The 55243-nt window shown below is 68.7% G+C and carries 54 protein-coding genes and 1 other RNA gene (2 of these 55 running past the window's edge); 13 read left to right on the top strand and 42 right to left on the bottom strand.

Annotation, left to right across the window (positions count from 1 at the left end):
• Positions 1–1672, top strand: the 3' portion of a protein-coding gene (locus M9945_RS15315) for a M24 family metallopeptidase (RefSeq protein ID WP_367945595.1). The gene continues 158 nt to the left of window position 1, outside the view; only the last 1672 of its 1830 coding nucleotides appear in the window; its start codon lies off the left edge, out of view; it ends in the stop codon at positions 1670–1672.
• Between the two features lie 50 nt (positions 1673–1722).
• Here the strand turns inward: M9945_RS15315 and M9945_RS15310 are convergent, their stop codons facing one another.
• The 24 genes from M9945_RS15310 to M9945_RS15195 form a co-directional block, all read right to left on the bottom strand.
• Positions 1723–2022, bottom strand: coding sequence for an AzlD family protein (locus M9945_RS15310; protein WP_367929473.1), 300 nt, complete (start codon positions 2020–2022; stop codon positions 1723–1725).
• Positions 2019–2747, bottom strand: coding sequence for an AzlC family ABC transporter permease (locus M9945_RS15305; protein ID WP_367945297.1), 729 nt, complete (start codon positions 2745–2747; stop codon positions 2019–2021). The genes M9945_RS15310 and M9945_RS15305 overlap by 4 nt, the downstream gene beginning before the upstream one ends.
• Before the next feature lie 101 nt (positions 2748–2848).
• Complete coding sequence (gene ligA / locus M9945_RS15300; protein ID WP_367945296.1) at positions 2849–5026, bottom strand: NAD-dependent DNA ligase LigA; 2178 nt, start codon at positions 5024–5026, stop codon at positions 2849–2851.
• 282 nt (positions 5027–5308) lie between these two features.
• On the bottom strand, positions 5309–6994 hold the full coding sequence (recN, locus tag M9945_RS15295) for a DNA repair protein RecN (protein WP_367945295.1): 1686 nt from the start codon (positions 6992–6994) through the stop codon (positions 5309–5311).
• Positions 6995–7108: 114 nt separating this feature from the next.
• Positions 7109–7975 (bottom strand): outer membrane protein assembly factor BamD, encoded by an 867-nt coding sequence (locus tag M9945_RS15290; protein ID WP_367945294.1) that lies wholly within the window; start codon positions 7973–7975, stop codon positions 7109–7111.
• A 210-nt stretch (positions 7976–8185) separates the two neighbouring features.
• Positions 8186–9136 (bottom strand): UDP-3-O-acyl-N-acetylglucosamine deacetylase, encoded by a 951-nt coding sequence (gene lpxC / locus M9945_RS15285; RefSeq protein WP_367929468.1) that lies wholly within the window; start codon positions 9134–9136, stop codon positions 8186–8188.
• 276 nt (positions 9137–9412) lie between these two features.
• The gene (gene ftsZ / locus M9945_RS15280; RefSeq protein ID WP_367945293.1) at positions 9413–11086 is read right to left on the bottom strand and encodes a cell division protein FtsZ; all 1674 of its coding nucleotides are present in this window, start codon (positions 11084–11086) and stop codon (positions 9413–9415) included.
• Positions 11087–11157: 71 nt separating this feature from the next.
• Positions 11158–12471, bottom strand: coding sequence for a cell division protein FtsA (gene ftsA, locus M9945_RS15275; RefSeq protein ID WP_367929466.1), 1314 nt, complete (start codon positions 12469–12471; stop codon positions 11158–11160).
• Positions 12468–13319, bottom strand: a complete 852-nt coding sequence (locus M9945_RS15270; RefSeq protein ID WP_367945292.1) for a cell division protein FtsQ/DivIB — start codon at positions 13317–13319, stop codon at positions 12468–12470. Before M9945_RS15270 ends, ftsA begins: the two co-directional genes overlap by 4 nt.
• Positions 13320–13390: 71 nt before the next feature.
• Positions 13391–14317 carry a D-alanine--D-alanine ligase gene (locus M9945_RS15265; RefSeq protein WP_367945291.1) on the bottom strand — a complete coding sequence of 309 codons (927 nt, stop codon included), beginning with the start codon at positions 14315–14317 and terminating at the stop codon, positions 13391–13393.
• Positions 14318–14579: 262 nt separating this feature from the next.
• On the bottom strand, positions 14580–15557 hold the full coding sequence (gene murB, locus M9945_RS15260; RefSeq protein ID WP_367945290.1) for a UDP-N-acetylmuramate dehydrogenase: 978 nt from the start codon (positions 15555–15557) through the stop codon (positions 14580–14582).
• Positions 15554–16957 carry a UDP-N-acetylmuramate--L-alanine ligase gene (gene murC, locus M9945_RS15255; protein WP_367945289.1) on the bottom strand — a complete coding sequence of 468 codons (1404 nt, stop codon included), beginning with the start codon at positions 16955–16957 and terminating at the stop codon, positions 15554–15556. The genes murB and murC overlap by 4 nt, the downstream gene beginning before the upstream one ends.
• On the bottom strand, positions 16954–18081 hold the full coding sequence (gene murG, locus M9945_RS15250) for an undecaprenyldiphospho-muramoylpentapeptide beta-N-acetylglucosaminyltransferase (protein ID WP_367945288.1): 1128 nt from the start codon (positions 18079–18081) through the stop codon (positions 16954–16956). Before murG ends, murC begins: the two co-directional genes overlap by 4 nt.
• A 1-nt stretch (position 18082) precedes the next feature.
• The gene (ftsW, locus tag M9945_RS15245; protein WP_367945287.1) at positions 18083–19234 is read right to left on the bottom strand and encodes a putative lipid II flippase FtsW; all 1152 of its coding nucleotides are present in this window, start codon (positions 19232–19234) and stop codon (positions 18083–18085) included.
• Entirely contained in the window at positions 19234–20646 is a 1413-nt protein-coding gene (gene murD / locus M9945_RS15240) for a UDP-N-acetylmuramoyl-L-alanine--D-glutamate ligase (protein ID WP_367945286.1), read from the bottom strand. Before murD ends, ftsW begins: the two co-directional genes overlap by 1 nt.
• A 3-nt stretch (positions 20647–20649) precedes the next feature.
• On the bottom strand, positions 20650–21732 hold the full coding sequence (gene mraY / locus M9945_RS15235; protein WP_367929458.1) for a phospho-N-acetylmuramoyl-pentapeptide-transferase: 1083 nt from the start codon (positions 21730–21732) through the stop codon (positions 20650–20652).
• A 24-nt stretch (positions 21733–21756) separates the two neighbouring features.
• Positions 21757–23190 (bottom strand): UDP-N-acetylmuramoylalanyl-D-glutamyl-2,6-diaminopimelate--D-alanyl-D-alanine ligase, encoded by a 1434-nt coding sequence (locus M9945_RS15230; protein ID WP_367945285.1) that lies wholly within the window; start codon positions 23188–23190, stop codon positions 21757–21759.
• Complete coding sequence (locus tag M9945_RS15225) at positions 23187–24638, bottom strand: UDP-N-acetylmuramoyl-L-alanyl-D-glutamate--2,6-diaminopimelate ligase (RefSeq protein ID WP_367945594.1); 1452 nt, start codon at positions 24636–24638, stop codon at positions 23187–23189. Before M9945_RS15225 ends, M9945_RS15230 begins: the two co-directional genes overlap by 4 nt.
• Positions 24639–24693: 55 nt before the next feature.
• Complete coding sequence (locus tag M9945_RS15220; protein WP_367945284.1) at positions 24694–26409, bottom strand: peptidoglycan D,D-transpeptidase FtsI family protein; 1716 nt, start codon at positions 26407–26409, stop codon at positions 24694–24696.
• Complete coding sequence (locus M9945_RS15215) at positions 26406–26774, bottom strand: hypothetical protein (protein WP_367929455.1); 369 nt, start codon at positions 26772–26774, stop codon at positions 26406–26408. Before M9945_RS15215 ends, M9945_RS15220 begins: the two co-directional genes overlap by 4 nt.
• 4 nt (positions 26775–26778) lie before the next feature.
• Positions 26779–27789 carry a 16S rRNA (cytosine(1402)-N(4))-methyltransferase RsmH gene (gene rsmH, locus M9945_RS15210; protein ID WP_367929454.1) on the bottom strand — a complete coding sequence of 337 codons (1011 nt, stop codon included), beginning with the start codon at positions 27787–27789 and terminating at the stop codon, positions 26779–26781.
• Positions 27786–28265, bottom strand: a complete 480-nt coding sequence (gene mraZ / locus M9945_RS15205; protein WP_367945283.1) for a division/cell wall cluster transcriptional repressor MraZ — start codon at positions 28263–28265, stop codon at positions 27786–27788. The genes rsmH and mraZ overlap by 4 nt, the downstream gene beginning before the upstream one ends.
• A gap of 412 nt (positions 28266–28677) precedes the next feature.
• Positions 28678–28881, bottom strand: coding sequence for a CsbD family protein (locus tag M9945_RS15200; RefSeq protein ID WP_367929452.1), 204 nt, complete (start codon positions 28879–28881; stop codon positions 28678–28680).
• 71 nt (positions 28882–28952) lie between these two features.
• Positions 28953–29351: a response regulator gene (locus M9945_RS15195; RefSeq protein ID WP_367929451.1), complete on the bottom strand. Its 399-nt coding sequence runs from the start codon at positions 29349–29351 to the stop codon at positions 28953–28955.
• Positions 29352–29472: 121 nt separating this feature from the next.
• Here M9945_RS15195 and M9945_RS15190 point away from each other — a divergent pair, with 121 nt between their 5' ends.
• Positions 29473–30231, top strand: a complete 759-nt coding sequence (locus M9945_RS15190; protein ID WP_367945282.1) for a Crp/Fnr family transcriptional regulator — start codon at positions 29473–29475, stop codon at positions 30229–30231.
• Between the two features lie 99 nt (positions 30232–30330).
• Here the strand turns inward: M9945_RS15190 and rnpB are convergent.
• The 7 genes from rnpB to M9945_RS15155 form a co-directional block, all read right to left on the bottom strand.
• An RNA gene (gene rnpB, locus M9945_RS15185) (RNase P RNA component class A) lies at positions 30331–30756 on the bottom strand.
• Positions 30757–30802: 46 nt separating this feature from the next.
• A complete protein-coding gene (locus M9945_RS15180; RefSeq protein ID WP_367945281.1) occupies positions 30803–31378 on the bottom strand; it encodes a lytic transglycosylase domain-containing protein in 576 nt (191 codons plus the stop codon).
• A 190-nt stretch (positions 31379–31568) separates the two neighbouring features.
• Positions 31569–32333, bottom strand: a complete 765-nt coding sequence (locus tag M9945_RS15175) for an N-acetylmuramoyl-L-alanine amidase (RefSeq protein WP_367945280.1) — start codon at positions 32331–32333, stop codon at positions 31569–31571.
• The gene (locus M9945_RS15170; RefSeq protein ID WP_367945279.1) at positions 32330–33040 is read right to left on the bottom strand and encodes a TerB family tellurite resistance protein; all 711 of its coding nucleotides are present in this window, start codon (positions 33038–33040) and stop codon (positions 32330–32332) included. Before M9945_RS15170 ends, M9945_RS15175 begins: the two co-directional genes overlap by 4 nt.
• A 170-nt stretch (positions 33041–33210) precedes the next feature.
• Entirely contained in the window at positions 33211–33396 is a 186-nt protein-coding gene (locus M9945_RS15165) for a hypothetical protein (RefSeq protein WP_367945278.1), read from the bottom strand.
• A gap of 136 nt (positions 33397–33532) precedes the next feature.
• On the bottom strand, positions 33533–34012 hold the full coding sequence (locus M9945_RS15160) for an SRPBCC domain-containing protein (protein ID WP_367945277.1): 480 nt from the start codon (positions 34010–34012) through the stop codon (positions 33533–33535).
• Between the two features lie 82 nt (positions 34013–34094).
• Positions 34095–35468 (bottom strand): serine hydrolase domain-containing protein, encoded by a 1374-nt coding sequence (locus M9945_RS15155; RefSeq protein WP_367945276.1) that lies wholly within the window; start codon positions 35466–35468, stop codon positions 34095–34097.
• 166 nt (positions 35469–35634) lie between these two features.
• Between M9945_RS15155 and M9945_RS15150 the strand changes: the two genes are divergently transcribed.
• Both M9945_RS15150 and M9945_RS15145 read left to right on the top strand, forming a co-directional pair.
• Positions 35635–36480, top strand: coding sequence for a GH25 family lysozyme (locus tag M9945_RS15150; RefSeq protein WP_367945275.1), 846 nt, complete (start codon positions 35635–35637; stop codon positions 36478–36480).
• A 74-nt stretch (positions 36481–36554) separates the two neighbouring features.
• Positions 36555–37727, top strand: coding sequence for a lytic murein transglycosylase (locus M9945_RS15145; RefSeq protein ID WP_367945274.1), 1173 nt, complete (start codon positions 36555–36557; stop codon positions 37725–37727).
• A 180-nt stretch (positions 37728–37907) separates the two neighbouring features.
• Here the strand turns inward: M9945_RS15145 and M9945_RS15140 are convergent, their stop codons facing one another.
• The 3 genes from M9945_RS15140 to M9945_RS15130 all read right to left on the bottom strand — a co-directional run bounded on the left by M9945_RS15140 (position 37908) and on the right by M9945_RS15130 (position 41539).
• The gene (locus tag M9945_RS15140) at positions 37908–39128 is read right to left on the bottom strand and encodes an alanine racemase (protein WP_367945273.1); all 1221 of its coding nucleotides are present in this window, start codon (positions 39126–39128) and stop codon (positions 37908–37910) included.
• Positions 39129–39623: 495 nt separating this feature from the next.
• Positions 39624–40526, bottom strand: a complete 903-nt coding sequence (gene metF / locus M9945_RS15135) for a methylenetetrahydrofolate reductase [NAD(P)H] (protein ID WP_367945272.1) — start codon at positions 40524–40526, stop codon at positions 39624–39626.
• On the bottom strand, positions 40526–41539 hold the full coding sequence (locus tag M9945_RS15130) for an ArsR/SmtB family transcription factor (RefSeq protein WP_367945271.1): 1014 nt from the start codon (positions 41537–41539) through the stop codon (positions 40526–40528). Before M9945_RS15130 ends, metF begins: the two co-directional genes overlap by 1 nt.
• Before the next feature lie 109 nt (positions 41540–41648).
• Here M9945_RS15130 and tsaA point away from each other — a divergent pair, with 109 nt between their 5' ends.
• A complete protein-coding gene (gene tsaA / locus M9945_RS15125; protein ID WP_367945270.1) occupies positions 41649–42173 on the top strand; it encodes a tRNA (N6-threonylcarbamoyladenosine(37)-N6)-methyltransferase TrmO in 525 nt (174 codons plus the stop codon).
• Positions 42173–42484: a DUF2293 domain-containing protein gene (locus tag M9945_RS15120; protein WP_367945269.1), complete on the top strand. Its 312-nt coding sequence runs from the start codon at positions 42173–42175 to the stop codon at positions 42482–42484. The genes tsaA and M9945_RS15120 overlap by 1 nt, the downstream gene beginning before the upstream one ends.
• A gap of 187 nt (positions 42485–42671) precedes the next feature.
• Here the strand turns inward: M9945_RS15120 and M9945_RS15115 are convergent, their stop codons facing one another.
• The 5 genes from M9945_RS15115 to M9945_RS15095 all read right to left on the bottom strand — a co-directional run bounded on the left by M9945_RS15115 (position 42672) and on the right by M9945_RS15095 (position 47160).
• Positions 42672–43283 (bottom strand): molybdenum cofactor sulfurase, encoded by a 612-nt coding sequence (locus tag M9945_RS15115; RefSeq protein WP_367945268.1) that lies wholly within the window; start codon positions 43281–43283, stop codon positions 42672–42674.
• 110 nt (positions 43284–43393) lie between these two features.
• Entirely contained in the window at positions 43394–44515 is a 1122-nt protein-coding gene (locus M9945_RS15110) for a beta-ketoacyl-ACP synthase III (protein WP_367945267.1), read from the bottom strand.
• Between the two features lie 116 nt (positions 44516–44631).
• Positions 44632–44961 carry a hypothetical protein gene (locus tag M9945_RS15105; RefSeq protein WP_367945266.1) on the bottom strand — a complete coding sequence of 110 codons (330 nt, stop codon included), beginning with the start codon at positions 44959–44961 and terminating at the stop codon, positions 44632–44634.
• A gap of 29 nt (positions 44962–44990) precedes the next feature.
• The gene (gene ettA / locus M9945_RS15100; protein WP_367945265.1) at positions 44991–46640 is read right to left on the bottom strand and encodes an energy-dependent translational throttle protein EttA; all 1650 of its coding nucleotides are present in this window, start codon (positions 46638–46640) and stop codon (positions 44991–44993) included.
• Positions 46641–46725: 85 nt separating this feature from the next.
• Positions 46726–47160 (bottom strand): hypothetical protein, encoded by a 435-nt coding sequence (locus M9945_RS15095; RefSeq protein ID WP_367945264.1) that lies wholly within the window; start codon positions 47158–47160, stop codon positions 46726–46728.
• 177 nt (positions 47161–47337) lie between these two features.
• Here M9945_RS15095 and M9945_RS15090 point away from each other — a divergent pair, with 177 nt between their 5' ends.
• From M9945_RS15090 to M9945_RS15065, 6 genes are all read left to right on the top strand, one after another.
• Positions 47338–47772 (top strand): curlin, encoded by a 435-nt coding sequence (locus M9945_RS15090; RefSeq protein ID WP_367930933.1) that lies wholly within the window; start codon positions 47338–47340, stop codon positions 47770–47772.
• Between the two features lie 83 nt (positions 47773–47855).
• Positions 47856–48245: a curli-like amyloid fiber formation chaperone CsgH gene (gene csgH / locus M9945_RS15085; protein ID WP_367945263.1), complete on the top strand. Its 390-nt coding sequence runs from the start codon at positions 47856–47858 to the stop codon at positions 48243–48245.
• A gap of 176 nt (positions 48246–48421) precedes the next feature.
• On the top strand, positions 48422–48850 hold the full coding sequence (locus M9945_RS15080) for a curlin (RefSeq protein WP_367945262.1): 429 nt from the start codon (positions 48422–48424) through the stop codon (positions 48848–48850).
• Positions 48851–48940: 90 nt separating this feature from the next.
• Entirely contained in the window at positions 48941–49894 is a 954-nt protein-coding gene (locus M9945_RS15075) for an alpha/beta fold hydrolase (RefSeq protein ID WP_367945261.1), read from the top strand.
• Positions 49895–49975: 81 nt separating this feature from the next.
• Complete coding sequence (locus tag M9945_RS15070; RefSeq protein WP_367945260.1) at positions 49976–51151, top strand: CaiB/BaiF CoA transferase family protein; 1176 nt, start codon at positions 49976–49978, stop codon at positions 51149–51151.
• Complete coding sequence (locus tag M9945_RS15065) at positions 51148–52797, top strand: thiamine pyrophosphate-binding protein (protein WP_367945259.1); 1650 nt, start codon at positions 51148–51150, stop codon at positions 52795–52797. Before M9945_RS15070 ends, M9945_RS15065 begins: the two co-directional genes overlap by 4 nt.
• A gap of 9 nt (positions 52798–52806) precedes the next feature.
• Here M9945_RS15065 and M9945_RS15060 read toward each other — a convergent pair whose 3' ends face one another.
• A complete protein-coding gene (locus M9945_RS15060) occupies positions 52807–53682 on the bottom strand; it encodes a PaaX family transcriptional regulator C-terminal domain-containing protein (protein WP_367930939.1) in 876 nt (291 codons plus the stop codon).
• A gap of 168 nt (positions 53683–53850) precedes the next feature.
• Between M9945_RS15060 and M9945_RS15055 the strand changes: the two genes are divergently transcribed.
• The gene (locus M9945_RS15055; RefSeq protein WP_367945258.1) at positions 53851–54504 is read left to right on the top strand and encodes a TerC family protein; all 654 of its coding nucleotides are present in this window, start codon (positions 53851–53853) and stop codon (positions 54502–54504) included.
• Between the two features lie 77 nt (positions 54505–54581).
• Here the strand turns inward: M9945_RS15055 and paaI are convergent, their stop codons facing one another.
• Both paaI and M9945_RS15045 read right to left on the bottom strand, forming a co-directional pair.
• Positions 54582–55013 (bottom strand): hydroxyphenylacetyl-CoA thioesterase PaaI, encoded by a 432-nt coding sequence (gene paaI / locus M9945_RS15050; RefSeq protein ID WP_367930941.1) that lies wholly within the window; start codon positions 55011–55013, stop codon positions 54582–54584.
• Between the two features lie 180 nt (positions 55014–55193).
• On the bottom strand, positions 55194–55243 hold the 3' end of the coding sequence (locus M9945_RS15045; protein WP_367945257.1) for an ABC transporter substrate-binding protein. 943 nt of this gene lie beyond the right edge of the window; only the last 50 of its 993 coding nucleotides appear in the window; the start codon falls outside the window, past its right edge; it ends in the stop codon at positions 55194–55196.

Below are 55243 nucleotides of genomic sequence, written 5' to 3'. Positions count from 1 at the left end.
CCTCGCCTGGCTGACCGGCTTCACCGGGTCGGCGGGCGCGGCGCTGGTGATGCGCGACAGCGCGGCGCTGTTCGTCGACGGGCGCTATACGCTCCAGGCCGCGACGCAGGTCGACACCGCGACCTTCGCCATCGAGAGTCTGATCGACACCCCGCCGGCGAAATGGCTCGCCGCCCATGCCGGCGCCGGCGCGGCCATCGGCTTCGACCCGTGGCTGCACACCATCGCCGAGGCCGAAGGCTTGCGCGCCGCGCTCGAAAAGGCGGGCGGACGCCTCGTCGCGGTCGAGGAAAACCCGGTCGACGCCATCTGGCCCGACCAGCCCGCCGCGCCCGCGGCGAAGATCGAGATCCATCCGTTCGGCTTCGCCGGCGAACTGGCGAAGGACAAGATCGCCCGTCTCGCAGGCGAGATCGCCGCCGCCGGCGCCGATTGCGCGGTCCTGACCGACCCCTCCTCCCTGGCCTGGGCCTTCAACATCCGCGGCGGCGACGTGCCGCATACGCCGCTTGCCCTCGGCTTCGCCATCCTGCCGGCGACGGGCCTGCCGCTCGTCTTCCTGTCGCGCGCCAAGCTGACCATCGAGACCGAGGCCTATCTCACGCAGCTCGCGGCCGTTCTCGAACCCGAGGCGCTGGAAGGCCGGCTCGCCGCGCTGGCCGCGGCCGGCTCGCGCATCGCGCTCGATCCGGCGCTCGCCGCCGAGAAGCTGCGCATGATCGTCGAGGACAATGGCGGCACGCTCGTCCGGCTCGCCGACCCCGCCCGCCTGCCGCGCGCGATCAAGAACGAGGCCGAGCTGGCCGGCAGCCGCGCCGCCCATCGCCGCGACGGCGCGGCGGTGGTCCGCTTCCTGCACTGGCTCGATACGCGGGCGCCCGGCTCGATCGACGAGATCGCCGCCGTCACCGCGCTGGAGGGCTTCCGCCGCTCCACCGGCGAGGAAGCGCAGATGAAGCTGCGCGACATCTCCTTCGACACCATTTCCGGCGCCGGCCCAAACGGGGCCATCGTCCATTACCGGGTGACGACGAAGACCAGCCGCAAACTGGATGCGGGCGAGCTCTACCTCGTCGATTCCGGCGGCCAGTACCAGGACGGCACCACCGACATCACCCGCACCGTCGCCATCGGCGAGCCCAGCGAGGAGATGCGCGAGCGCGCCACGCTGGTGCTGAAGGGGCTGATCGCGCTGTCGACGCTGCGCTTTCCCGCCGGCACGCGCGGCAGCGACATCGACGCGCTGGCCCGCCACGCGCTGTGGCAGGCCGGGCTCGACTACGCCCACGGCACCGGCCACGGCGTCGGCTCGTTCCTGTCCGTCCACGAGGGACCGCAGCGCATCGCCAAAACCGGGACGCAGCCGCTGCTCGCCGGCATGATCCTGTCCAACGAGCCCGGCTACTACAAGGCCGGCCATTACGGGATCCGGCTGGAGAACCTGATCGTCGTCACCCCTGCGCAGCAGGTTCCCGGCGGCGAGATCGCCATGCACGGCTTCGAAACGCTGACGCTCGCCCCGTTCGACCGGCGGCTGGTCCGCACCGACCTCCTCACCGCCGCCGAGCTTCGCTGGCTCGACGCCTACCATGCCCGCGTCCTTGCCGAGATCGGCCCGATGGTCGGCGGCGATGTGCTGGCGTGGCTCGAAGCCGCGACCGCTCCGCTTTGAGCCGTTCCGGGAAGATGCGGAGCGCTTTTCCGTCCGGAACTGCTTGAAAACTACAGAGGCAGGTTGCGCAGCAGGATCAGCACCGCCGCGCCGGAAAAGAAGATCGTGCTCAGCCCGCCGCCGCACAGCGCCACCAGCGCCGCGACGACGAGCGCCGCCCATTCCATCGGCCCGGCCATAGCCGTCAACGGCGCGATCAGCGCCGTCAGGACGGCGGCGGGAACGGCGTCGAGCGCCGCCTCGATCCGCGGATGGATGCGCTGGAAGCGCGACAGCACCAGATGCCCGCCGATCCGGGTCAGGTAGGTCACGGCCGCGCCGGCGAGGATGATCCACAGCGTCGTGTTCATCGCGCGCCTCCCCGCCGCGTGCCGGGCGTCAGGATCGCCGCCAGCAGGATGCCCACCGCCCCGCCGAGCGAGACGTGCCACGGCGGGCCGACCAGATAATAGCCGACTACCGAGGCGACGGCGCTGGCGCCGACGACGGGCAGCCACAGCGGCCGCTTGCGGAAATCCATCACCATGCCGAGGAAGTAGATCGGCAGCATGAAGTCGATACCGAGCACATAGGGATTGGGGATCAAATTGCCGAACGCCGCGCCGAGCGCCGATTCGGCGACCCAGAAGACATAGAGGAAGAGCGCATAGCCCATGTACCAGGAGAAGGTCAGCCGGCCGATCACCGCCCGCTTCTCGCTATAGGCATATTGCGCGTCGGTCAGGAAGAAGAAACCGACGATCCGCTGGATGCGCGTCCACGGGCGCAGCCGCCGGCCGATGGCGGCGGAATAGAGCACATGGCGGAAATTGACGGCGAAGATCGACAGCACGATCAGCCACGGCGCGATCTTCTGGCCGAACATCTCGAGCCCGACGAGCTGGCTCGCCCCGGCGAACAGCGTCGCGCTCATCAGCGTCGCCTCGCCGATGCTCAGCCCGTTCTGGACCGCGATCATCCCGAACAGCACGCCGAAAGGCGCGGAGGCGATGACGACGGGAAGGCTCTGCCACGCCCCGTCGATGAAATCGGCGAGTCGGCCCGGTCGCTGGTCGGTCTTGTCGGCGGCGCTCATCCGGCCTTCCTCGTGAAGGCCGGTGTGTAGGTCAGCATTGCTGGCATGTCACATCAATTCGATTGAGCCACGCCGCCGGCACGCGGCGCCCGAGGCCCCGCTCATCCCTGCCCCACCAGCACGAACCACCCATCCTCGTCGATCACCTCGATGCCGAGCTCGCCCGCCTGCTTGAGCTTCGAGCCAGCACCCGGCCCGGCGACGACGAGATCGGTCTTCTTCGACACCGAGCCGGAGACCTTCGCCCCCAGCCGCTCGGCCATGGCCTTGGCCTCGTCGCGCGACATGCGCTCGAGCGCGCCGGTGAACACCACGGTCTTGCCGACCACCGGCGACGACACCTCGCCCACCGGCTCCTCGTCGAGCGGCGTCACCTCTTCGAGCAGCCTGTCGAGCGCCTCGATATTGTGGGCTTCGGCAAGGAAATCGACCAGCGCCCGCGCCACCACCGCGCCGATGCCGTTGATGGCGACGAGCTCCTGCCACTGGGCGTTGCCGGGGTCGCCCTTGCCCTGCGGCGGCACGGCCGTGCCCGCGCCTGCCCGCAGCGCCGCCAGCGACAGATAGTGCCGTGCGAATCGCTTTGCCGTCGTCTCGCCGATGTGGCGGATGCCGAGCGCGAACAGGAAGCGGTGGAGCGGCACCCGCCTGCGCTCCTCGATGGCGGCATAGAGCTTGCGCACCGACGTCTCGCCGAAGCCGTCGACCTTCTCCAGCCGTTCGAGCGAGCCGTCCAGCGTCTGCGGCAGCGCCTCCTGCCGTTTCTTCAAGGTGAAGATGTCGGCCGGCGAGGCGATGCGCTGCGACGCCTTTTCGTTGCTGAAGAAGAATTCGATCTGCTTCTCGCCCAGCCCCTCGATGTCGAAGGCGTTGCGCGAGACGAAGTGGCGAATGCGCTCGACCGCCTGCGCCGGGCAGATCAGGCCGCCGGTGCAGCGCCGCACCGCCTCGCCCTCCTCGCGCACGGCGTGGCTGCCGCAGGCCGGGCAGGTGTCGGGAAAGACGTAAGGCACGGAACCGGCCGGCCGCTGGTCGAGAACGACGTCGAGCACCTGCGGGATGACGTCGCCCGCGCGCTGCACCGTCACCGTGTCGCCGACGCGGATGTCCCTGCCCTCGCGGATCGGCTGGCCGTCATTGCCGATGCCGCGGATGTAGTCCTCGTTGTGCAGCGTCGCGTTCGTCACCACGACGCCGCCCACCGTCACCGGTTCCAGCCGCGCCACCGGCGTCAGCGCGCCGGTGCGGCCGACCTGGATCTCGATGGCGCGCAGGATCGTCGTCGCCTTCTCGGCGGGAAACTTGTGCGCCGTCGCCCAGCGCGGGCTGCGCGAGCGGAAGCCGAGCCGGTCCTGAAGGTCGAGCCGGTCGACCTTGTAGACGACGCCGTCGATGTCGTAGGGCAGGCTCGCCCGCTCGGCCTCGATGGCGCGGTAGCGCTCCAGCATGTCCTCGATCCCGGCGCAGCGCGCCATGTGCGGATTGACCGGGAACCCCCAGTCGCCCAGCCGCCGCACGGCGTCGAACTGGGTGGCGGCCAGCGGCGCGGAGGCTTCGCCCCAGGCATAGGCGAAGAATTTCAGCGGCCGCGACCGCGTCACCTCGGGGTCCTTCTGCCGCAGGCTGCCGGCGGCGAAGTTGCGCGGGTTGGCGAAGGTGCGGCCGGTCTCCTCGGTCATGCGCGCGTTGAGTGCGAGGAAATCGTCGCGCCGCATATAGACCTCGCCGCGCACCTCGACCACCTCCGGCGCGTCGGCCGGCAGCCGCTGCGGGATTTCGCCAATGGTGCGGATGTTGGCGGTGACGTTCTCGCCGGTCTCGCCGTCGCCGCGCGTCGCCGCCGTCACCAGCGCGCCGCGCTCGTAGCGCAGCGACATCGACAGGCCGTCGATCTTCGGCTCGGCGGTGAAGACGAGCGGATCGTCGGCGGAAAGGTTGAGGAAGCGGCGCACCGAGGCGACGAAGTCGCGCACGTCGCCGTCGGAGAACACGTTGTCGAGCGACAGCATCGGCCGCGCGTGGCGCACCTGGGCGAACGCGCCGGACGGCGCGGTGCCGACGGACTGCGACGGCGAATCGGCGCGCACCAGCTCGGGAAACGCCGCCTCCAGCGCCGCGTTGCGCAACCGGAGCGCGTCGTAGTCCGCGTCCGAAACGCTCGGAGCGTCCTCGGCATAATAGCGCCTGTCGTGCCCGGCGATCTCGGCGGCGAGCGCGGCGAGCTCCTCCGCGGCTTCGGACAGCGTCAAGTCTTCGACGGGCTTGGCGGTCTGGGTCATGAGGGCGAATCCGGCTGCATCAGTGCGCTAAACTAGTCGCTGCCGCGCGCGGCTCAAGGGGTGGAATGCGCCGGACCCCACCACGCCTGCGCCGCCCCTCATCCGGCTGCCGCCACCTTCTCCCCGTGAACGGGGAGAAGAGGGCTTTCATTCCCGCTTTCGCCAATCGCAAGCATTGCAAAAGGGGATGTGGCGATGCGGCCGGCATTCCTTCTCCCCGTTCACGGGGAGAAGATGCCCGAAGGGCGGATGAGGGGCAGCGCCGCGCTTGCGGGTCGGCCCTCACCCCGCGGCCGCGTTCTCGCTCAGCAGCCGCTCGGCCGCGGCGCGGGCTTCCTCGGTGATGGTCGCGCCGGCGAGCATGCGGGCGATCTCTTCCTGCCGCGCCGCGCGCGCCAGAGCCGCGACGGACGTCGCCACCCGTTCCGCGCCGCCGGATTTCGAGATCAGGTAATGGGTGCCGGCCCGCGCCGCCACCTGCGGCGCGTGGGTCACGGAAAGGACCTGGATGCGTCCCGCCAGCCGGGCGAGCCGCTGGCCGATGGCGTCGGCCACCGCGCCGCCGACGCCGGTGTCGATCTCGTCGAAGACGAGCGTCGGCGCCGAGCCGCGATCAGCCAGCGCCACCTTGAGCGCCAGCAGGAAGCGGGACAATTCGCCGCCCGACGCCACCTTCATGATCGGCCCCGCCCGGGTGCCGGGATTGGTGCGCACCCAGAACTCGATCTGGTCGATGCCGCTTTCGGCCCTGTCCTCCGGCTCGCTCGACATCTCGACGAGGAACTCGGCCCGTTCGAGCTTCAGCGCCGGCAGCTCCGCCATCACCGTGCGGGCGAGCGCGGCGGCGGTGCCCCGGCGTAGCTCCGAGAGATGGCCGGCCGCCTCGTCATAGGCGGCCTTTGCCGCCTTCGCCGCCTGTTCGAGGCCGGCGAGCCGCTCCTCGCCCGCGTCGAGATCGGCAAGGTCGGCGGCCATGGCGTCGCGCAGCGCGGCAAGGTCGTCGACGGCGACGGAGTGCTTGCGCCCGGCGGCGCGCAGGGCGAACAGCCGCTCCTCCGCCTGCTCCAGCGCCTGCGGATCGAAGGCCGCCGCACGCAGCGCCGTCTCGACCGCGACCTGCGCCGTGTCGAGCGAGATCAGCGCCTCGTCCAGCGCCTTGACGATGTCGTCGAGCAGGCCGGGCGCGGCCTCGGCCTTGCGCTGGAGGCGGCGCATCAGGCTGGCCAGCGGCGGAACGGCCGAATTCTGGCCGGAAAGCACGTCCTGCGCGTCGGCGATGTCGCTCGCCGACTTCTCCGCCCGCATCATGGCGGCGCGCTGCTCGGCGAGCCCGATCTCCTCGCCGGGCTGAGGATCGAGCTTCGACAATTCGTCGACGCAGGCGCGCAGATAATCGGCCTCGCGCGCGGCGGCCTCGACCTTGGCGCGGTGGCGCGCCAGCGCCTGCTCGGCCTCGCGCCACACCCTCCAGGCATGGCCGACCGATTGCGCGACGCCGCTATGGCCGCCGAAGGCGTCGAGTAGGTCGCGGTGCGCCCCGGCGTCGACCAGCGCGCGGTCGTCGTGCTGGCCATGTATCTCGACGAGATGGCGCCCGATCTCGCGCAGCAGCGCGACGCCGGCCGGCTGGTCGTTGATGAAGACGCGGCTGCGCCCATCGGCCGACTGGCTGCGGCGCAGGATGAGGTCGCCTCCCGGATCATCGGCATCGTCGAAGCCGTTGTCGCGCGCCAGCACGCGGGCGGGATGGTTGTGCGGGACGGAGAAGACGGCGGTGACGCTGCCCTGCGCGGCCCCGTGGCGCACCAGCGAGGCGTCGCCGCGCGCGCCGAGCGTCAGCGACAGGGCGTCGAGCAGGATCGACTTGCCGGCGCCGGTTTCGCCGGTCAGCACGGAAAGCCCGGCCGGAAAATCGATGTCGAGCCGTTCGATCAGGACGATATCGCGGATCGACAGATGAGCGAGCATCGGATTGCGACTAGACCGCCGCGCGTCCGCACGGACGCGCGAAATGCGATCTTCCCCCTATTCCAGATGCCTGTTTATCCCGAAAGCCGGTTTCCACATCCTGACCCGATGTTCTCAGCTTCCGGTCAGCACCTTGCCGGCCCGCGACAGCCACGATCCCTGGTCCTCGCGCGGCGAAAGCCCGCCGGACTGCAGGAGCGCGTAGGAATCCTTGTACCACTGGCTTTCCGGATAGTTGTGGCCGAGGACGGCCGCGGCCGTCTGCGCCTCGGAGGCAAGGCCCATCGCGTAGTAGGACTCGGTCAGGCGCGCCAGCGCCTCCTCGATGTGACGGGTGTCGGAATACATCTCGACCACGTTGCGGAAGCGTTTGACGGCGGCGATGAACTCGCGCCGCTCCTGATAGTAGCGGCCGACCTGCATCTCCTTCCCGGCGAGCTGGTCGCGGGCGAAGCGGATCTTGGCGTGGGCGTCGTCGACATATTCGGATTCGGGCCAGCGGTCAACGAGCTCGCGCATGGTCTCGGCCAGGCGCCGCGCCTCCTTCTGGTCCTGCGTCACGTCGCGCACCTGCCGGTAGTAGGACAGGCCGACGATGTACTGCGCATAGGCCGCGTCATCGCTGGTGGGATAGAGCGACACGTAGCGCTGGCCGGTGTTGATCGCTTCCTCGTACTTGCCCTGGCGATAATTGGTGAAGGCGGCCATCACCATCGATTTACGGGCCTGCTCGGAATAGGGATGCTGGCGGTCGACGGCGTCGAACTTGCGGGCCGCCTCGGTCATGCGGCCGGCTTCGAGATTGGCAAGACCCTGATTGTACAGCGCGTCCGCCGGCTCGATGCTCTCGACATAGGACGTCAGGTCGACATCCTTGTCGCTGGCGCAGGCCGATACGAAAAGAGGCAGCACGATCGCGGCGGCGGCCAGCCCGACGGAGCGTCGGCGCGCCGCGCAATCGGCCTTGCGGAGTTCAGTCATGCGGATTTCCGCCCTCTGCCTGATGGTCGAAATGTCGCGGCAGTCATAGTCCAACTGCCGCCCCTCGGCAACGTCATCACCGCGCAATGGCGCTTTTTTGTGGCAGCAACCCGTCTGTCCGGCGCTATCCACACCGCAAGAACCGGGCCGAGCCGGCGAAACGGAAGCTGGTCCTTCCCGGCCGTCACCTGCGAAAAAGGTCGGGAAGCCTCAAAGCATCCAGGGCGCGTAGACCGGCGCGCTGACCGCGACCATCTCGGCCATGCGCCCGCGCTCGCGGCGGCCGGTCTCGACGATCTCGAAGGACGAGCGGTCGGAGAGCAGGCGGCGCAGCGCTGCGGCGTTGAGCTTGTGCCCGCCGCGATAGGAGCGGAAGCGGCCGATGAAGCGGGCGCCGGCAAGGGCCAGATCGCCCATGGCGTCGAGCATCTTGTGCCGGACGAACTCGTTGGGGCAGCGCAGGCCTTCCATGTTGACCACGCGGCCGTCGTCGCCGATCACCACCGTGTTCTCCAGCGACGAGCCGAGCGCGTAGCCGGCGGCCCACAGCCGCTCGACGTCCTTCATGAAGCCGAAGGTGCGGGCGCGGGCGATCTCGCGGCGGAAAAGGTCGGGGGTGATGTCGGCGGCGTAGAACTGGCGGCCGATGGCCGGGTTCTCGAAGTCGATCTCGACCTCGAAGCGCGTGCCGTCATAAGGGTGGAACTCGGCCCAGGACGCGCCGCTGTCGATGCGCACGGGCTTGACGATGCGGATATAGCGCCGCTTCACCGCCTGCTGCGCGATGCCAGCCTGGTCGAACGCGTCGACGAACATGGCCGCGCTGCCGTCGAGGATCGGCACCTCGCCGCCGTCGATCTCGATATAGACATTGTCGACGCCGAGCGCCGACAGCGCCGCAAGCAGATGCTCGACCGTGGCGACATGGACGCCGGAAGGATTGCCCAGCACCGTGCAAAGGTCGGTCGCGCCGATCTCGGCCGCGAGCGCGCGCACCTCGGTGACGTCGCCGGAGGCATCGGCGCACAGGAAGACGACGCCGGTATCGGGATCCGCAGGGGAAAAATGCAGGGAAACGGGCTTACCGCTGTGAACGCCGGTACCGGACAAGGATACGCGCGACTTGAGCGTCGTTTGATAGTCGTGCAAGTCGAACCCCATCAGCCCGTCCCGATTACGTCTGCCGGATCGGCCGCCCGGCTAGCGCTCACGTTTCTGACCGGCAGCAGGGACGCATCCCCAAGAATCCCTGCCCGGCGATTAATTGCGGGCGAAGATAGTGGTACGGGTCGAATACGCCAAATCACGCTTTTTTACTCACTGTTACGCCGTTGAAGAGCAGGAACCCACCCATAACCCGCTGAATTCATTTCTATTTCCAAAAGGCGGACGGACACCGCAATGTCCGTCCGTTACAGTCTTCGGACGCATCCGCGCCTAGTTCGCTTGCCGGCGCAGGAATGCGGGAATCTCGAGCTGGTCGTCTTCCTGGCTCATGCGCGGCTGAACGGAAAGACGGCCCTGATCGTCGAGCTGGCCGCGGCGCGGCGCATAGAGCTGCTGCCCGTCGGACGACGGCGCGCGGCGCGGCTCGGCCGAAGGCTGGAGCAGCCGCGGCTCGCGCGGCAGCGCCGGCTGCAGCCGGGTCTGGTCCTCCTCGCGACGCGAGAGGCCCTGCGTCAGGCGCTTCAGGAGCCCCATCGGGCCGCGCTCCTCGTGGTCATGGGCGTGGCCCTGCTCCATCTCGGCGCGCACCACCGGCGGGAAGTCCTCGACGCGCGGCATGCGCGGCTGGGCCGGGGCGGCCATCTCGACGCGCGGCGCCATCTGGACCGGCTGCGGCTGGACGACGGGCTCCGCCATCTGCGGCGCCGGCTGGATGGCGGCGGCAGGCTGGGCGGGCGCCTGCGCGAACAGGCGGCTGGCCGGGCGGAACTCGGCCTCGTCCTGCGCCGGCTGGATAGCGGCGGGCGCGGTCTCGGCGGCGCGGATCGCCTCGGCGATCGGATCGGCCTGGCGCGGCGCTTCCGCGTGGATCTGCGGCTGCGGCGCGGCGGGGCGCGCCGGCTCGGCCGGACGGGCCTGCTGCTGCACCGGCTTCTGCGGCTGGCGGATGGTGATCGGCGGCGTGTTGATCTCGGCCGCCGGCTTGTCGATGCCGGTGGCGACGACCGACACGCGGATCACGCCTTCCAGCTCCTCGTCGAAGGTCGCGCCGAGGATGATGTTGGCGTCCTGGTCGACCTCCTCGCGGATGCGGGTGGCGGCCTCGTCGACCTCGAACAGGGTGAGGTCGCGACCGCCGGTGATCGAGATCAGGAGACCCTTGGCGCCCTTCATCGAGGTCTCGTCGAGCAGCGGGTTGGCGATGGCGGCCTCGGCGGCGGCCATGGCACGGCCCTCGCCCGAGGCTTCACCCGTGCCCATCATCGCCTTGCCCATCTCGCGCATGACCGAGCGCACGTCGGCGAAGTCGAGGTTGATCAGGCCTTCCTTGACCATCAGGTCGGTGATGCAGGCGACGCCCGAATAGAGCACCTGGTCGGCCATGGCGAAGGCGTCGGCGAAGGTGGTCTTGTCGTTGGCGATGCGGAAGAGGTTCTGGTTCGGGATGACGATGAGGGTATCGACGCACTTCTGCAGTTCCTCGATGCCCTGATCCGCCGTCTTCATACGGCGCTGGCCCTCGAAGTGGAACGGCTTGGTGACGACGCCGACGGTGAGGATGCCCTTTTCGCGCGCCGCGCGCGCCACGACGGGCGCCGCGCCCGTGCCCGTGCCGCCGCCCATGCCGGCGGTGACGAAGCACATATGCGTGTTGGACAGATGGTCCATGATCTCGTCGATGCACTCCTCGGCGGCGGCACGGCCGACCTCGGGCAGCGCGCCGGCGCCGAGCCCTTCGGTGACGTGCGCGCCGAGCTGGATGAGGCGCTCGGACTTCGATGTGGTCAGCGCCTGCGCGTCGGTGTTGGCGACGACGAACTCGACCCCCTTGAGGCCGGCGGTGATCATGTTGTTGACGGCATTGCCGCCGCCACCGCCGACACCGAACACGGTGATCCGCGGCTTCAGCTCGGTGATGTCCGGCTTCTTGAGATTGATGGTCATCGGTGTTTGTCCTTCTCGCCTTTCCCGCCGCTTCGCCGCTGCGGCCGCCTTGGGGCTGTCCCCGTTGCTACTCAGAAACTCTCTCTGATCCACCGGCCGACACGGCCGAAAGGACCACCAGTACCCGTTGCGCGAAACCGCATGAATCCGCCCTGCGGCTGGCGACTTTCCATCGCCGCCACCTGCGGATAGATCAGAAGGCCGACCGCCGTGGAGAACGCCGGCCCCTTGGCCGCCTCCGGCAGGCCGGCGACGCCGAGCGGCCGCCCGAGCCGCACGTTGCGCGCCAGAATCCGCCGCGCCGCTTCCGGCAGGCCGCCGAGCTGGCTCGCCCCGCCGGTCAGCACCACGCGCTTGCCGACCACGTTTCCGAAGCCGGACCGCGCCAGCCGGTCGCGCACCAGCTCCAGCGTCTCCTCGACGCGGGCGCGCACGATCCGGTTCATCACCGCGCGCGGCACGTGCTGCATCACGTCGCCGTCGTCCTGCCCCATTGGCTGGATCGTCACCGTGTCGCGGTCGTCGTCGGCCATCGGCAGCGCCGAGCCATGCATGACCTTCAGGCGCTCGGCATGCTCGCGCCGCGTCGACAGCCCGCGCGCTAGGTCCATCGTCACGTGGCCGCCGCCGATCGGCAGCACCTCGGCATGGACGAACCGCCCCTCGGCGAAGATCGAGATCGTCGTCGTGCCGCCGCCCATGTCGACGCAGGCCGCGCCCATTTCCGCCTCGTCGTCGACCAGCGCCGACAGGCCGCTGGCATAGGGCGTCGCCACCATACGCTCGACCGAAAGGTGGGCGCGGTTGACGCACAGCTCGAGATTGCGCAGCGGCGCGGCGTCGGCGGTCAGCACGTGCATGTCGACGCCGAGCACGTCGCCAATCATGCCGGAGGGATCGCGCACGCCGCGCTCGGCATCGAGCGAGAAGCCGACGGGAAGCGAATGCACCACCTCGCGCTCGGCGCGCTGGGCCTGCCTGGCTCCGGCCGCCAGCACGCGGCGGATATCGCCCTCGCCGGCCTCGTGCCCGCCGAGATTGACGGTCGAGGAGAACACCTGGCTCTTCAGCCGCCCGGCCGAGACGTTGACGATCAGCGATTCGACCGTCAGCCCCGCCATGCGCTCGGCGGCGTCGACGGCGAGGCGCACCGCCTGCTCGGCGGCATCGAGATCGACGATGGCGCCGGACTTCACGCCCAGCGACTTCTGGTGGCCGATGCCGATGACGCGGACCTGATGGGTCCGGCCCGGCAGGCGCTCGCTTTCGGCGCAGGGCTTCAGCCGGCCGATGATGCAGCAAATCTTGGACGAGCCGATATCGAGGACCGTGACGATGCCCGAGCGACCAGCCGATGCTTCCTTCTGTCCGCCGAGCCAGTTCATATCGCCTGCCCCGCCGGACGGTAGTTCTTGCCGAGTCGTTCCTTCATCGCCGCCTCGCGCGCCATGGCCGCATCGGGCGCGAGCTTGACGACCAGCCGGTCGGCAAGGCGCATGTCGACCGTCTCGATATCGCGGGCGAAAAGCCCGTGACGCGCTTCCAGCGCGACGAGCTCGTCGAGCGCCGCGGTCTCGTTCTGCTCGGGCAGCCTGATCGTCACGCCGTTGTCGAGGCGCAGGTCCCAGCGCCGGTCGGAGACGCGCACGTAGCCCTTCACCCGCGCCGCCAGATCGGGATAGCCCGCGACCCGCGCGATGAAGCCGGCAGCCGCCTTGTCCGCGCCACGGCCGACAACCAGCGGCAGCGACGCGTGGCGCGAGCCGGAAAGCGGCGCGATGACGCTGCCGTCGGCCTCGATCAGCGACAGGAGCGAGCCCTGCTGCCAGATGGCGAACGGCGTGCGCTCCACCACCTTCACCTCCAGCGTCGAGGGATAGACCTTGCGCACGGTGACGCTCTCGATCCACGGCAAGCTTTCGATCCGCCCGCGCGCGTCGTGCGCGTCGAAGCCGACGAGCGAGGTCCAGCCATCGAGACCGACCCTGTCGAAGATGTCGATCTCGGAAGTCTCGACATTGCCGGAGACGCGAATCTCGTCGATGGCGAAGCCCGTGCGCGCCGTGACCGCCTGCACCACGGACGGCATGTGCCCACCCGCCACCACGCCATAGGCCGAGAACGAGCCGATCATCGCCGCCGACAAAGCGAGCATGACGAAGGGCGGCGGCTCGACGTCGCCCGAGACGAGCCGGGCGAGGAACCGCGCCGGCTTGCGCAGCGCGCGCGGCAAGACAAAGCCGCCGGACGCATGCGCCCGGCCGCCGCGCGACGCCGCGCCGGCACCGCCATTCCGTCCTGCCGTCAACGAGAACAAGAAGCGTCCTCCACCATCCAGCTCAGAAGCTCACCAAAACCCAACCCCGCCGCAGCGGCCAACTCCGGCACCAGCGACGTCGGGGTCATGCCCGGCTGCGTGTTCACCTCCAGCCAGATCAGCTCGCCATCTTCGGAATGGCGGTCGTCGTAACGGAAGTCCGACCGGGAGACGCCACGGCAGCCGATCGCCTGATGTGCCTTCAGCGCCAGTGTCAGTATCTTTTGGTAAATAATCGGTGAAACTTTCGCGGGGCATTCGTGTTTTGAGCCGCCCGGCGCATATTTCGAGTCGTAATCGTAGAAGGAATGCCCCTGCGGAACAATCTCGGTGACGCCGAGCGCCCTGTCGCCCATCACCGCGCAGGTCAGCTCGCGCCCGTGGACGAAACGCTCAACCATCACCGCATCGCCATAGCGCCACTCGGACGAGCCGATGACCTGCGGCGGATGCGCCTGTCCCTCGCCGACGATGACGACGCCGAAGCTCGACCCCTCGCACACCGGCTTGACGACGTAGGGCGGCGCCATCGGGTGCTCGGCGCCGATGTCGAACCGGTTCATCACCCGCGACGGCGCGACCGGAATGCCGGCCGCCTCGGCGACGATCTTGGCCTGACCCTTGTTCATGGCCAGCGCCGAGGCCAGCACGCCGGAATGGGTGTAGGGGATCTGGAGATATTCGAGGATGCCCTGGATGGTGCCGTCCTCGCCGAACGGGCCGTGAAGCGCGTTGAAGGCGACATCCGGCTTCAGGTCCGCCAGCACCTGCGACACGTCGCGCCCGACATCGACGCGGCTGACGCGGTAGCCTTCCGCCTCCAGCGCATCGGCGCACGCCTTTCCCGACGACAGCGAAACCGGACGCTCCGAGGAAAAGCCGCCCATGAGAACGGCAACGTGTCTTTTCGCCATGGGCCGCAATCCCCTCGTCCAGTGGCCGCATCCGGCGTCTTCCGGGTTTGAGTCCGAGTCTTCCGGCGCTTCGCACGCCGGCGTCCGCACGCTCGACTCAAATCAGAAAACGAATCTGCCCCAAGGAATCAGAGGTTCGATTCGCTGGCAAGCCCTTGGGATTCGTGAATGATTCACATTTTGAAACATTCGGCCTTCAAACGGCAGAAAGCGCCCGGCCGGCGCGGCCGAAAGCCGCCCGGCAGGCGGCGTTTCGCCTCTCTCAGAGCAGCCGCCCGAGGAACTCCTGCACCTCGCGCCCGGGCCTGAAATCGCCGATGCGGCGGATTTCCCATTCGAGACGGATGCCCGAATTCTCCAGCACCCGCGCGCGCACCGTCTCGCCGAGCAGTTCGAGGTCGTAGCCCGTGGCCGAGCCGGTGTTGATCATGAAGTTGCAATGCATCGGCGACATCTGCGCCCCGCCGATCATCAGCCCGCGGCAGCCGGCCTTGTCGATCTCCTTCCAGGCCGACGAGCCCTCGGGGTTCTTGAAGGTCGAGCCGCCGGTCTTCTCGCGGATCGGCTGCACCGTCTCGCGGTGGGTCTGGACCTCGTCCATCGCCTTGCGGATCTCCTCGCGCTCGGCCGGGTAGCCTTCCATCTCGGCGCTGACGAAGATCAGCTCCTTCGGCGCGCGCGACTTGCGGTAGGAATAGCCCATGTCGGCGTTCGTCAGCGTGTGGAAGTCGCCCTGTCGGTCGAGCGCGCGCACCGAAACGACGCGCTCGCGCGTCTCGACGCCGTTGGCGCCGGCATTCATCCGCAGCGCGCCGCCGATGGAGCCGGGAATGCCGTGGTAGAAATGGAAGCCGCCGATGCCGGCCTCGAGCGCGGCGGCGGCCACGCGCTTGTCGGGCGCGGCCGCGCCAACCCGCAGGCGATTCTCGTCCACCGCCTCGACGAAGCCGAAGCCTTTCGCCGAAAGACGGATGACGACGCCCTTGACGCCCGCCTCGCGCACCAGAAGGTTGGAGCCGATGCCGACGATGGTGACGGGAACGTCCGCCGGCAGGGCTTTCAGGAAGGCGGCGAGGTCGTCCTCGTCGGCCGGCTGGAACAGCAGCTCGGCCGGCCCGCCGGCGCGGAACCAGGTGATGGTCTCCATCGACGTATCGGGGATCAGCCGGCCGCGGATATCCGTCAGCAGCGGGGAAAGCCGATCCAGCAGCGCCGCGCCGTTCGTCGTGGGGGCGGTCATGAGGCCGCCTCCAGCTCCTTCGGCAAGGCATAGGCCCACTGGGTGATGTTGCCGGCCCCGAGCAGGACGACGAAATCGCCGGGCTTCGCCATGGACCGCACCAGCGGCGCGACCGCTTGCGCGCCCTCGACGAAGCGCGCGTCGCGGTGGCCGGCGGCGCGGATGCGCGCGACCAGCGCCTCGGCGCTGACGCCCTCCATCGGCTCCTCGCCGGCGGCGTAGACGGGCGCGATGGCGACCGTATCGGCATCGTTGAAGCAGGCGGCGAAATCGTCGAACAGGTCGTTGAGCCGCGTATAGCGATGCGGCTGGGCGACGGCGATGACGCGGCCGGTGCAGGCCTCGCGCGCCGCCTTCAGCACCGCCCTGATCTCGACCGGGTGATGGCCATAATCGTCGAACACCTCGACGCCGTTCCACGAGCCGGTATGGGTGAAGCGGCGCTTGACGCCGCCGAACGAGGAAAGCCCGCGCCGGATGGCCTCGCCCGTGAGGCCGAGCTCGTGGGCGACGGCGATGGCCGCCGTCGCGTTGGAGACGTTGTGGCGGCCTGGCATCGGCAGGCGCAAGCCCGCGATCTCCTCGACCGCGCCGGTCTTGCGGTCGCGGATCGAGACGTCGAACACCGACACCGCTCCGTCCATCCGCACGTTGGAAAAACGCACGTCGGCCTGCTTGTTCTCGCCATAGGTGACGACGCGCCGGTCCTCGATGCGGGAAACCAGCGCCTGCACTTCCGGATGGTCGATGCACATCACGCCGAAACCGTAGAACGGCACGTTCTCGACGAACTGGCGGAAGGCCTCGCGCACCTTGTCGAACGAGCCGTAGTGGTCGAGATGCTCGGGATCGATGTTGGTGACGACGGCGATGTCGGCCGGCAGCTTGAGGAAGGTGCCGTCGCTCTCGTCGGCCTCGACCACCATCCACTCGCCATCGCCCATGCGGGCGTTGGTGCCGTAGGCGTTGATGATGCCGCCATTGACGACGGTGGGATCGAGCCCGCCTGCATCGAGCAGCGTCGCCACCATCGAGGTCGTCGTCGTCTTGCCGTGGGTGCCGCCGATGGCGATGGCGTTGCGGAAGCGCATCAGCTCGGCCAGCATCTCGGCCCGGCGCACGATCGGCAGCAGCTTTTCACGCGCGGCGACAAGCTCGGGGTTGGTCTTCTTCACCGCGGTGGAGACGACCACGACCTCGGCTTGCCCGAGGTTTTCCGCCGCGTGGCCGACGAAGCAGGAAATGCCCTTGTCGCGCAGGCGCTGGACGTTGGCACCGTCGGCCTGGTCGGAGCCCTGCACCCGATAGCCGAGATTGTGCAGCACCTCGGCGATGCCGCTCATGCCGATGCCGCCGATGCCGATGAAATGCACGACGCCGATTGTCTGCGGCATCTTCATGCCTGCATCCTTTCCTTGAATTGCGCGACGGACTGGCCCGATGCAATAGCCTCTGCCAGATCGCCAAGCAACCGCGTCGCCTCGGGCTTGCCCACGGATTTCGCCGCCTCGGCCATGTCGGTGCAAAGCTGCGTCTCGCGCATATAGTCGGTGAGCTTCGAGGCGAGAACCTCGGGAGAAAGCGAGGACTGGACACAGACCTCGGCCCCGCCGGCCCGCGCCAGCGCCGCCGCGTTGGCCGCCTGGTCGTGGTCGAGCGCGTGCGGATAGGGCACGAGGATCGCCGGCCGGCCGATCGCGGCGATCTCCGAGACGGTCGACGCGCCCGAGCGCGAGATGACGAGATGGGCGCCCGCGATGCGCCGCGCCATGTCGGTGAAGAAGGGCGAGACCTCGGCCGCGATGCCGAGCCCGGCATAGGCGGCCTTCACCGCCGCCTCGTCCTCGGCGCGCGCCTGCTGGGTGACGACGAGGCGCGCGCGCATGTCCGCCGGCAGCAGCGCGACGGCGGCGGGCACGGCCTGCGAGAAGAACTGCGCGCCCTGGCTGCCGCCGAAGACGAGAAGCCGGAACGGCTCGCCGTCGCCGGATTGCTCGTAGGCGATCCCCGCCGCCTCGATCACGGCGGGGCGCACCGGGTTGCCGGTGGCCACCGTCTTGCCGGCATGAGCGCCCTCGCCCTCGGGCAGGAACCCGCCGGCGATCGCGGTGACACGCGGGGCAAGCGCCTTGTTGGCGCGGCCCATCACCGCGTTCTGCTCGTGGATGATCGTCGGCACGCCGCGCCTCGTCGCCGCCCAGACCGGAGGCAGGGTCGGATAGCCGCCGAAGCCGATCACGGCCTTCGGCCCGATCTCGCCGATCACCCGCCCGGCCTCGCGCGCGCCGCGCCAGATGGTCCAGAAGGCGCGGGCCAGCGCCAGCGGGTTCTTCGAGCCGATGGTCGCCGAGGGGATTTCATGGATGGCCGCCGCCGGGAACGAGCCGGCATAGCGCCCGGCGCGCGTGTCGGTGGCCAGATGCACGTCCCAGCCGCGGGCGATGAGCTCGTGCGCCAGCGCCTCGGCCGGGAACAGGTGCCCGCCCGTGCCGCCGGCGGCGAGCAGGATCGCGCCCTTCGCCATGCTAGCCGGCCTCGATCGGCCGGCCGAGCGGCGTGCGGCCGATGGTCATGCGTTTCAAGGGGTCGCGCCGCGTCAGCGCCAGCACCATGCCCATCGAGATCGCCATGGCGACGAGCGAGGAGCCGCCATAGGAGATGAAGGGCAGCGTCATGCCCTTGGCCGGCAGGAGCTGGAGGTTGACGCCCATGTTGATGATCGATTGCAGCCCGAACAGCACGACGAGCCCGCCGACCGCGTAGCGCGAGAAATCGTCCTTCTCCGACATTGACTTGCCGAGGCCGCGCAGGACGACGAAGGCGAAGATGCCGGCGATGAGCAGGCAGGCGAGCAGGCCGAACTCCTCGCCGGCGACGGCGAAGACGAAATCGGTGTGGCTGTCGGGCAGGATGCGCTTGACCGTGCCCTCGCCCGGCCCCTGCCCGAGCCAGCCGCCGCGCACCAGCGCCTCGCGGCCCATGTCGACCTGGAAGGTGTCGCCCTCGCCAGTCAGGAAGCGGTCGATGCGGCCGGCGACGTGCGGAAACACCGTATAGGCGGTGACGCCGACCGTCGCCGCCGCGCCGCCGAGCACGGTGATCCAGAACCACGGCATGCCGGCCATGAAGAACATCGCCCCCCATGTGGCGAGCACCAGCAGCGTCTGCCCGAGATCGGGCTGGGCGACCAGCAGCGCCAGCACGGCGACGAGCAGGATCATGGCGAAGAGGTTGCCGGGGATGTCGGGCCGGCGCGCATTCTCCGCGAACAGCCAGGCGCAGATGATGACGAAGGCGGGCTTGAGATATTCCGACGGCTGGATCGAGACGCCGGCGATGTGGATCCAGCGCCGCGAGCCCTTGATCTCGACGCCGAACCAGAGCGCCGCCACCATCAGCACCAGCGAGCCGGCGAGCATGACCAGCGCGAGGCGCCGCACCTGCCGCGCCTCGAGGAACGAGACGCCGATCATGACGACCAGCGCCGGCAGCATGAACATCATCTGCCGCGTGACGAAGTGATAGCTGTCGAGGCCGATGCGCTCGGCCACCGCCGGCGAGGCGGCGAAGGAGAGGACGATCCCCAGCCCCATCAGCGACAGGAAGGCGGCGAGGAACCAGCGGTCTATCGTCCACCACCAGTTGGCGACCGGGCCTCGGTCGATGCGGCTGACCATCAGTCAATCCCTCCTGTGCGTGCCGAAACCGGCTCGACGCCGGCGAGCGCGAGCGCCGCCGTGCGGAAGGCGTCGCCCCGGACCTCGAAATTCCTGAACTGGTCGAAGCTGGCGCAGGCTGGCGACAACAGCACCACGGCCTCGCCTGCGTCGTCGCGCGCGGCGTCCTCGGCGGCGCGCGAAAGCGCCGCATGAAGCGTGCCGGCATCCTCGTGCGGCACCGCCTCGCCGAGCGTCGCGCTGAAGGCGGACGCGGCCTCGCCGATCAGATAGGCGCGCGCGACGTGGGAAAACAGCGGCCGCAGCGCCTCGATGCCGCCCTCCTTGGGCAGGCCGCCGGCGATCCAGTAGATGCGCGGGAAGCTCGACAGCGCGGGCGCGGCCGCCTCGGCGTTGGTCGCCTTGGAATCGTTGACGAAGAGGACATGGCCGCGCCGGCCGACCTGCTCCATGCGGTGGGCGAGGCCGGGGAAGGTGGCGAGGCCCGCCTGTATCTCGGCTTCCGTCAGGCCGACCGCGAGGCAGGCGGCGGCGGCGGCCAGCGCGTTCTGCGCGTTGTGGCGGCCACGCAGCGAACCGATGCCGTCGAGCGACGCGACGCGCTTCGCCTTGCCGCCCGTCGCGCGCATCAGGTCGGCGCCCGCGGTGTAGAGGCCGTCGTCCGGCGCCATGCCGGTCGAGATGCGCACGACAGGGCGTCCCGCCTTGGCCAAGCGGTCGGCGATCGCGGCGCACAGCGCGTCGTCGACGCCGACGATGGCCGTATCGCTCGCCGCCACCAGCCGTTCCTTGATCGCGGCGTAGCGCGCCATGGTGCCGTGGCGGTCGAGATGGTCGGGGGTGAGGTTGAGCAGGATGCCGGCGGTGGGGTTCAGCGATGGCGCGAGCTCGATCTGGTAGGACGAGCATTCGAGCACGTAGATCCGCCCCGGCCCGGGTGGGTCGAGCGTGAGCGCGGCGCGGCCGATATTGCCGCCCATCTGCACGTCGCGCCCGGCATGGGCGATGATATGGGCGATCAGCGCCGTCGTCGTCGACTTGCCGTTGGTGCCGGTGATGGCGATCAGCGGCGCGGCCGGCGCAAGCGCGGCGCGCTCGCGGCAGAACAGCTCGATGTCGCCGATGATCTCGGCGCCCGCTTCCTTCGCCAGCTTCGCGCTCCAGTGCGGCTCGGGATGGGTCAGCGGCACGCCGGGCGACAGGACGAAGGACGCGAAGGCGGACCAGTCGGCTTCACGCAGGTCGGCGACCGCGATGCCCGCCGCGCGCGCCTTGTCGACGCTGGCCGCATTGTCGTCCCACGCCACGACCTCCGCGCCGCCGGCGGCAAGCGCCTCAGCGGTCGCCAGCCCGGAGCCGCCGAGCCCGAACAGAGCGACCTTGCGGCCGGAAAGGGTGGAGACCGGGATCATCCCTTATCTCAGCTTCAGCGTCGAAAGGCCGATCAGCGCCAGCACCACGGCGATGATCCAGAAGCGGATCACGACCTGGCTTTCGGTCCAGCCGAGCTTTTCGAAATGGTGGTGGATGGGCGCCATCAGGAAGACGCGCTTGCCGGTGAGCTTGAACCACGCGACCTGGATGATGACCGACATGATCTCGACCACGAACAGGCCGCCGATGATGGCGAGCACGATCTCGTGCTTGGTGGCCACCGCAATGGAGCCGATCAGCCCGCCCAGCGCCAGCGACCCGGTGTCGCCCATGAAGATGGCGGCCGGCGGCGCGTTGAACCACAGGAAGCCGAGCCCCGCGCCGATCACCGCGCCGAGCACGACGGAAAGCTCACCCGTGCCGGGGGTGAAATGGATCTGGAGATAGTCCGCGAAGACCGCGTTGCCGGCGAGATAGGCGATGATGCCGAAGGCGGCGGCGGCCACCATCACCGGCACGATGGCGAGCCCGTCGAGCCCGTCGGTCATGTTGACCGCGTTGCCCGCGCCGACGATGACGAAGGCGGCGAAGGGGATGAAGAAGATGCCGAGATTGAGGACGAAGTCCTTGACGAAGGGAAAGGCGAGCGAGGACGAGAACGGCTCGGTGCCGGCGCGCATGATGGTGTAGGCGGCGATGCCGGCGATCAGGAATTCGATCACCAGCCGGAGCTTGCCGGAAAAGCCGCGATGCGACTGCTTCGTCACCTTGAGGTAGTCGTCATAGAAGCCGATCAGGCCGAAGCCGAGCATCACCAGCATCACCACCCAGACATAGGTGGAGGAGAAGTTGCCCCACAGGAGGACCGAGCCGAGGATGCCGCACAGCATCATCAGCCCGCCCATGGTCGGGGTGCCGGCCTTCTTGAAGTGGGTCTGCGGCCCGTCGGCGCGGATCGGCTGGCCGCGGCCCTGCCGGATGCGCAGCGCGTCGATGATCGCCGGGCCGAACAGGAAGACGATCAGCGCCGAGGTGATCAGCGCCCCGCCGGTGCGGAAGGTGATGTAGCGAAAGACGTTGAGGGCCGAGACCTGATCGGCGAGTCCAGCGAGCAGAAGCAGCATTTAAGGTGTCCCCGAACCCTTCTTTCAGTCCTGTTGCGCCGGCGCCGCCGCCGGAAAAGCAGTCAAGAGCGCCTCCGTCAGCTTCGTGAAGCCGGCGCCGTTCGACGATTTGATCATGACGACGTCGCCGGGCTGCACGGCCTCGAGAAGCAGCGGCTTCAGCGCCTCGGCGCTGTCGCGGTGCTTGCACGGCATGTCGGCGGGCAGCGCCTCGGCCAGCGCCGCCATCTCCGGCCCGGCGAGCAGCACCCTGTCGGCCCCGGCCTCGGCGAGCGGCGCGGCGAGCCCGGCGTGGAGCGCCGGCGACTGCTCGCCCAGCTCCAGCATGTCGCCGAGCACGGCGATGCGCCGGCCGTTCTCCGCCACCGGCATCGCGCCGAGGACGGCGAGCGCCGCCTTCATCGACGCCGGGTTGGCGTTGTAGCTCTCGTCGATCAGCAGGAAGGTGCCGCCGGAGGGGTGGACGAGGCGATGCTGCCGGCCCCGCCCCTTCTCGGCCGAGAAGCCCGGAAGCGCGGCCGCCGCCTTCTCGACGTCGGCGCCCGTCAGATAGGCCGCGCCCAGCACGGCGAGCGCGTTCTGCACGATATGGCGGCCCGGCGCGCCGAGGCTGGCGGCGATCTCGCGCCCGGCCATGGCGACGCGGATGCGAGAGCCCTCGCCGGTCTGCTCCCAAGACGCCAGCCGGAACGTCGCCCGCGGATGCTCGCCGAAGCTCCAGACATGCTCGACGCCGGCGTCGTGCGCCGCCTGCTCGAGGAACTTCCATTGCGGATCGTCGTGGTTGAGCAGCGCGTGGCCGCCCGGCTCGACGCTCTCGAAGATCTCGGCCTTGGCGCGGGCGATCTCGCCGAGGCTGCTGAAATGGCCGAGATGCGCCGGCGCGATCAGCGTGATGACGGCGACATGCGGCCGCACGAAGCGCGCCAGATGCCGGATCTCGCCCGGATGGTTCATGCCGATCTCGAAGACCGCGTAGTCGCAATCCTCCGGCAGACGCGCCAGCGTCAGCGGCACGCCCCAGTGGTTGTTGAACGACTTGTCCGAGGCGTGGACCGAGCCGCAGGCGCCGAGCGCGACGCGCAGCGCCTCCTTGGTCGTGGTCTTGCCGACCGAGCCGGTGACGGCGACGATCCGCGCCCTGGCGCGCGCCCGCGCGGCGACGGCCACCGCCTCCAGCGCGGCGAGGACGTCGGGAACGACGATCAGCGGCGCGGTGATGCGTCCGAGCGCCGGCAGCTTGCCCTCGGCGACGACGAGCAGCCCCGCCCCGGCCTTGACGGCGGCGGTGGCGAAGTCGTGGCCGTCGAACCTGTCGCCCTTGATGGCGAAGAAGGCGTCGCCCGGCTGCAGGGAGCGGCTGTCGATGGAAATGCCGGCGATGCCCTCGGGCATCGCGCCGACCGGGCGGCCCTGCATCGCCGCGACCAGCACCTCGGTGCGCCAGAGCATGCTCATGACGCCAGCTCCCTGAGCGCGGCGCGCACCTCTTCATGGTCGGAGAAGGGCAGCGTCGTCTCGCCGGTCGTCTGGCCTTCCTCGTGCCCCTTGCCGGCGACGATCAGCGTGTCGCCGGCATGGAGCCGCGAAACGGCGGCGCGGATCGCCTGCCGGCGGTCGCCGATCTCGGCCGCGCCGGGCGCGGCGGCGAGAATGGCAGCGCGGATCGAGGCGGGTTCCTCGGAGCGCGGGTTGTCGTCGGTGACGATGACCTCGTCGGCCAGCCGCGTCGCGATCTCGCCCATGATCGGGCGCTTGCCGCGGTCGCGGTCGCCGCCGCAGCCGAAAACGACGACGACGCGGCCGGTGGTGAACGGGCGCACCGCCTTCAGGACGTTCTCCAGCGCGTCGGGCTTGTGGGCGTAGTCGACATAGACCGGCGCGCCCTCCCGCGTCGCGCCGACGAGTTCCAGCCGGCCGGACGCGCCCTTGAGCTTTTCGAGCGCAGCACACGCCTTGTCGGCGGTAAGCCCGGTCGCGATGGCAAGCCCGGCGGCGACGAGCGCGTTGGCGACCTGAAAGTCGCCAGCGAGAGGCAGGTCGATCTCATGGATCGTCCCGTTCGCCTCGACCTCGGCGCGCTGGCGGTGGCGCTCGTGCTCGACGCGCTTGAGCTGGAGGAAGGAGCCCTTGCGGCCGACGGTCAGCACGTTAAGCCCCGCGCCGCGCACGGCGGCAATGGTCGCCTCCGACCAAGGATCGTCGGCGAAGATCACGGCCGGCGCGCCCTTCGGCAGCAGCGCGGTGAACAGCCGCATCTTGGCGACGTGATAGTCCTCGACCGTCGGATGGTAATCCATGTGGTCGCGGCCGAGATTGGTGAAGCCGCCGGCGGCGAGCCTGACGCCGTCGAGGCGGCGCTGGTCGAGGCCGTGGCTCGACGCCTCCATCGCCGCGTGGGTGACGCCGGCCCCGGCCAGCTCGGCGAGAAGCCGGTGCAGCTCCACCGGGTCGGGCGTGGTCAGCGAGCCGTGCTCCTCGCGTCCCGGCGCGGTGACGCCGGTGGTGCCGATCGAGGCGGCGGCGAGCCCGGCATGGGCCCATATCTGGCGGACGAAGGAGGCGACGGAGGTCTTGCCGCTGGTGCCGGTGACGGCCACCATGGTCGCCGGCTGCGCGCCGTAGAAGGCGGCGGCGGCGAGCGCCAGCGCCCGGCGCGGGTCCTCGACCTCGATCACCGGCGCGCCGATCTCCTGACGCAGCGCGCCGCGCGCGGCGATCACCGCGACCGCGCCGCGCCCGACCGCGTCGGTGGCGAAGCTCGCCCCGTCTGTCCTGGTGCCCTGAAGGGCGGCGAACAGGAAGCCCTTCCCCGCCTTGCGCGAGTCCGAGGTCAACCCAGCCACGTCGATGCCGGAGAGGCTGTCGGAAACCGGCAGGATGCCGGAAAGGCGGCTGAGCTTCATCGTGTTCGACTGCCCGTCTGCATGTGCGGTCAAGATGTCCCCCTCCGGCCGGGAATCACTGCGACGAGACCAGAAGGGCGTCACTTTCATGGCCGAAATCGGGCTTGACGCCAAGAAGAGCCGCGGAACGGCGGATGATGTTGCCGACCACGGGCGCGGTGTTGAGGCCCGACGTCGCGCTCATGCCCGGCTTTTCCGGCTTCGGCTCGTCGAGCACGACGAGAACGATGTATTCGGGGTCGTTCACCGGGAATCCGGCGAGGAAGGCGTTGAAGCGCTTGTCGTTGGAGTAGCGGCCGTTGACGACCTTCTCGGCCGTCCCGGTCTTGCCGCCGACGAAATAGCCCGGCACCTCGGCGCGGCGGCCCGAGCCCTTCTCGACGTTCAGCCGGAAGAGATAGCGCATCATGTCGCTGGTCTTTTCCCGGATCACCGGCGTCGCCGACGCCATCGCCTGCTCGACGCCGCGCGGCAGGAAGGTCGGCTGGATCAGGAAGCCGCCGTTCAGCATCGCCGCCGCCGACATCGCCGTCTGCAGCGGCGTGGTGGCGACGCCGTGGCCGAAGGAGATGGTGATCTGGTGGATGCGCTTCCACTCGGACGGCTCGGTCGGGCGCGCCACCTCGGGCAGTTCCGTCACCATCCGGTCGAGCAGGCCGATCTTGCGGAAGAAGGCGCGGTGGTGCTCGACGCTGACCGTCTCGGCCATGCGCGCGGTGCCGATGTTCGAGGAGTAGATGAACACCTCCGGCACGGTCAGCACCCGGCCCTTGCCGTGGAAGTCGCGGATGGTGTGGCGCGCGATCTGGATCGGCCGCGTCGCGTCGAAGCGGCTGTTCAGGTTCGCCGTGCCGGCGTCGAGCGCCATGGCGAGGGTGAAGCCCTTGAAAGTCGAGCCCATCTCGTAGACGCCGGCCGACATGCGGTTCAGCCGGTCCTTCTCATGGGCGTTGAACGGGTGGTTGGGGTCGTAGTCCGGCAGCGAGGCCATGGCCAGCACCTCGCCGGTGCGGGCGCTGAGCACCACCGCGCCGCCGCCGATGGCCCGGTAGCGCTCCATCGCCCGCTCCAGCTCGTCGCGCACGATGTGCTGGACGCGCAGGTCGATGGAGAGGCGGACCGGCTCGAGGTCCTTCGAAATGGCGAGCCCCGTGGCCTGCAGGTCGGCGAGGCCCTGGTCGTCGACATATTTCTCCATGCCGGCGATGCCCTTGTTGTCGACGTTGACGAGGCCGACGATGTGAGCCGCCGTCGGCCCGCCGGGATAGAAGCGGCGCTTCTCGGTGCGGAAGCCGACGCCGGGAATGCCGAGCTGCATGATCGACTGCTGCTGGCGCGGCGAAAGCTGGCGGCGCAGCCAGATGAAGCCGGCATCGCTCTTCAGCCGGTTGTAGGTCTGCTCGACATTGAGGTCCGGCAGGACCGTGAGCAGCTTCTCCAGCGCCTCGTCGGCGTCGACGATGCGGCGCGGCTCGGCATAGAGCGAGGCGGTGTTGATGTCGGTCGCCAGCACCTCGCCGTTGCGGTCGACGATGTCGGGCCGCGAGGCGGTGACGCGCGACGGGCCGGGGCCACCCTCTTCCAGCTCCTGCATGCCGAGAAAGGCGAGCCGCCCGGCGATCGCGCCGTAGAGGCAGAAGAAGACCGCCATGGTCATGACGATGCGGCTGCGGCCGCGCCCGCCCGACGCCTTGGCCTGGCCCTCGATGACGATGCGGCCGGCCGCCTCGCCGCCGTCCCCCTGCTTGCCCTTGCGCCAGCGGCCGATCATTGCCCGATGCCTCCGGTGGTGACGCCGTCGATCGGCTCGCCGGCCATCGCGTCCTCGCCGACGATGTCCTCGATGCGCAGCGGCCGCGCCGGCAGCTCCTCGATCCTGGCGATCTGGTGCGCCTCGACCGGCACGAGATGCAGCTCGTCGCGATAGGCCTCGGCGAGCTTCTGCAGGCGCGAGGGCTGGGTCAGCAGGCTCCAGTCGGCCTTCAGCACGTCGATGGTCTCTTCCTCGAAGCGGATTGTGGCCTCGAGCTTGCGCACCTTGGAAAGCTCGGCCTCGGCGTCGTGCTTGGTGATGTAGGTGAAGCCCGCCGCGCAGACCATGACGGCAATCAGCACCATGTCGCTCGTCCTGAACATGGCCTCACCTTTCTCCTGAAATGTCGGGCAGCGCCGGCAGCTTGAAGATGGACGCATCGCCCGGCCGCGCGGGCGCGGCGGTGCGCGTCGCCGCGCGCAACTTGGCCGAGCGGGCGCGCGGGTTCTCCGCGGCTTCCCGCTCGCTCGCCGCCAGCGCCTTGCCCGCCTTGTCGAAGGTGGCCTGCTTTTCCTGCGCCGCCGGCAAATGGCGCGAGCCGGAGGCGCGGCCGGAGCGGTCGGCGAGGAACTGCTTGACCATCCTGTCCTCGAGCGAATGGAAGGTGACGACGACCAGCCGCCCGCCGGGCTTCAGGGCGCGCTCGGCCGCGAACAGCGCCCGGGCGAGCTCGCCGAGCTCGTCGTTGACGAAGATGCGCAGGCCCTGGAAGGCGCGGGTCGCGGGATGGATCCTGTCGCCGGGCTTGCGCCCGAGCACGCCCTCGATGGCCTCGGCGAGGTCGCGCGTGCGCTCGAACGGCCTGATGGCGCGGCGCTTCTCGATCATGCGGGCGACGCGGCCGGCATGGCGCTCCTCGCCGTAGAAGCCGAAGATGCGGGCGAGGTCACCCACCTTGAAGCGGTTGACCACGTCGGCGGCGCTCGGCCCCCTGCGCTCCATGCGCATGTCGAGCGGCCCGTCATGCCGGAAGGAGAAGCCGCGCTCGGCCTCGTCGAGCTGCATCGAGGAAACGCCGATGTCGAGGACGACGCCGTCCGCCGGCGTGCCGGCCGCCGCGTCGAGGGCCGAGAACCGGCCATGGACGAGCCTCAGCCGCCCGCTCGCCTCGGTTTCCAGCGCCCGGCCCGCGGCGATCGCGTCGGGGTCGCGGTCGATGGCGACGACGCTCGCCCCGGTCGCGAGGATAGCCCGCGTGTAGCCGCCGGCCCCGAAGGTGCCGTCGACAATGGTCTCGCCCGCGCTCGGTGAAAGCGCGACCAGCACCTCGTCCAGCATGACCGGAATGTGGCGGGCCGGTCCGCCAACGGCGTCATCCGCGCCGTGGCCCGCCATCATTCCGCGCCCCCGTCCGTTGCACCCCGTGAACTTGCCGCCGGCCCGGCCCGGCGCAGCGCCAGCAGCCGCTCGCGCACCTGCGCGCCATAGGCGGCAAGCCGCGACGGCTCCCACATCTGGAAGAAGGTGCCCCGCCCCACGAAGGCGACCTCCGTCGTGATCCCCGTATGGTCGCGGATGAAATCCGTCACCGTGATCCGCCCGTCCTGGTCGAGCTTCAGGAAATCGCTGTCGCCATGGACGAAATAGGACATGTCGTCCGCCGTCTGGAGGAACGGGTCCTCCATCGCGATCCGCGCCTCGTAGCGGTCGAGAAGGTCGAGCCCGCCGACATCCAGTGCCGGCCGGTCGATCGCCTTCAGCGCGTAGAGTTCCTGATAGCCCCGCTTCGCCACCACTGCCCGGAAATGCGCAGGCACCGACACCCGCCCCTTGGCGTCGATCCTGTTCACGGCGCTGGAAAGAAAACGGTCCATGACCCGATGCTGCCGTCCTTGCCGTCGCGCCCGCCTGCATGTCGTTCAACATGCCCTGAGCCGCCTTTTCCGCACGCTGCGCAATGCTTTTCCAGGTCAAGAGAGCGCCGTTCCGGCGCGCATGCGCGGCCGCCGGTTTCGTTGACGCTTCACCCTGAACTGGAACGAGGTTGCGATGATGAAGAAGGGATATCATGGGGCAATATGGGCGTCAACGGGAACAACCCGCACTGACCACCCCGTGGAGGCGGCACGGGGGCAATGCGGCAGCCAAGCCGCATTTATCCTGCGTTAAGCTTAATGAAGCGTTAGGATCGGCCCGCCCTGCCCGTACACCCGAGCCGGAAAACAAGGAAAAGCCCCGCCGCGCGATGGCGACGGGGCCTGAGGATGGGCAGCGATGCGCCGGGGCTTACCAGCCCTGGCGGCCGTACCAGTCGTCGACGTCGCGCCTCACGCGATCCTTCTCGATGCCATAGCGTTCCTGGATCTTGCCTTCGAGCTGGTCGCGCTTGCCGGCGATGACGTCGAGATCGTCATCGGTCAGCTTGCCCCACTGCTCCTTGACCTTGCCCTTGATCTGCTTCCAGTTTCCTTCGACGCGATTCCAGTCCATGTCGGTCTCCTGTCTTGTTGTCCTGGGTTGGGTCTGGGAAACGCACGGGGCGGCGAATGGTTCACCGGCGATCAGGACACGGGGGCCGAATCGGACGCGCCTTCCCGTCCACGCGTCATCGCCTTGGCGATCGCCCTGACCAGCGCCTCGTTTGAGAACGGCTTGTCGACGATCGGCACGTCCGGCAGGCTTGCGAGAAGCTGCGCGGCGTCGCTGCGGCCGGTGGCGAAGACGAACGGAACACCTTTGGCGAACAGGACCGAAGCGAACTCGACCGTCGAGCGCCCGGCAAGCATAAGGTCGAGCACGGCAACGTCGAACGCTGCCTCGGCATCGACGTCGTCGAGGTTGCGGGCGACGATCACGTCCTCCACGCCGAGGTCGCGAAAGATCTGCTCCAGGTCGAGCGCGATGAGGATTTCGTCTTCGAGGATAAGGACGCGCAAGCCCTTCAATGAAATGTCCTGCACCGTCTCTCCTGCTTGAAATGAGGATCATGCCCCGGCTGCGACTTAGAGGCCGGATCGCCAGGTGTTGTCATTTAAAAATGACGTAGCTGAACCTTTGTCGCGGCGGGGCGTTAAGGCGTTCATGTCGAACGATCCCTCGCGATCCACCCGCAAATACCCATGCGAACGGTGCCCCCTGCACCGGCAGAAATCGTTCCGCAATTTCAGCGACGAGGAGCTCGACTTCGTCTCCTCCTTCAAGCGCGGCGAGCTGGTCGTCGACAAGGGCGCGACCGTGCTGTGCGAGGGCACCAAGACCCCGCATCTCTACACGGTTCTCGAAGGGTGGGGCTTCCGCTACAAGCTCCTGCAGGACGGGCGCCGGCAGATCGTCAACTACGTCATGCCGGGCGACCTCATCGGCCTTCAGGGCACGTTGATGGACGAGATGCACCACTCCATCGAGGCGCTGTCGCCGATGACGCTGTGCGTGTTCGAGCGCACCAGGCTGATGTCGCTCTACCGCCAGCATCCCGAGCTCGCCTACGACGTGACGTGGCTCGCCTCGCGTGAGGAATGCATGCTCGACGAGAACCTGTTGAGCATCGGCCGGCGCAGCGCGCTCGAGCGGCTCGCCTATCTCGTCGCCTTCCTCGTCGGCCGCGCGAGGACGTCGGGGCTGGTGCCGGAAAAGGCCACCTTCACCATGGCGATCACCCAGCAGCATATCGCCGACACGCTCGGCCTGTCGGTCGTTCACACCAACAAGACGGTGCGCAAGCTGGCGGACAGGAAGCTGCTGCGCTGGCGCGACGGCGGCTGCGAGGTGCTCGACGAGGAAGGGTTGGCCAAGCTCGCCGGCTGGGAGAACGAGGAAGAGCGGCAGCGCCCTTTCCTGTGAAGCAGCCGGCGCAGCAGAACGATCCGCGCGCGGCTTGAATCGAAACGCGAAGGCGATGAATCGCTTTCTGCAATTCGCGCGCCAACCCGTTGAAACGAAAGCGTCAGTCGGCCTGTAAGCCGGGTTCTGTATGGCCGCGCCGCCGAGGCGACGCAACGTGGCGGCCATTCGTCTGGGACGGGCGTTGCCGCCCGCCTCAAGCAACCTACCCGGACGGCTGGCCGGAAACTGCCTGAAGGTCGCCCTTCGCGCCGTCCCTATTCGGTCTTGCTCCCGATGGGGTTTGCCGTGCCGCTCCCGTTGCCGGTCGCGCGGTGGGCTCTTACCCCACCCTTTCACCCTTGCCCCGCCAGCTCACCGACCCGTCATTCAGGGCCGGTCAGCAGGCGGGGCGGTCTGCTCTCTGTGGCACTTTCCCTGGGGTCGCCCCCGCCGGCCGTTAGCCGGCATCGTGTTTCCTGGAGCCCGGACTTTCCTCGCCGGCGGCCTTTCGGCCGGTGCCGGCGCGGCCGCCCGGCCGACTGACGAAGCGTATAAAGGGGGTCACGGGCAAAATTGCAACCGCAATACGTCAGGCACCCGTCATGTGGCGCTTGACCTTGGCGCAATAGGCGGCCGAAACCTTGTTCATGCGCTTGGCGCCGTGGCCGGCATTGTAGCGCAGGATCGTGCCGCATGTGTCGCCGCCGCCGAGCTTGTGGGCCTTGGCCAGATACTTCATGCCCCAGCGGATGTTGGTCTCGGGATCGTAGAGCCCCTTGGCGCCTCCCGAATAGCCCATCATCCGCGCCGTCGCCGGCTTGATCTGCATGAGGCCGATCTCGCCGGCCCGGCCGCGGGCATTGGGACGGAAATTGCTCTCGATGCGCACCACCGCGCGGGCGAGCGCCACCGGAACGCCGTGCTGCTGCGCGTGCTTGGTGATGATGAGGTCATAGGCCGAGGCCTTGCCGGCGATGCGCGGCTTCGCCGCGGCGATCGAGGCGGTGGTGGTCGGGTCGACGGCGGGAGCGGCCGCGGCCGCCTTCACCGGGGCGTGGGTCGCGAACATGGAATGGACGTCGCCCATTCCCTCGCTGTGGGCGGGAAACACAAAAGCGGCGAGGCCGGCGGCGAGGGCCGCCGTCGCGAAGGTCAGTTTCTTCATTGGGTCCGTTCTTGGCTGGCGCGTTTCAAACGCGGCGGGTTGGCCTTCCGTCGCCGCCCCGATGGGATCGTGTGAAGCAGGTTTCGGCGGCGACGCAGGCGCTCATGTGCCGGCCGATTGGGTGGCAAACATGGCCGCTCAAGTCACTTTGCATGACAGAATGTGACAGCAGGCCCGATCCGGATGCGGGTCAGGCCGAAAGCGCGGGCAAGGCGCTGAGCAGGCGATGCAGCGTCTCGATGGTCGAGCGGTCGGCGACGCCGTCGACCCGCGCCGGGCGGAAATGGCGCTGGAACGCCTCGACGGCGAGGCGCGTCTCCTCGTCGAAGACGCCGGTGATCTCCAGCCCGTAGCCGTAGAGCGACAGCATCGACTGGAACGCCTCGACCGGCTCGCCCCGGTCGCCGGACGCGAGGAACCGCCCGCCCTGCACCGGGGCCGGCGCGACGTAGTGGCCGACGCCGAGCGCGTGCAGCTTCCCCCACGGGAACCGCTCGCCCGGGTCGATCTTGCGCCCCGGCGAGACGTCGGAATGGGCGAGCACGCGCTCCGGCGCGATGCCGTGCCGGGCGCAGATGTCGCGGCAGAGCGCGGCCACCGCCTCGATCTGCGCGTCGGGAAAATCGGGAAAATCGCCGAGCGGGCCGGGATTGACGATCTCGACGCCGATGGAGAAGGAGTTGACGTCGCAACGCCCCTTCCACGACCCCTTGCCGGCATGCCAGGCGCGGTCGCTCTCGCGCACCATCTGCACGATGCGGCCGTCCTCGTGCACGACATAATGGGCCGAAACCTCGCTTTCGGGCGCGCAGAGCCAGCTTTCCGCCGCCTGCCCCGTCTCCATCCCGGTATAGTGCAGGATCAGGCAATCGGCCCGCATCCCCTCGCGCCGCATGCCGAAATTGGGCGAAACCCTCACCTCCGCGCCCGGATGATCGGGGGAAAAGCCGCTCATGCCGGCCGTCTCGAGCGCTCGATGGTCTCGTAGGCGGCGTTGATCGCGGCGAGCCGGCGATTGGCGATGGCGAGGAACTCTTCCGGCACGCCGCGGGCGATCAGCCGGTCGGGATGGTTCTCGGCCGCCATGCGGCGGTATTGCGCCTTGACCTCATCGAAGGACGCGCCGAGCTCCAGCCCGAGCACCCGCCACGGATCGGCCTCGCCGGCCACGGCATGGCGCGACAGGATGATCTCGAACCGCTCCTCGCTGACCGCGAAGATCTCAGAGATGCGGCGCAGGAACCCGACCTCGCGCTCGTGGACGACGCCGTCGGCGGCGGCGATGTGGAACAGGCCGTCGAGAATGTCCTCGAGCATCGCGCAGTCGGGCCGGCCGTTGCCGCACAGCCCGGCGAGCCGCTCGGCATAGGCCTCGAAGCCGGCGATGTCCTGCTTGGCGAGGTCGAACAGCCGGGCGACGTTGCGGGTCTGCTCCGGCGGGACGATGAAAATCTGCTGGAAGGCGCGGACCTCGTCCTGCGTCACCACGCCGTCCGCCTTGGCCATCTTGGCCGACAGCGCGATCATGGCGATGGAGAAGGCGACGCGGCGGCGAAGCTGCGGGTCGCCGGAGAGCGCGGTGCGCACGGCCTCGATGACGCCCGAAAGCGCATTGGCCGGCACCGTAGTGAGGAATTCGCTTATCCGCGCCCAGATAGACATGGGCGCTTCATAAGGGGAATCGTCGCCGCTGGCGAGATGCTTCGTGGACGCGGGCAGCGCCCCGAAGGGCGACGCCCGGAGTTTGGCCTTGAGTTTGGCCTTGAGTTTGGCCTTCCGCGGAAGGCGGGGTTCGCGCCGGGCGCGCCCGCCTTCCGCGTCGGGGGGAGAAGCTAGTCGGCAGGCGGCACGGCCGGGGCGGTCGGCTCGGCGGGCGGCGTCGGAGCCGCATTCGGCTCTTCCATCGGCTGCACCTGCTCGGGCGGAGTGGCCTGGGTGGTGGTGCCGTCGGTGTCGCTGCACGCGGCAAGGCCCATCAGCGCGATGCCGGAAACGGAAGCGAGGATCAGCTTGTTCATTCCCTATCTCCTTCATTTGCGACCGCCCCGTTACGGGGCGCGGTCGGGAAGGAAATGCAAGAAAACCGCGCGGGTTTCATAACATTGGATTTCGATACGTTACGGCCCCCGGCGCGTAACGCCGGCAAGGTGACGCTCAGGATCGAGATGCCGCGAGCATCCGTTCCATCCGCTCGTAGCTCCGCTCCATGCCCTCGGCCATGTCGCTTTCCAGCATCGCGTCGCGCGTCTGCCCGTCCGGCAGCGTCATGCGCATGGTGATCCGCGTTCCCTCGCCCTCGGGTACGAAGCGCGTCTCGACATGGTTGTCGGGCGTCGGATCCGGCAGGAACATGCGCTCGACATGGACGATGCGGCTGAACGGCTCCAGCGCCACATATTCGCCGGTCAGGTGAAAGCTGCCGTCCTTCCCGTCCGACCATTCGAAGCGGATGCCGCCGCCCGGCCGCGGGTCGCTGACGCAGACCGGCATCTCCCATCCTTCCGGCCCGAGCATCCAGCGCCGTATCGTGTCGGCCTCGACATGGGCGCGGTAGACCGCCTCGGGCGGCGCCGCGACGAAGCGGGTGACGACGATGTGCCGGTCGTCCTCGGTGGCAAGCTCGAGCCGGGCCATGCGCATAGTCCTCCAGCGTCGCCCCCGTGCCTAGAACCGCGGCGCGGCCGCCATTGTTCCATCCCGGCGGCGGCCGGCGTCTCTACTCATCCTGCTCGCCGTAGAGCGCCGCCAGCGCCGCGACGAGCCGTTGCGGCCGGTAGCCGAGCTTGGACGGGCTGAGGCCGAGCCGCGCGACGACCAGCCCGTGCGAGGGGATGACCGCCACGGTCTGCCCGTCATGGCCGCGCAGCCAGACCGTGTCGTCCGGCAGGCCGAAGCCGGAATCGTCGTCGCCCGGGCCGGCATGCCACAAATGGCCGCGGCCGTATCTGCCGTCCGACGCCGGCGCTTCCTCCCGCATCCAGTCGGTGAAACCCTCGGGCAGGATCTGCTGCCCGGCCCACGCGCCGCCGTTGCGCAGGAACTCGCCGAAGCGCACCCAGTCGCGCGCGGTGGCGTAGAGATAGGACGAGCCGACGAAGGTGCCCGACGCGTCGGTCTCCATCACCGCGCTCGCCATGCCGAGCGGGCCGAAGAGCGCGGTGCGCGGCCAGGCCAGCGCCTCGGCCGGATCGGCGAAGGCGTCCTGCCAGATGCGCGACAGCGCCACCGTCGTGCCCGAGGAATAGTTGAAGGTTTCGCCGCGCCGTCCGGCGAGCGGCTTGTCGGCGGCGAAGCCCGCCATGTCGGATTCGAGATAGAGCATGCGGGTGACGTCGGTGACGTCGCCGTAATCCTCGTTGAATTCGAGCCCGCTCGACATCGCCAGGAGGTCGGCCACCGTGATCGACCCGCGCTCGTCGCCGTTCCAGTTCTCGAACAGCCCGTCCTGATCGATCGACAACTGCCCTTCGCGCACCAGCGTGCCGATGATCGCCGCCGTCACCGTCTTGGTCATCGACCAGCCGAGCAGCGGCGTGTCCGCCTTGAAGCCGTCGCCGTAGCGCTCGCCGACGAGGCGGCCATTGTGCGCGACGACGATGGCGCGCATGCCGGGGCCGGCCATCCCGGCGTCGTCAAGGATCGCGGCCAGCGCCGGGTCCTGCGACGGCTCCACCCGCTCGCCCGCCGGCCACAGCGCCGCCATGTTCGGCGGGCCGGCCTCCGGCACGGCGGGAATGGCCGCAGCCTCCGCGCCATAGGGGACGCTGGTGCAGCCCGCGCCGGAGCGGTAGATCGCCCTGCCTTCGCCGAACAGGCCGAGAAGCTTCGCCGACACCGTGCGCCCGGCTGGGTCGACGTCGACCGAGATATATTCCAGGATCGGGTGGCCCGGCGCCTGCACGTCGAGCGCCAGCACCTCCTGCCCGTCGCGCCAGGCGAGGAACTGGTTGGAGCAGACGATCTTGGCCGAATAGGCGGTCGCCACGCGAATCAGCGCCGGCGGCGAGAAGGTGAGCCAGCCGGCGACGCCGACCGCCAGCACGACGGCCAGCCCAGCCAGCCATTTCAAAAGCTTGCCCAGAACCCGCACGTCGCCCCCGATCCGCGGCCGCCTTCAAATCGCCGCCATTACGTTGCCTTTGCGGCGAGACTTTTGGGCGGCGGCAGCGAAAAATCAATCGGGATCGGTATTCTCTTCCCCGGCGCCCGCGATTCGGCGCGGCCCATGCGCGGCCCCCATGCGCGAAGGAGAACCGATGCGGCGCTCGACCGTCCTTGCCCTCGTCCTGCCCGTTGCCCTCTTTCTGGCGGCCTGCACCCGCGTCGGCTACGACTTCGCCGACGTCGTGCCCGGCCAGCCGCAGCAGACGGCGCAGCCGCAGGTGCTGACCGCGCCCCACTCGCCCACCGCCATCCATCCGCGCTTCGGCGACCGCAAGCCGCACCCGTGGGGCAGCCGCGCGCCCTGGACCTACGCCGTCCACGGCACGGATGTCTCCAAATACCAGCAGAGCGTCGACTGGCAGACGGCGAAGGCGAGCGGCATCTCCTTCGTCTTCATCAAGGCGACCGAGGGCGGCGACCGGCTCGACGACAGGTTCCACCAGCACTGGCGCGAGGCCAAGGCCGCCGGCATCCCGCGCTCGGCCTATCATTTCTACTATTTCTGCCGCCCGGCGAAGGAGCAGGCGGAATGGTTCATCCGCAACGTGCCGCGCGAGGCCGGAACGCTGCCGCACGTGCTCGACATGGAGTGGAACCACAAGTCGCCGAGCTGCAAGCTGCGTCCCCCGCCCGAGACGGTGCGGGCCGAGATGCGCGTCTTCCTCGACATGCTGGAGCGCCATTACGGCAAGCGGCCGATCGTCTACACCACCATCGACTTCTTCGACCGCAACGGCCTGGCCGGCTTCGGCGGCAACGACTGGTGGCTGCGCTCGGTCGCCGCCCATCCCGACGACCTCTACGGCAAGCACCCCTTCCTGTTCTGGCAATATACCGGGACGGGCGAAGTGCCGGGGATCAAGGGCGACGCCGACATCAACGTCTTCAACGGCACGAAGGCGCAATGGCAGACATGGCTGAAACGTCACATCCGGTAACGGTGAATTTATCTCGGCTTTTGCGGCCCGATCCGTCACAATCGCGCCGACAGGACCCCCGCTGGAGACCACGCATGAAACGCTTGCCGCTCGCCCTCGCCGCCACGCTCGCGGCCGCCCTTCCCGCGCTCGCGCAGGAATGCGGCGGCGATTTCGCCGCCTGGAAGGCCGGGATCGGCGAGGAAGCGCGGGCGGCCGGCGTCGGCGAGCGCGGCCTTGCGGCGCTGCGCGGCGCGCAGGTCGACCAGCGGGTGCTGGCGCGCGACCGGGCGCAGGGCGTCTTCACCCAGACCTTCATCGAGTTCTCGGGCCGGATGATCAACCAGTACCGGCTGACCCACGGCGCGGGAAACCTGAAGAAGCACGCCGATGTCTTCGCCCGGGCCGAGCGCGAGTTCGGCGTCCCCGGCCCGGTCATCTCCGCCTTCTGGGCGCTGGAAACCGATTTCGGCGCGGTGCAGGGCGATTTCAACACGCTGAACGCGCTGGTCACGCTGGCGCATGACTGCCGCCGGCCGCATCTGTTCCGGCCGCAGGTGGTGCCGCTGCTGACCCTGATCGACACCGGCGCGCTGCCCGCCGACGTTGAGGGCGCATGGGCGGGTGAGATCGGCCAGACCCAGATGCTGCCGTCCGACATCCTCACCAAGGGCGTCGACGGCGACGGCGACGGCAAGGTCGACGTGCGCCGCTCCGCCCCCGACGTCATCATGACCACCGCCGCCAAGATCCGCTCGCGCGGCTGGCGGCCGGGCGAGCCGTGGATGGAGGAGGTCCGCGTGCCGGGCGAGATGCCGTGGGAGGAGACGGGCCGCCTCAACAAGCTGCCGGTGTCGCAATGGGCCGGGTGGGGCGTGACGACCCGCGACGGCCGCGCGCTCGACACCTCCCGGCCCGAGGCCGGGCTGATGCTGCCGATGGGCCACAAGGGACCGGCCTTCCTCGTCTATCCCAATTTCGACATCTATCTCGAATGGAACCAGTCGATCGTCTACACGCTGACGGCGGCGAACCTCGCCACGCGGCTCGACGGCGCGCCGAAATTCGACCCGCGCAGCCCCGATGAGGGCTTGACCGGCGACGCCATGAAGCTTCTACAGCAGAAGCTCGAAACGCGCGGCCACGACGTCGGCGGCATCGACGGCATCCTCGGCCAGAAGACCCGCGACGCCGTGCGCCTCGAGCAGATCCGCCTCGGCCTGCCCGCCGACGGCTGGCCGACGCCGGCGTTGTTGTCGAATTTGTGAGTGAGTAGTGAGTAGTGAGTAGTGAGTAGTGAGTAGTGAGTAGTGAGTAGTGAGTAGTGAGTAGTGAGTAGTGAGTAGTGAGTAGTGAGTAGCGAAATATAGGAAGATTTAAAAAATCAATCCCATACTCTGATCACTATTCACTATTCACTACTCTCTATTCACTACTCACTCTTCCCTTCACGATCCCATCGTCTCCAGGCTCGCGAACCCTTCCGGCATCCCGCCTTCGTCGAACGGCGTGGTGATCTCGACGAAATCGTCGGGGTAGAAGCCGTTGAAGCGCGTCCGCAGCGACAGCGAATAGGCGCCGATATGGCCGATCTCGATCCAGTCGCCGGTGTCGACGGTCTCGGGCAGCCAGAAAGGGCGCGACAGGATGTCGACCGAATCGCAGGTCGCGCCGCAGACCTTGAACGGAACGATGGTGTCCCGGTCGCCGTTGCGCGAGCGGATCGCCGGATCGGGGATGAACCGGGCTGGCAGCGTGATCTTGCCGGTCCATGAATCCGACAGCGACGCCCAGATGCCGTCATTGATGTAGAGCCGCCGCCCTTTTCGCATGAGCACCCGCACGATCAGCGAGAAGGCGCGCGCGACGATGACGCGACCCGGCTCCGCCACCAGCGGCGTGTCGGCAAAGCCCCATTCGGCGATGTCCTTGCCCAGCCGCGCCATGATCTCGTCGAGCGAGGGCATCTGCGGCTTCTTGCGGTTCGGGTCGTGGCCGTATTCGGCCGGGAAGCCGCCGCCGACGTCGAGCCCGGCGATCTCGACGCCGGCGCGGTTGCGCACCCAGTCGGCCGAGGCCAGCGCCCGCTCGTAGGTGTCCGGGTCCTCGATCTGGCTGCCGACATGGAAGCAGATGCCGACCTTGTATCCGGCCCGCCCCAAGCGGTCGATCAGCTCGACCGCGGCGGCCGGCCCGGCGCCGAACTTCTTCGACAGCTCGTAGGTCGCGCTGCCCTTGGTCTGGATGCGGACGAAGACGGTGATCGTGCCGGGGTCGATGTCGAGCGCGCGCACCACACGGGTCAGTTTGGCGATCTCGTCCTCGTGGTCGACGGCGATGACGCGGATGCCGTATTCCTCCAGCGCCAGCCGGATGTGCGACTGCGCCTTGACCGGATGCATGTAGAGCATCTCCGCGTCGGGGGCGACCGCGCGCACGGCGGCGAACTCGCCCGGCGAGGCGACGTCGAAGGCGGTGACGCCGGCCTCGGCCAGCGTCCTGAGCACCATCGCCTCGCCATTGGTCTTCACCGCATAGGCGGTCTTGCCGGGAAACATCTCCATGAAGCGCCGGCAGTCGTCCTTCAGCACCTGCGGGCGAAAGCAATAGACCGGGTCGTCGGGGCGCAGCGCAAGCGCGGCCTCGCGCGCATTCTCGAATCTCTGCAACGATGCCTCCTCAAATCGATGCGCGAACCCTATCAGGCCGGCGCACCACGAAAAAGAACGCAAATCCGGCAGCGGCCCGGCGTGCGCGCCCTCGCCGCGCTGATTTGCCGCCGATTTTTTTCACAGGCGCAGCGGGTCGGATTTCGCGTGGAAAATCAGAATCCTGACCTTCGGCAGAGCATGGATTTTCCAGAGCCGTGCGGCGTTGCAGCACAAGTTGCGCTTGCCAGCGGCCCAATCCGGCCTAGACTCCATGAAAGTCCGCAGAGGAGATCATGCCAATGGGACTTGCACGACCGATCAACGCATTGATGTTCTGTGCCGCGTTCGCCTTTGTCGGCGCTGTCATTATCGGGGTTCTTCCCTGACATGGGCACGAGCGCCAGTAAGGCGCTCACTTATCCTCAGGCATAACGGACCAGAGGAAGGCCGGGCCAGCCCCGGCCTTCTTCACGAATCGGCCCTTCTTCACGAATAGACCCTGGCTTCCGCGATCTACGCCGCCACGGCCGCCTGCGGGCGCACCCCGATCAGGTGGCAGATGGCGAAGGCGAGGTCGGCCCGGTTCATCGTGTAGAAGTGGAACTCCTCGACGCCGCGCTCGACGAGGTCGAGCACCTGCTCGGCCGCAACCGCCGCCGCGACCAGCGCATGCGTCTGCTGATCGTTCTCCAGCCCGGCGAAGCGCTCGGCCACCCAGGCCGGCACATGCGCGCCGCAGCGGCCGGCGAAGCCGGCGACCTGGCGGAAATTGTGGATAGGCAGGATGCCCGGAACGATCGGGATATAGACCCCGGCCCGGCGCACGCGCTCGACATAGCGCTCGTAGAGGTCGTTGTCGAAGAAGAACTGGGTGATGGCGCGGGTGGCGCCGGCATCGACCTTGCGCTTGAGCATGTCGATGTCGGTGGCGAAATCGGCGCTCTCGGGGTGCTTCTCCGGATAGGCGGAGACCGAGACGTCGAAATCGCCGATGCGGCGGATCGCGGCCGTCAGCTCGGCCCCGTTGGTGTAGCCGTCCGGGTGCGGGCGATAGGCCGCGCCGACCCCGGCGGCGGGATCGCCGCGCAGCGCGACGAAACGGGTGACGCCCATGGCGGCGAAATCGCGGATCACCGCGTCCGCCTCGGCGCGCGTCGCGTCGACGCAGGTCAGGTGCGCGGCCGGCGCGAGGCTCGTCTCGCGCAGGATGCGCCCGACCGTGCGCGCCGTGCGCTCGCGCGTCGAGCCGCCGGCGCCGTAGGTGACGGAGACGTAGCGGGGACCAAGCGGCTCCAGCCGCGTCACCGTCTCCCACAGCCGCTCCTCCATCTCGTCCGTCTTCGGCGGGAAGAACTCGAACGAGACGTTGATCCGGCTGCCGGCGTCGGGGCGGCGGGAAAGGCGGGGATCGGCCATCAGGCGGTCTCCTTCAATTCGGTCTGCAATGTCTGGGGGTCCGCGATCAGCAGCCGGCGGTCGCGGGCCAGCCACAGCTTCACGGTGAGGCCGCCGGCCCCGGCCGGCGCGAAGACGCGGCTCGCCTCGAGGTCGAGGCCCGCTTCCTCCAGCCAATCTTCGATCTGGCGGTCGGAGAAGCCGAGGCGCACATGGGCGTGCTCCTCGCGCAGGAACTCGTGCGCGTGAGGGGCGAAATCGACGATCACCAGCCGCCCCGCGGGCCGCAGCAGCCGCGCCGCTTCGCGGATCGCCACGCCCGGCTCGTCGAGATAATGCAGCACCTGGTGCATGGTCACGAGATCGAAACCGTCGCGCTCGACCGGCGGCGCGTAGATGTCGCCCTGGCGCACCTGCGCATGGGCGACGTCGGCCCGGTCGAGATTGGCGCGCGCCACGGCCAGCATCTCGCGCGACAGGTCGATGCCGACGCCGCGCCGGTAGAGCGGCGCGAAGAGCTCGAGCAGGCGGCCGGTGCCGGTGCCGAGGTCGAGCATCGACTGGAACGGCCGCGTGCCGATCAGCTCCTTCAGCGCCGCCTCGACCGCGCCGTCCGGCGCGTGGAGGGAGCGGATATGGTCCCAGCTCGCGGCGTTGGCGCTGAAATAGTCGGCCGCCCGCTCCTGCCGCTTGCGCTTGACCGCAGCGAGCCGCTCCAGGTCGCGCTCGACCACCGGATCGGCCGGATCGACGCGGCCGATGATGCCGGCGAGGAAATCGCGCTCGGCCTCGCTGTCGGACAGGCGGAAGAACGCCCACGATCCTTCCTGATACCGCTCGACCAGACGCGCCTCCATCAGGAGCTTCAAATGCCGCGAGACGCGCGGCTGCGACTGGGCGAGGATTTCGGTCAGGTCGGTGACGGTGAGATCGCCGCGCGCGAGCAGGAGAAGGATGCGCAGCCGGCTGGATTCGGCCGCGGCCTTCATTGTATCAACCATCACGGTGAGGCCGGTCGAGGGACGTGTCAGCATCCGTTGCTCCAAAACATATAAAGATATATTTATATCGTCCACGCATACGGCGCAAGCGCCATGTCGCTGGAAGACAACAATTCGGCGCAACCGCGCCACGAGGTGAAAGATGAGCGGGCAGGACGACGACGCGACACGGGACGAGGCGCCGCGCGAGGGCGAGATCGCCCTTCCCTTCGACCCGGCCGCGCGCGCGCGCGACGCGGGGCTCGTCTTCATCGGCCGCGTGCGCTCGCCATGGACCAGCCGCGCCGACTGCCCCCGCAACGTCGCGGCGGCGCGCGACAAGGGCCGGGCGGCGAAGGTCGAGATTGCCGCCGACTACCGCGCCGGCCTTTCGGGGCTGGAAGGGGCCACCCATGTCATCGTTCTGACCTGGCTCGACCGGTCGCGGCGCGACCTGATCGTCCAGAAGCCGCGCCATGCGCCGCTGGCGCGCGGCACCTTCGCGCTGCGCTCGCCGGTGAGGCCAAATCCCATCGGCCTGCATATCGTCGGCCTCGCGGGCGTCGACATCGCCGCCGGCATTCTCCATCTCGACGCCATCGACGTCATCGACGGCACGCCCGTCCTCGACATAAAACCCTATTTCCCCGGCACTGACGCGGTGCCCGACGCCGTGGCCGGCAGCTGATGGCGGCGACGACGGGGCGGACCCGCGCCATCGCCCGGGCGCTGACCGCGCTTCTGCCGATGGCGCCCTATGCCGACATCGAGGCGATCCGCGCCGGGGCGGGCGCACGCGACATGCGCGAGATGCCCGCCTCCATCGCCGTCTGGCTCGCCACCATCGCCCATGTCCGCCACGCGCACACCGACTACGACCGGCTGCTGGCCGAAGGCTACGACCGCGACGCTGCCCGCTTCTTCGTCGTCGACGAGATCAACCGGACGTTGACGCGGTGGCGGGCGACACGGCTGCTGGATGGGGAGGAGAGTGAGTAGTGAGTAGTGAGTAGTGAGTAGTGAGTAGTGAGTAGTGAGTAGTGAGTAGTGAGTAGTGAGTAGTGAGTAGTGAGTAGTGAGTAGTGAGTAGAATGGATCGCATCCCTTCGCGAGGGCAATCCCTATTCGCTACTCCCTATTCGCTATTCGCTTTTCCACTACTCACTATTCCCTACTCACTACTCCCTCAATATATCCATTGCTCCGGCACCCGCACCGACACCGCCTCGCCGTTCTCGATGCGGCCCGGCTTTTCCACCCATGCAACGAGGCCGCGCAGGCGCTGGGCCGATTTCGGGAAGGCCAGCGCGCCCGCCTCCGTGTCGGCCATGGCCGCGCGCTCGGCGATCAGGCGGCCGGCGATGCGGCAGGGCTTGTTCTGGCCGTCGACCTTCAGCGTCACCCCGCCGGAGAAGAACAGCAGCGTTCCCGACGGCAGCATCGACAGGCGCGGCACGCCGTCGAGAAGGAGGTTGGCGCCGATCCATTCGGGGCGGATATCGCCAAGCCCCATGCGCCCGGCCACCACGGCGAGCTCGTCCGGCGCGACGATGGAGATCTGGCGCTCGTTGCGCATTTCCGTGCCGCGCGGATACCACGGCTCGCGCCCGCCCGAGCGGCGCGTCGGGCCGGCGTGATAGTCGCCGCCGATGCCGTCGAAGGTAAGGTCGAGCGCCGGGGCGGCGAAGGTCTCGAAACTATTGCCCGGGGCGACGAACGTTCCCGCGACCTTCGCCGCGAGCTTGCGCGCCGGGCGTATCTCGATCTCGTCCTCGCGCATGGGAAATAGCGTCGTCATCGCGGCCCTCGTCCTGCTGAGCGGAGGGAACCCATGCCCGCGCGCGGCGCGCGGGTCCAGTCAAAAACGCTGACGGATCCATTCGCGACCGTGATCGGTCGGCCTCCAGCCTACATCATGCGCAGCAGCGCGCCGCCGATGGAATAGCCCGCGCCGTAGGTGCACAAGAGGCCGTATTCGCCCGCCTTCATGTCGCGATGGTTCTGCGCCAGCGCCACGACCGCGCCGGCGGCGGCGGTGTTGCCCAGCTCCTCCAGCACCATCGGCGCGATGTCGTGGCCGATCTCGCGCCCGAAGGCGAGCTTGAGGATCATCTGGTTCATGCGGGCGTTCGCCTGGTGCAGCCAGAAGCGGCGCACCGTCTGCGGCGTGCGGCCGTGCTCGGCGAGGAAATCGACGATGAAGCGGTGGCTCGCCACCGTCACGTCCTTGAACACCTTGTTGCCCTGCTGCTTGATCAGGTTGCCCTCGGCGCGGATGACGCCGACATCGTCCTGCGCGGCGCGGTTGAGGTAGCCGAAATTCGAGCGGATGTTGTTGGAGAACTGCGTCCAGTTGCGCGTGTCCAGCACCTCGAAGCGGCCCGCCGTCGTCTCACCCTCCTCGGCCGCCTCGATGAGCAGCGCGGTCGCCGCGTCGCCGAAGATGAAATGCGTCTGCCGGTCGCGGAAATTCAGATGCGCGGTGATCAGCTCCGGCGTGACGACGAGGGCGCGGCGATGCGCCCCCGCCCGCACGAGGTTGAACGCCGTGTGGAGGCCGCCCGCCGCCGACGAGCAGCCGAGCGACAGGTCGAACGCCGCGCCCTTCGCGCCGATCGCCTGCTGGATCTCGATGCCGATCGACGGATACATGCGCTGGAGATGCGAGGAGGCGCAGATAACGAGGTCGACGCTCTCGGCCGCGACGCCGGCGTCGTCGAGCGCGGCGCGCGCGGCCGCGGCGCCGAACTCGGCCAGCACCGAAAGCGCGTCGTCGTCGCGCGCGGGGATGCGCGGCGTCATGCGCTCGACGTCGAGGATGCCGTCGCGCGTATGGACATGGCGGCGCTTGATGCCGGAGGCGTGGTAGATGAAATCGGCGCTCGATTTCAGCAGCGGCTCCTCCCCGCGCGCCGCGCGCTTCGGGTTCTCGCTATCGACCCATGCGTTGAAGCAGTCGACCAGCTCCTCGTTGGAAATGGAGGCTTCCGGTATGGAAACGCCGATACCGCTGATGATGACGCGTTTCATGACCCTGTCCCGAACATGCGGCGATGCGCGCGCCAGAGCCGCCGCCCCGCGCGACAGCTAGAATTATGCCGATTGCCTTTACGGCAGATTAACCGTGGCGGCGCGGCGGGGCTTTCCTACCAGGCGCAGATGCGGGTGCTGGTTTGCGGGTTCGACCAGCAGGCGCCGTCGTCGCGCTGGCGCACATAGAGGCCCGGCAGCGCGACGCTGCGGCCGCTGAGGCTGACGAAGCTGGCGGCAAAGCCGGGGCTATCGATCCACAGCGTATAGGTGGGATAGCCGCGCGCGGAAATCTCGAAGCTGCCCTGCCGGTCCAGCCCCTTGAAGTCGCACGGGTAGTAGCCGTCGTCGGTGGTGAAGCAGCGCGCCGGCTTGGCGGAGGCGGGAAGCGCCCCGGCGGCGATGCCCGCCGCCAGGACGAAGGAGAGAACGAAGACCCTGCGCATGGATCGATCCTCCGGACGAAGCGCCGATCCTACCGCGTCAGGCGCTTGTATGTCACGCGCTTGGGGTTCACCGAATCGGGGCCGAGGCGGCGGATCTTGTCGGCTTCGTAGTCCTCGAAGTTGCCCTCGAACCATTCGACATGGCTGTCGCCCTCGAAGGCGAGGATGTGGGTGGCGAGGCGGTCGAGGAACATGCGGTCGTGGCTGATGATGACGGCGCAGCCGGCGAAGTTCTCCAGCGCGTCTTCCAGCGCGGCCAGCGTCTCGGTGTCTAGGTCGTTGGTCGGCTCGTCGAGCAACAGGACGTTGCCGCCGGTCTTAAGCATCTTGGCGAGATGTACGCGGTTGCGTTGGCCGCCCGAGAGGTTGCCGACCTTCTGCTGCTGGTCACCGCCGCGGAAATTGAAGGACGAGCAGTAGGCGCGCGTGTTGGCCTCGTGCTTGCCGAGCTTCACCACCTCGGCGCCGCCGGAAATCTCTTCCCATACGGTCTTGTCGGGGTCGAGCGCGTCGCGGCTCTGGTCGACATAGCCGAGCTTCACCGTCTCGCCGACGCGAACGGTTCCCTTGTCCGGGGTTTCCTGACCGGTGATCATCTTGAACAGCGTCGTCTTGCCCGCGCCGTTCGGCCCGATCACGCCGACGATGCCGCCGGGCGGCAGCTTGAAGGAGAGATCGTCGATCAGGAGCCGCTCGCCGAAACCCTTGGAGATGCCCTCGATCTCGATGACGACGTTGCCGAGGCGCTCACCATGCGGGATGACGATCTGCGTGTCGGTCGGACGGCGGCTGTCGGCCGCGTCCAGAAGGTCCTGGAACGCCTGGATACGCGCCTTCGACTTGGTCTGGCGCGCCTTGGGGCTGGAGGCGATCCACTCGCGCTCGCGGCTGATCGCGCGCTGGCGCGCATCGTCTTCCCGGCCTTCCTGCTTGAGGCGCTTGGCCTTGGCTTCGAGATAGGCCGTGTAGTTGCCTTCGTACGGGATGCCCCGGCCGCGATCCAGCTCGAGAATCCAGCCGGTGACGTTGTCGAGGAAGTAGCGGTCGTGGGTGATGATCATCACCGCGCCCTTGTAGGCGCGCAGGTGCTTTTCCAGCCACGCCGTGGTCTCGGCGTCGAGATGGTTGGTCGGCTCGTCGAGGAGGAGCAGATCCGGCTCGGAAAGCAAGAGCCGGCACAGCGCGACGCGCCGGCGCTCGCCGCCCGACAGCTTGGTGACGTCCGCGTCCTTGGGCGGGCAGGCCAGCGCCTCCATCGCCATCTCGACCTGCTGCTCGAGGTCCCACAGGTTGAGGCGATCCATCTCGTCCTGGAGATGGGCCGATTCGTCCGCCGTCTCGTCGGAATAGTTCATCATCAGCTCGTTGTAGCGCTCGATGATGGCGGTCTTCTTCGCCACGCCTTCCATGACGTTGCCGAAGACGTTGAGAGCGGGGTCGAGTTCGGGCTCCTGCGCGAGATAGCCGACGGTCGCACCCTCGGCGAGCCACGCTTCGCCGCTCCACTCCTTGTCGAGCCCGGCCATGATCTTGAGGATAGTCGACTTGCCGGCGCCGTTGGGGCCGAGAATGCCGATCTTGGCGTCGGGGTAGAAGGAGAGATGGATGTTCTCCAGCACCTTCTTGGCGCCGTAGGCCTTGGTCAGGCCCGACATGTGATAGATGAACTGGCGTGCCATGGCGCGCGAAGACTCCGTTGTTCCTGTCAGGGAAGGAATGGTTGGCGCGTATGTAGGCGATAGCGCCGGGAAGGGCAATCCGTGCCTAGTGCGGCGGAGGCGGCGTCACCGGGGGAGCAGAAGCCGAGGCGGGGGTCCGGGCCGGGGCGGCGGCTTCCGGCGCGGGCGCCGCGCAGTGCTGCGTCCGCATCGCGCCCTCGATGGCGACGATCTCGCCCTTGTGCAGGGCCACCAGCCCCTCCTTGTCGCCGCCGGAGAGCGAGCTGACCGGAACGCCGATGAAGAATACGCCGACGGCGTCGCCGGTCGCGGCCTGCTTCTGCTGCTGCGACACCGCGGCAAGGGCGGCTGCGGAGCGCCGGTGCTCGACGACGAGCTGGTCGCAGGAAAGCCCGGCATAGGCGTTGACCGGCATCGAGATCGGCGCAATCGCGTCGGGGTTCTTCGCGCAGCCCGCCAGAGTGCCGGCCAGCATGCCCGCCAGAACCGGCAGGACGAGGCCAATCCTGTTCGCCTTCATGCCGGCTCCCCTCCCCGGACACCACCCACGCGCCAAGTGAAAGCCTTTGCCGGCGCGCCGTCAAGCACGGGTTAAGATTCCGTGAACGCCTTATGAACGCGGGGTTCAGGACCGGTTCCGGATGGGTGGGCGAGTGTGGGGACGTTGAAACGAACCCCACCCCAAGGAGGAAAGACCATGACCCGCAAGTTCTTCATCACCGCCGCTGCCGCCGCCATCGTCGCCCTCGGCGCCCTGCCGGCTTCCGCCAACAGCGTCTGGCTCGACCAGTACGGCTTCGGCAATTCGGCCGGCGGCGCGCAGTCCGGCACCGGCAACGCCATCGGCGTATTCCAGAACGGCGTCTTCAACGGCGCGGTCAGCCAGCAGCACGGCCACGGCAACGTCTCGGCCATCGGCCAGGACGGCTTCAACAACAGTGCCGACAGCTACCAGCAGGGCAATTTCAATCAGGGCGGCGTCGCCCAGTTCGGATCGAACCACAACTCGATCCTCGTGCAGGACGGCAACGGCAACATCGCCGCCGGCGTCCAGGTCGGCAACGGATGCGACGCCGCGGTGGCGCAGACCGGCAGCGGCAACGTCGCGGCCTTCGTCCAGACCTGCCCGTAACCTTTCCCGGCATCGAGCCCAGCCGCCGGAGAGCCCCCATCTCCGGCGGCTTCGCGCCCCTGAGAAACCACAGGAGAACGACCATGACCGAAAGCACCAAGCATTATTCGATCTGGGCAGCCTCGATGGTCGCCAGCCTCGCCACCGCCTTCGCCGCCGTCGGCGCGGTCAGCGCCAGCCGCGCCGGTGCCGACAGGATGCATTGCGAGATCGTCGCCAGCGCCTCGCGCGGCATCGTCACGCTCGAAGGCCGCGCCGAGGGCGCGGAGGCGCTGTCCGGCTCGTACCGCTTCGAGGTGTCGGGCGCGGGCACGCAGGTCCGGCAGGGCGGCCCGTTCGGCGCGGCGGCCGGCGCCAGCGCCACCCTCGGCTCGGTCCAGCTCGGCGGCAGCGGCCCCTATCACGCCACGCTGGAAATCAACGCCAATGGCGAGACCGTGCAATGCGCGGAATGGACGGGCGGCGCGCTCTGATTCATCGTGTCGAGGACCTTCTCCAAGCCCCGGATTTCCGGGGCTTTTTTCTGTCCGGACATCCACGGTCCGGATTCGTTAACGACCCATGAACGGCAGGTTCCGATCCGGTTCAGGCGCTTCCTGCGAAGCTCTCCTAGTCGAATTCAGCCCACGATCCAGAGAGGAGAACCACCATGACCCGCACCGCCCCTGCCACCGTCAAGTCCTCGCTCAAGGCAGCCGCCCTCGCCGCCGCGCTCGGCATGGCCGCCCTTGCCGCGCCCGCCCATGCCGGCGGCTCGGTCAGCGTCACCGTCACCCCGACCAATGCCGGCGAGGCGCAGGCCATGCGCACCGGCCTTGCGCTCTATTCCATGGTCAACGGCTTCACCGGCGGCTCCGGCATCAAGCAGGTCGGCTTCGGCAACGCCGCCGGCCTCGCCCAGACCGGCGGCGGCAATGTCGGCGTCGTCCACCAGCAGGGCTCCGGCCACACCGGCACGCTGAGCCAGAACGGCAACGGCAACGCCCACGGCCTGTTCCAGTTCGGCAAGAACACCGACAGCCACGTCACCCAGAACGGCAATGGCGACACCGGCGCGACCTTCGTCTTCGGCTTCTGAAGCGCCGCGAAAGCGATCGCAGCGGCCGCGCGGCCTTGACCGCGCGGCCGTTTCGCCGTCACCTTCCGTAGACAGGAAAAGGGGGCGGCCATGGGCTTCGACACCGCGCGCAGGATCGCGTCGCCGACCGGCGCGACGCTCAACCTCTACACCGCGCTGCCGCCGGGCGCGCCGCGCGCCGTGGTCCAGGTCAATCACGGCCTCGCCGAGCACGCCGCCCGCTACGGCCGCTTCGCCCGCTTTCTCGCCGGCCACGGCTTCGCCACCTACGCCCACGACCATCGCGGCCACGGCGCGACCACCGCGCCCGGCGCAACGCTCGGCTCGTTCGGCGGCGGGGCGGACACCGTCATCGCCGACGTCGCCGCCGTCCACGACCTGATCGGCGAAGAGCAGCCGGGCCTGCCTGTCATCGTCTTCGGCCATTCGATGGGCGCGCTGATCGCGCTGAACTTCGTGTTCCGCCATCACGGCCGCATCGCCGGAACCGCGATCTGGAACGGCAATTTCTCGGCCGGCCTCCTCGGCCGGCTGGCGCAGGCCGTGCTGGCGTGGGAGACTTTCCGGCTCGGCTCGGACGTTCCCTCGCGCATCCTGCCGCGGCTGACCTTCCAAGACTGGGCGAGGAAGGTGACGGACGGGCGCACGCCATTCGACTGGCTCTCGCGCGACCACGCGCAAGTCGACGCCTATGTCGCCGACCCGCTCTGCGGCTTCGACGCCTCGGTCGGGATGTGGAAAGGCGTGTTCGAGCTGGTCTTCGCCGGCGCGGACGACCGCAACTTCGCCGGCGTGCCGCGCGGCCTGCCGTTCCACATCGTCGGCGGCGCGAAGGATCCGGCGACGGATTTCGCAAAAGCGACCGAGCATCTGGCCGGCCGCCTGCGCCGGATGGGCTTTTCGAATCCCGTTTCAAGGGTTTACGCTCAGACCCGGCACGAATCCCTCAACGAGTTGAATCGAGACGTCATCATGGAGGATTTCGCCGAATGGGCCGAAGGCGTCGTTGCCGGCGGCGAGGCGGGTCATGACGGGCGCGCATGATCCCATGCCGAGATTTCGGATACCCCGCCGCCGCGCGATCTGATACCCCTCGGCCACGCTGAAATGGAGGCTGCCTCAGTCATGGCCGAAGCGCCGCTCAAGGGTATCCGCGTCATCGAGCTCGCGCGCATCCTCGCCGGGCCGTGGGCCGGGCAGCTCCTCGCCGATCTCGGCGCGGACGTGGTCAAGGTCGAGAACCCGGACGGTGGCGACGACACCCGCAAATGGGGCCCGCCCTTCGTGATGAGCCATGACGGCGAGAACCTTTCGGCCGCCTACTACCATTCCTGCAACCGCGGCAAGCGCTCGATCGCCGTCGATTTCTCGACGCCGGAGGGCGCCGACATCGTGCGCCGGCTCGTGGCCGATGCCGACGTGCTGATCGAGAACTTCAAGCTCGGCGGCCTGAAGAAATACGGGCTCGACTACGAGAGCCTCCGCGCGATCAACCCGCGCCTCGTCTATTGCTCGATCACCGGCTTCGGCCAGGACGGCCCCTACGCGCCGCGCGCCGGCTACGACTTCATCATCCAGGCGATGAGCGGGCTGATGTCGATCACCGGCGAGCCCGGCCGCGAGCCGCAGAAGGCGGGCGTCGCCGTCTCCGACATCTTCACCGGGCTCTACTCGGTCATCGCCATCCAGGCGGCGCTGCGCCACGCCGAGGCGACCGGCGAGGGCCAGCACATCGACATGGCGCTCTACGACTCGCAGATTTCGGTGCTGGCCAACCAGAACCTCAACTATCTGGTCTCCGGCAACTCGCCGGTGCAGATGGGCAATGCCCACATGAACATCGCGCCGTACGAGGTGGTCCCGGTCAGGGACGGTCACATCATCCTCGCCGTCGGCAATGACGGCCAGTTCCAGCGTTTCTGCGCCGCCACCGGCATGGACAAGGCCGCCGCCGACCCCGACTTCGCCACCAACCCGCTCCGCGTGAAGAACCGCGTGCGGCTGCGCGCGGAAGTCGTCGCTGTCACCCAGACATGGGATCGCGAGGCGCTGCTTGCCGCGCTGGAAAAGGCGGCCGTGCCCGCCTCCCCGATCAACACCATCGGCCAGATGTTCGACGACCCGCAGACGAAGGCGCGCGGCATGCGCCTCGATCTCGATGACGGGCTCGGCAACGCGCTGCCCTCCGTGCGCGCGCCGATGGTGATGAGCGCGACCCCGCTGGCCTACGAGCGCCCCTCGCCGCGCCTCGGCCAGCACACCGAAGAAATCCTCGCGGAACTGGAGAAGAGCGGCAAATGAGAACCGGCGGACAACTCATCGTCGACGCGCTTGAAGCCAACGGCGTCGACAGGCTCTATTGCGTGCCGGGCGAAAGCTATCTCGCCGTGCTCGACGCGCTGCACGATTCGAAGATCGAGACCATCGTCTGCCGCCAGGAAGGCGGCGCGGCGATGATGGCCGACTGCTACGGCCGGCTCGCCGGCAAGCCGGGCATCTGCTTCGTCACCCGCGGGCCCGGCGCCACCAACGCCTCGGCCGGCGTCCACATCGCGGCGCAGGATTCGATCCCGATGATCCTGTTCATCGGCCAGATCGGCCGCGGCATCAAGGAGCGCGAGGCGTTCCAGGAGGTCGACTACAAGGCGTTCTACGGCTCGATCGCCAAATGGGTGGTCGAGATCGACGACGCCCGCCGCGTTCCCGAACTCGTCACCCGCGCCTTCGCCGTCGCCACCTCCGGCCGTCCCGGCCCGGTCGTGATCTCGCTGCCCGAGGACATGCTGACCGACGAGGTCGAGGCGCCCGCGCCGCTGCCCTACACGCCCGTCGAGACACGCCCCGGCGAACCGGAAATAGAGGCGCTTTGCGCTCTGCTCGACAAGGCAGAGCGGCCCTTCGTCATCCTCGGCGGCACGCGCTGGACCGAGGAAGCGGTCAAGCAGATGTGCGGCGCGCTGGAGCGCTGGTCGCTGCCCGTCGGCTGCTCGTTCCGGCGACAGGCATTGTGCGACCAGCTCCATTCCAGCTATGCCGGCGACGTCGGCATCGGCGTCAACCCCAAGCTCGGCGCCTATATCAAGGCGGCCGATCTCGTGGTTCTGGTCGGCTGCCGTTTCGGCGAGATGCCGTCGTCCGACTACTCGCTGCTGAAGAGCCCCTACCCCGACCAGAAGCTGGTCCACATCTATCCCGACCCGGAAGAGCTGGGCCGCGTCTATCGCCCCACCGTGGCCATCAACGCGACGCCTTCGGCCTTCGCTTCGGCCTTCGCCGCCACCGCACCGAGGAAGACGCCGGTCTGGGCGAACCGCACCGAGGAGTTGCACCAGAGCTTTCTCGAATGGTCGACGCCGCCGGCGACCGGCCCCGGCAAGGTGCTGATGGGGCCGATCATGGCGCATCTGGAAAAGGTGCTGCCGGAAGACGTCGTCATCTGCAACGGCGCCGGCAACTTCGCCACCTGGATGCACCGCTACCACCGCTACCGGCGCTTCAACACGCAGGCGGCCCCCACCTCCGGCTCGATGGGCTACGGCATGCCGGCAGGCGTCGCCGCCAAGCACCTGTTCCCGGAACGCGAGGTCATCGTCTGGGCCGGCGACGGCGACTTCATGATGCACGGGCAGGAATTCGCCACCGCAGTGCAGTACGGCTTGCCCGTCATCGTCGTCATCCTCAACAACGGCATCTACGGCACCATCCGCATGCATCAGGAACGCGAATATCCCGGCCGCGTTTCCGGCACCACGCTCAAGAACCCGGATTTCGCGGCGCTCGCCCGCGCCTATGGCGGCCATGGCGAGACGGTGACGGAAACCGCCGAATTCGCCCCCGCCTTCGAGCGCGCGCGGGCGAGCGGCGTGCCCGCCACTATCGAGGTCAAGCTCGACCCCGAGGCGATCACGCCGACGCGCACCTTGACCGACATCCGCGAGGGGCGCTGACCTAACAGCTCAGCCTTCCCAGCGGCGGGAAAAACCTTCCGTGTCGGTGAGCGGCGGCAGGCCGGCGGCGTCGAGCCAGGACTCGCTCGGCCCGGCCAGCGCGCGATAGATGCCGTGCGCCAGCTCGCGCGCGTCGGCCCCCGGCCAGTCGCGCGGCAGGAGCCTTTCGGGAAGGCCGGGATCGCGCAGGACGATGCGCCGCCATTCGTGGATCAGCAGCGTGCGGGCGGCGATGGCGTCGAGCGGCAGCGGCCGTGCCCCGGCCGCGAGCGCCGCATGCAGCGGCGAGAACGCCGCGGCGAAGGCGCGGTAGGCGGCGGCGGTTTCCTGCGACGGCCACAGGGCATGCAGCGTCTCCGGGTGCTCGGCGCTGGCGCCGCGCACCACGAACAGGCCCGAAAGCCCGGCCGAGGCATCCGGCGCGCCCGCCGTCTCCGGCCTCAGGAACACGCCCTGCGCCGCCTTGACGAAACCGAGCGCCTCGAGCTCGGCCGTATCCGCATTGACCGTCCCCGGCGGCACGACGGCGACGGTCCAGCCCCCGTCCCAGCCCGGCGCGCCGCCGGCATAGATGCGCCGGGTCGCGAGGTCGAAGGCGTGGCGGCCGTGGCGGCCGAGGCTGAAGAAGGAATTGCGCCCCTGCCGCTCCCGCTCGACCCAGCCGTCGGAGGCAAGCCGCGACATGGCGGTGCGCACCGCCCCGGCCTCGACGCCCAGCCGTCCGACGATCTCCTGAAGCACGACAAGCGGCACCCGCCCGCCGCGCGGGGCGACGGCGTCGCCGAAGACGGTGACGACCAGCGACCAGACGCGCAGCCGGGCGCGCGCCTGGACCCGGGCGTTCAGCGCGTCGAGGACGGCGGCGATTCCAGCATCCTTGGTCATGGCAGACTGATGCCAGCCGGACGGGCGCGCCGGCAACAGCAAAATTCTCGTTCCGTGTCTTGAACCGGAGAAGGATTGCTCCCATGTAAAATCGCCTGCGGAAAAAATCCGGCTCCGGGCGACATGCGGCGTGGCCACGCCGCATCTTCATAAGAGTGGGACAACAACATGGAAATTTTCACGCCCGAGGGCTTTTCCGCCCTCCTGCAGGTGATCGCCATCGATCTGGTGCTGGCCGGCGACAATGCGGTGGTGATCGGCCTCGCCGCGGCGGGCCTTCCCGCCAACCAGCGCGCCAAGGCCATCCTCATCGGCATCATCGCCGCCACCGTTCTGCGCATCGCCTTCGCCAGCATCACGGTCCAGCTTCTCAGCATCATCGGCCTTCTCCTCGTCGGCGGCATCCTGCTTCTGTGGGTGTGCTGGAAGATGTGGCGCGAGTTGCGCACGCCGCATCACGAGGCCCATGCCGCGCAGGAGGCGCTGGCCGGGGAAGACCTCGACAAGAGCGGCGCCGTCGCCGACGGCGCGCCGCGCAAGACGCTGAAGCAGGCCGCGATCCAGATCATCATCGCCGACGTGTCGATGTCGCTCGACAACGTGCTGGCGGTTGCGGGCGCGGCGCGCGACCACCCGACCGTGCTCATCATCGGTCTCGTGCTTTCCATCGCGCTGATGGGCATCGCCGCCAGCTTCATCGCCCGGCTGCTCGAGAAGCATCGCTGGATCGCCTATGTCGGCCTCGTCATCATCCTCTATGTCGCGCTGGAAATGATCTATCGCGGCGCGCTGGAGGTCTGGCCGGTCGTGGCCGCCGCCTGACGACAGGCTCGGCAAGAACCAAGCCCGCCGCCTCCCGGACAGGAAGGCGGCGGGCTTTTTCATGCCTGTGGGGGCTACTACTCCTCGAAATGCTTGCCTTCGAGCGTCCGCGACGCGCCGCGGAATTCGGCGATCAGCTTGCCGTTCTGGTCGGTGACGCGCACGTCGCACAGGCCCGAGCGGCCGAAGAGCGCGATCTCGCGCGCCTCGGCCTTCAGCCGGTCGCCGAGCCGGCCGGGCGCGACATAGGTGATGGTGTTGTGCTGGGCCACCGCCAGCCTGTTGTGCGAGTTGCAGGCGAAGGCGAAGGCCGAATCCGCCAGCGTGAAGATGTAGCCGCCATGGCAGATGTCGTGGCCGTTGGTGTGGTGCGCCTCGACGGTGAAGGACAGCGTCGCCGTCCCCGGCCCGACCTCGTCGAGGCTCATCCCCAGCCATTTCGAGGCGTCGTCGCGCGCCCACATGGCGTCCGCGCTCTTGCGTGCGATTTCCTCCGGCGACAGCGCCATGCCTTCCTCCTCCCCAGATGCGAAGTCACGAACTCACCATAAACCGTCCGGTCGGTCAATAATACTTCGGGAACTTCATTCAGGAAGCACGGCCGTTCGCGATCGACCCCTGCCCTTCAAAGGAAAAGGGGCGGTCTCCCGCCCCTTCCCGTTCGCGGTTCTTCATGCGCCGGAGAGGCCTCAGCCGCCGAACGCCTTGTCGGTGACGGCGTGGGTCCACGCGCCTTCCG

This window comes from Aquamicrobium sp., assembly GCF_023954335.1.
In the GTDB taxonomy this organism is placed as follows: Bacteria; Pseudomonadota; Alphaproteobacteria; order Rhizobiales; family Rhizobiaceae; genus Aerobium.
Note: the sequence above shows the minus strand (reverse complement) of the source record. Positions and strands in the feature narration are given on the sequence as shown.

What these genes read in the sequence shown, in the direction of transcription:
- M9945_RS15310 (WP_367929473.1), bottom strand. Translation starts at nt 2,022, where the DNA reads ATGAACACGACGCTGTGGATCATCCTCGCCGGCGCGGCCGTGACCTAC.
- M9945_RS15305 (WP_367945297.1), bottom strand. Translation starts at nt 2,747, where the DNA reads ATGAGCGCCGCCGACAAGACCGACCAGCGACCGGGCCGACTCGCCGAT.
- ligA (WP_367945296.1), bottom strand. Translation starts at nt 5,026, where the DNA reads ATGACCCAGACCGCCAAGCCCGTCGAAGACTTGACGCTGTCCGAAGCC.
- recN (WP_367945295.1), bottom strand. Translation starts at nt 6,994, where the DNA reads ATGCTCGCTCATCTGTCGATCCGCGATATCGTCCTGATCGAACGGCTC.
- M9945_RS15290 (WP_367945294.1), bottom strand. Translation starts at nt 7,975, where the DNA reads ATGACTGAACTCCGCAAGGCCGATTGCGCGGCGCGCCGACGCTCCGTC.
- lpxC (WP_367929468.1), bottom strand. Translation starts at nt 9,136, where the DNA reads ATGGGGTTCGACTTGCACGACTATCAAACGACGCTCAAGTCGCGCGTA.
- ftsZ (WP_367945293.1), bottom strand. Translation starts at nt 11,086, where the DNA reads ATGACCATCAATCTCAAGAAGCCGGACATCACCGAGCTGAAGCCGCGG.
- ftsA (WP_367929466.1), bottom strand. Translation starts at nt 12,471, where the DNA reads ATGAACTGGCTCGGCGGACAGAAGGAAGCATCGGCTGGTCGCTCGGGC.
- M9945_RS15265 (WP_367945291.1), bottom strand. Translation starts at nt 14,317, where the DNA reads ATGGCGAAAAGACACGTTGCCGTTCTCATGGGCGGCTTTTCCTCGGAG.
- murB (WP_367945290.1), bottom strand. Translation starts at nt 15,557, where the DNA reads ATGACCGCCCCCACGACGAACGGCGCGGCGCTGCTGGATCGGCTTTCC.
- murC (WP_367945289.1), bottom strand. Translation starts at nt 16,957, where the DNA reads ATGAAGATGCCGCAGACAATCGGCGTCGTGCATTTCATCGGCATCGGC.
- murG (WP_367945288.1), bottom strand. Translation starts at nt 18,081, where the DNA reads ATGGCGAAGGGCGCGATCCTGCTCGCCGCCGGCGGCACGGGCGGGCAC.
- ftsW (WP_367945287.1), bottom strand. Translation starts at nt 19,234, where the DNA reads ATGGTCAGCCGCATCGACCGAGGCCCGGTCGCCAACTGGTGGTGGACG.
- murD (WP_367945286.1), bottom strand. Translation starts at nt 20,646, where the DNA reads ATGATCCCGGTCTCCACCCTTTCCGGCCGCAAGGTCGCTCTGTTCGGG.
- mraY (WP_367929458.1), bottom strand. Translation starts at nt 21,732, where the DNA reads ATGCTGCTTCTGCTCGCTGGACTCGCCGATCAGGTCTCGGCCCTCAAC.
- M9945_RS15230 (WP_367945285.1), bottom strand. Translation starts at nt 23,190, where the DNA reads ATGAGCATGCTCTGGCGCACCGAGGTGCTGGTCGCGGCGATGCAGGGC.
- M9945_RS15225 (WP_367945594.1), bottom strand. Translation starts at nt 24,638, where the DNA reads ATGAAGCTCAGCCGCCTTTCCGGCATCCTGCCGGTTTCCGACAGCCTC.
- M9945_RS15220 (WP_367945284.1), bottom strand. Translation starts at nt 26,409, where the DNA reads ATGATCGGCCGCTGGCGCAAGGGCAAGCAGGGGGACGGCGGCGAGGCG.
- M9945_RS15215 (WP_367929455.1), bottom strand. Translation starts at nt 26,774, where the DNA reads ATGTTCAGGACGAGCGACATGGTGCTGATTGCCGTCATGGTCTGCGCG.
- rsmH (WP_367929454.1), bottom strand. Translation starts at nt 27,789, where the DNA reads ATGATGGCGGGCCACGGCGCGGATGACGCCGTTGGCGGACCGGCCCGC.
- mraZ (WP_367945283.1), bottom strand. Translation starts at nt 28,265, where the DNA reads ATGGACCGTTTTCTTTCCAGCGCCGTGAACAGGATCGACGCCAAGGGG.
- M9945_RS15200 (WP_367929452.1), bottom strand. Translation starts at nt 28,881, where the DNA reads ATGGACTGGAATCGCGTCGAAGGAAACTGGAAGCAGATCAAGGGCAAG.
- M9945_RS15190 (WP_367945282.1), top strand. Translation starts at nt 29,473, where the DNA reads ATGTCGAACGATCCCTCGCGATCCACCCGCAAATACCCATGCGAACGG.
- M9945_RS15180 (WP_367945281.1), bottom strand. Translation starts at nt 31,378, where the DNA reads ATGAAGAAACTGACCTTCGCGACGGCGGCCCTCGCCGCCGGCCTCGCC.
- M9945_RS15175 (WP_367945280.1), bottom strand. Translation starts at nt 32,333, where the DNA reads ATGAGCGGCTTTTCCCCCGATCATCCGGGCGCGGAGGTGAGGGTTTCG.
- M9945_RS15170 (WP_367945279.1), bottom strand. Translation starts at nt 33,040, where the DNA reads ATGTCTATCTGGGCGCGGATAAGCGAATTCCTCACTACGGTGCCGGCC.
- M9945_RS15165 (WP_367945278.1), bottom strand. Translation starts at nt 33,396, where the DNA reads ATGAACAAGCTGATCCTCGCTTCCGTTTCCGGCATCGCGCTGATGGGC.
- M9945_RS15160 (WP_367945277.1), bottom strand. Translation starts at nt 34,012, where the DNA reads ATGGCCCGGCTCGAGCTTGCCACCGAGGACGACCGGCACATCGTCGTC.
- M9945_RS15150 (WP_367945275.1), top strand. Translation starts at nt 35,635, where the DNA reads ATGCGGCGCTCGACCGTCCTTGCCCTCGTCCTGCCCGTTGCCCTCTTT.
- M9945_RS15145 (WP_367945274.1), top strand. Translation starts at nt 36,555, where the DNA reads ATGAAACGCTTGCCGCTCGCCCTCGCCGCCACGCTCGCGGCCGCCCTT.
- metF (WP_367945272.1), bottom strand. Translation starts at nt 40,526, where the DNA reads ATGGCCGATCCCCGCCTTTCCCGCCGCCCCGACGCCGGCAGCCGGATC.
- M9945_RS15130 (WP_367945271.1), bottom strand. Translation starts at nt 41,539, where the DNA reads ATGCTGACACGTCCCTCGACCGGCCTCACCGTGATGGTTGATACAATG.
- tsaA (WP_367945270.1), top strand. Translation starts at nt 41,649, where the DNA reads ATGAGCGGGCAGGACGACGACGCGACACGGGACGAGGCGCCGCGCGAG.
- M9945_RS15120 (WP_367945269.1), top strand. Translation starts at nt 42,173, where the DNA reads ATGGCGGCGACGACGGGGCGGACCCGCGCCATCGCCCGGGCGCTGACC.
- M9945_RS15115 (WP_367945268.1), bottom strand. Translation starts at nt 43,283, where the DNA reads ATGACGACGCTATTTCCCATGCGCGAGGACGAGATCGAGATACGCCCG.
- M9945_RS15110 (WP_367945267.1), bottom strand. Translation starts at nt 44,515, where the DNA reads ATGAAACGCGTCATCATCAGCGGTATCGGCGTTTCCATACCGGAAGCC.
- M9945_RS15105 (WP_367945266.1), bottom strand. Translation starts at nt 44,961, where the DNA reads ATGCGCAGGGTCTTCGTTCTCTCCTTCGTCCTGGCGGCGGGCATCGCC.
- ettA (WP_367945265.1), bottom strand. Translation starts at nt 46,640, where the DNA reads ATGGCACGCCAGTTCATCTATCACATGTCGGGCCTGACCAAGGCCTAC.
- M9945_RS15095 (WP_367945264.1), bottom strand. Translation starts at nt 47,160, where the DNA reads ATGAAGGCGAACAGGATTGGCCTCGTCCTGCCGGTTCTGGCGGGCATG.
- M9945_RS15090 (WP_367930933.1), top strand. Translation starts at nt 47,338, where the DNA reads ATGACCCGCAAGTTCTTCATCACCGCCGCTGCCGCCGCCATCGTCGCC.
- csgH (WP_367945263.1), top strand. Translation starts at nt 47,856, where the DNA reads ATGACCGAAAGCACCAAGCATTATTCGATCTGGGCAGCCTCGATGGTC.
- M9945_RS15080 (WP_367945262.1), top strand. Translation starts at nt 48,422, where the DNA reads ATGACCCGCACCGCCCCTGCCACCGTCAAGTCCTCGCTCAAGGCAGCC.
- M9945_RS15075 (WP_367945261.1), top strand. Translation starts at nt 48,941, where the DNA reads ATGGGCTTCGACACCGCGCGCAGGATCGCGTCGCCGACCGGCGCGACG.
- M9945_RS15070 (WP_367945260.1), top strand. Translation starts at nt 49,976, where the DNA reads ATGGCCGAAGCGCCGCTCAAGGGTATCCGCGTCATCGAGCTCGCGCGC.
- M9945_RS15065 (WP_367945259.1), top strand. Translation starts at nt 51,148, where the DNA reads ATGAGAACCGGCGGACAACTCATCGTCGACGCGCTTGAAGCCAACGGC.
- M9945_RS15060 (WP_367930939.1), bottom strand. Translation starts at nt 53,682, where the DNA reads ATGACCAAGGATGCTGGAATCGCCGCCGTCCTCGACGCGCTGAACGCC.
- M9945_RS15055 (WP_367945258.1), top strand. Translation starts at nt 53,851, where the DNA reads ATGGAAATTTTCACGCCCGAGGGCTTTTCCGCCCTCCTGCAGGTGATC.
- paaI (WP_367930941.1), bottom strand. Translation starts at nt 55,013, where the DNA reads ATGGCGCTGTCGCCGGAGGAAATCGCACGCAAGAGCGCGGACGCCATG.